Annotated in this window: 40 protein-coding genes (2 of these 40 cut by a window edge); 17 read left to right on the forward strand and 23 right to left on the reverse strand. The window is 71.9% G+C overall.

Annotated elements, in window-relative coordinates; genetic code table 11:
• Positions 1-957, forward strand: the 3' portion of a protein-coding gene (locus ACIHCL_RS20665; protein ID WP_399863778.1) for a geranylgeranyl reductase family protein. The gene continues 375 nt to the left of window position 1, outside the view; 957 of the gene's 1,332 nt are visible here — the last part of the coding sequence; its start codon lies off the left edge, out of view; the stop codon is at positions 955-957.
• A 54-nt stretch (positions 958-1,011) separates the two neighbouring features.
• Here the strand turns inward: ACIHCL_RS20665 and ACIHCL_RS20670 are convergent, their stop codons facing one another.
• Entirely contained in the window at positions 1,012-1,794 is a 783-nt protein-coding gene (locus ACIHCL_RS20670; RefSeq protein WP_399863780.1) for a LysR substrate-binding domain-containing protein, read from the reverse strand.
• Positions 1,795-1,852: 58 nt separating this feature from the next.
• Here ACIHCL_RS20670 and ACIHCL_RS20675 point away from each other — a divergent pair, with 58 nt between their 5' ends.
• Both ACIHCL_RS20675 and ACIHCL_RS20680 read left to right on the forward strand, forming a co-directional pair.
• Complete coding sequence (locus ACIHCL_RS20675) at positions 1,853-2,263, forward strand: DUF5997 family protein (RefSeq protein ID WP_399863782.1); 411 nt, start codon at positions 1,853-1,855, stop codon at positions 2,261-2,263.
• Between the two features lie 107 nt (positions 2,264-2,370).
• Complete coding sequence (locus tag ACIHCL_RS20680) at positions 2,371-3,558, forward strand: amidohydrolase (RefSeq protein ID WP_399863783.1); 1,188 nt, start codon at positions 2,371-2,373, stop codon at positions 3,556-3,558.
• Positions 3,559-3,681: 123 nt separating this feature from the next.
• Here ACIHCL_RS20680 and ACIHCL_RS20685 read toward each other — a convergent pair whose 3' ends face one another.
• From ACIHCL_RS20685 to ACIHCL_RS20700, 4 genes are all read right to left on the reverse strand, one after another.
• Entirely contained in the window at positions 3,682-4,470 is a 789-nt protein-coding gene (locus tag ACIHCL_RS20685; protein WP_399863785.1) for an SAM-dependent methyltransferase, read from the reverse strand.
• 102 nt (positions 4,471-4,572) lie between these two features.
• Positions 4,573-5,538, reverse strand: coding sequence for an aldo/keto reductase (locus tag ACIHCL_RS20690; RefSeq protein WP_399863787.1), 966 nt, complete (start codon positions 5,536-5,538; stop codon positions 4,573-4,575).
• A gap of 329 nt (positions 5,539-5,867) precedes the next feature.
• Positions 5,868-7,742 (reverse strand): transketolase, encoded by a 1,875-nt coding sequence (locus tag ACIHCL_RS20695; protein WP_399863788.1) that lies wholly within the window; start codon positions 7,740-7,742, stop codon positions 5,868-5,870.
• Between the two features lie 197 nt (positions 7,743-7,939).
• Positions 7,940-8,710 (reverse strand): dienelactone hydrolase family protein, encoded by a 771-nt coding sequence (locus ACIHCL_RS20700; protein WP_399863789.1) that lies wholly within the window; start codon positions 8,708-8,710, stop codon positions 7,940-7,942.
• A gap of 306 nt (positions 8,711-9,016) precedes the next feature.
• Here ACIHCL_RS20700 and ACIHCL_RS20705 point away from each other — a divergent pair, with 306 nt between their 5' ends.
• The gene (locus ACIHCL_RS20705; protein ID WP_399863790.1) at positions 9,017-9,415 is read left to right on the forward strand and encodes a DUF6221 family protein; all 399 of its coding nucleotides are present in this window, start codon (positions 9,017-9,019) and stop codon (positions 9,413-9,415) included.
• A gap of 110 nt (positions 9,416-9,525) precedes the next feature.
• Complete coding sequence (locus tag ACIHCL_RS20710) at positions 9,526-10,830, forward strand: FAD-dependent oxidoreductase (RefSeq protein ID WP_399863791.1); 1,305 nt, start codon at positions 9,526-9,528, stop codon at positions 10,828-10,830.
• A gap of 19 nt (positions 10,831-10,849) precedes the next feature.
• Here the strand turns inward: ACIHCL_RS20710 and ACIHCL_RS20715 are convergent, their stop codons facing one another.
• From ACIHCL_RS20715 to ACIHCL_RS20775, 13 genes are all read right to left on the reverse strand, one after another.
• Positions 10,850-12,334 (reverse strand): amino acid permease, encoded by a 1,485-nt coding sequence (locus tag ACIHCL_RS20715; RefSeq protein ID WP_399863793.1) that lies wholly within the window; start codon positions 12,332-12,334, stop codon positions 10,850-10,852.
• A 329-nt stretch (positions 12,335-12,663) separates the two neighbouring features.
• Positions 12,664-13,944: an NAD(P)/FAD-dependent oxidoreductase gene (locus ACIHCL_RS20720; RefSeq protein ID WP_399863794.1), complete on the reverse strand. Its 1,281-nt coding sequence runs from the start codon at positions 13,942-13,944 to the stop codon at positions 12,664-12,666.
• Entirely contained in the window at positions 13,941-15,176 is a 1,236-nt protein-coding gene (locus ACIHCL_RS20725; RefSeq protein ID WP_399863795.1) for a CaiB/BaiF CoA transferase family protein, read from the reverse strand. The genes ACIHCL_RS20720 and ACIHCL_RS20725 overlap by 4 nt, the downstream gene beginning before the upstream one ends.
• On the reverse strand, positions 15,148-16,542 hold the full coding sequence (locus ACIHCL_RS20730; protein ID WP_399863796.1) for an MATE family efflux transporter: 1,395 nt from the start codon (positions 16,540-16,542) through the stop codon (positions 15,148-15,150). The genes ACIHCL_RS20725 and ACIHCL_RS20730 overlap by 29 nt, the downstream gene beginning before the upstream one ends.
• Positions 16,539-17,582 (reverse strand): NAD(P)/FAD-dependent oxidoreductase, encoded by a 1,044-nt coding sequence (locus ACIHCL_RS20735; protein ID WP_399863797.1) that lies wholly within the window; start codon positions 17,580-17,582, stop codon positions 16,539-16,541. The genes ACIHCL_RS20730 and ACIHCL_RS20735 overlap by 4 nt, the downstream gene beginning before the upstream one ends.
• On the reverse strand, positions 17,579-17,914 hold the full coding sequence (locus ACIHCL_RS20740) for a cupin domain-containing protein (protein WP_399863798.1): 336 nt from the start codon (positions 17,912-17,914) through the stop codon (positions 17,579-17,581). The genes ACIHCL_RS20735 and ACIHCL_RS20740 overlap by 4 nt, the downstream gene beginning before the upstream one ends.
• A gap of 28 nt (positions 17,915-17,942) precedes the next feature.
• Positions 17,943-19,544 (reverse strand): class I tRNA ligase family protein, encoded by a 1,602-nt coding sequence (locus tag ACIHCL_RS20745; RefSeq protein WP_399863799.1) that lies wholly within the window; start codon positions 19,542-19,544, stop codon positions 17,943-17,945.
• 13 nt (positions 19,545-19,557) lie between these two features.
• On the reverse strand, positions 19,558-20,823 hold the full coding sequence (locus tag ACIHCL_RS20750; RefSeq protein ID WP_399863800.1) for a lysine N(6)-hydroxylase/L-ornithine N(5)-oxygenase family protein: 1,266 nt from the start codon (positions 20,821-20,823) through the stop codon (positions 19,558-19,560).
• Entirely contained in the window at positions 20,820-23,726 is a 2,907-nt protein-coding gene (locus tag ACIHCL_RS20755) for a condensation domain-containing protein (RefSeq protein ID WP_399863801.1), read from the reverse strand. Before ACIHCL_RS20755 ends, ACIHCL_RS20750 begins: the two co-directional genes overlap by 4 nt.
• Positions 23,713-25,038: an ATP-grasp domain-containing protein gene (locus tag ACIHCL_RS20760; RefSeq protein ID WP_399863803.1), complete on the reverse strand. Its 1,326-nt coding sequence runs from the start codon at positions 25,036-25,038 to the stop codon at positions 23,713-23,715. Before ACIHCL_RS20760 ends, ACIHCL_RS20755 begins: the two co-directional genes overlap by 14 nt.
• Before the next feature lie 89 nt (positions 25,039-25,127).
• On the reverse strand, positions 25,128-31,208 hold the full coding sequence (locus ACIHCL_RS20765) for an amino acid adenylation domain-containing protein (RefSeq protein ID WP_399863804.1): 6,081 nt from the start codon (positions 31,206-31,208) through the stop codon (positions 25,128-25,130).
• Between the two features lies 1 nt (position 31,209).
• A complete protein-coding gene (locus ACIHCL_RS20770; protein ID WP_399863805.1) occupies positions 31,210-32,559 on the reverse strand; it encodes a KamA family radical SAM protein in 1,350 nt (449 codons plus the stop codon).
• A 130-nt stretch (positions 32,560-32,689) separates the two neighbouring features.
• Positions 32,690-33,538: an oxaloacetate decarboxylase gene (locus ACIHCL_RS20775; protein ID WP_399863806.1), complete on the reverse strand. Its 849-nt coding sequence runs from the start codon at positions 33,536-33,538 to the stop codon at positions 32,690-32,692.
• A 206-nt stretch (positions 33,539-33,744) separates the two neighbouring features.
• Here ACIHCL_RS20775 and ACIHCL_RS20780 point away from each other — a divergent pair, with 206 nt between their 5' ends.
• Complete coding sequence (locus tag ACIHCL_RS20780) at positions 33,745-34,404, forward strand: GntR family transcriptional regulator (protein WP_399863807.1); 660 nt, start codon at positions 33,745-33,747, stop codon at positions 34,402-34,404.
• Between the two features lie 69 nt (positions 34,405-34,473).
• On the opposite strand, the gene ACIHCL_RS20785 is transcribed toward ACIHCL_RS20780, so the two are convergent.
• Positions 34,474-36,717: a protein kinase gene (locus ACIHCL_RS20785; RefSeq protein WP_399863809.1), complete on the reverse strand. Its 2,244-nt coding sequence runs from the start codon at positions 36,715-36,717 to the stop codon at positions 34,474-34,476.
• Between the two features lie 313 nt (positions 36,718-37,030).
• On the opposite strand from ACIHCL_RS20785, the gene ACIHCL_RS20790 reads away from it, so the two are divergent.
• Together ACIHCL_RS20790 and ACIHCL_RS20795 are read left to right on the forward strand one after the other, a co-directional pair.
• Positions 37,031-38,323 carry a hypothetical protein gene (locus ACIHCL_RS20790; RefSeq protein ID WP_399863811.1) on the forward strand — a complete coding sequence of 431 codons (1,293 nt, stop codon included), beginning with the start codon at positions 37,031-37,033 and terminating at the stop codon, positions 38,321-38,323.
• Positions 38,320-38,910: a protein-L-isoaspartate(D-aspartate) O-methyltransferase gene (locus ACIHCL_RS20795; RefSeq protein ID WP_399863813.1), complete on the forward strand. Its 591-nt coding sequence runs from the start codon at positions 38,320-38,322 to the stop codon at positions 38,908-38,910. Before ACIHCL_RS20790 ends, ACIHCL_RS20795 begins: the two co-directional genes overlap by 4 nt.
• A gap of 169 nt (positions 38,911-39,079) precedes the next feature.
• Here the strand turns inward: ACIHCL_RS20795 and ACIHCL_RS20800 are convergent, their stop codons facing one another.
• Positions 39,080-39,502, reverse strand: a complete 423-nt coding sequence (locus ACIHCL_RS20800) for a secondary thiamine-phosphate synthase enzyme YjbQ (RefSeq protein WP_399863815.1) — start codon at positions 39,500-39,502, stop codon at positions 39,080-39,082.
• A 149-nt stretch (positions 39,503-39,651) separates the two neighbouring features.
• On the opposite strand from ACIHCL_RS20800, the gene ACIHCL_RS20805 reads away from it, so the two are divergent.
• The gene (locus ACIHCL_RS20805) at positions 39,652-40,848 is read left to right on the forward strand and encodes an NAD(P)-binding domain-containing protein (protein ID WP_399863817.1); all 1,197 of its coding nucleotides are present in this window, start codon (positions 39,652-39,654) and stop codon (positions 40,846-40,848) included.
• Positions 40,849-41,282: 434 nt separating this feature from the next.
• On the opposite strand, the gene ACIHCL_RS20810 is transcribed toward ACIHCL_RS20805, so the two are convergent.
• Positions 41,283-43,088: an ABC transporter ATP-binding protein gene (locus ACIHCL_RS20810; RefSeq protein ID WP_399863818.1), complete on the reverse strand. Its 1,806-nt coding sequence runs from the start codon at positions 43,086-43,088 to the stop codon at positions 41,283-41,285.
• A 214-nt stretch (positions 43,089-43,302) separates the two neighbouring features.
• On the opposite strand from ACIHCL_RS20810, the gene ACIHCL_RS20815 reads away from it, so the two are divergent.
• From ACIHCL_RS20815 to ACIHCL_RS20835, 5 genes are all read left to right on the forward strand, one after another.
• Positions 43,303-43,746 (forward strand): MarR family winged helix-turn-helix transcriptional regulator, encoded by a 444-nt coding sequence (locus ACIHCL_RS20815; RefSeq protein ID WP_399863820.1) that lies wholly within the window; start codon positions 43,303-43,305, stop codon positions 43,744-43,746.
• 95 nt (positions 43,747-43,841) lie between these two features.
• Positions 43,842-46,793, forward strand: coding sequence for an FAD-binding and (Fe-S)-binding domain-containing protein (locus tag ACIHCL_RS20820; RefSeq protein ID WP_399863822.1), 2,952 nt, complete (start codon positions 43,842-43,844; stop codon positions 46,791-46,793).
• Between the two features lie 338 nt (positions 46,794-47,131).
• The gene (locus tag ACIHCL_RS20825) at positions 47,132-48,529 is read left to right on the forward strand and encodes a Gfo/Idh/MocA family protein (protein ID WP_399863969.1); all 1,398 of its coding nucleotides are present in this window, start codon (positions 47,132-47,134) and stop codon (positions 48,527-48,529) included.
• 207 nt (positions 48,530-48,736) lie between these two features.
• Complete coding sequence (locus ACIHCL_RS20830) at positions 48,737-50,644, forward strand: ABC transporter transmembrane domain-containing protein (protein WP_399863824.1); 1,908 nt, start codon at positions 48,737-48,739, stop codon at positions 50,642-50,644.
• On the forward strand, positions 50,641-52,422 hold the full coding sequence (locus ACIHCL_RS20835) for an ABC transporter ATP-binding protein (protein WP_399863826.1): 1,782 nt from the start codon (positions 50,641-50,643) through the stop codon (positions 52,420-52,422). The genes ACIHCL_RS20830 and ACIHCL_RS20835 overlap by 4 nt, the downstream gene beginning before the upstream one ends.
• Before the next feature lie 248 nt (positions 52,423-52,670).
• Here ACIHCL_RS20835 and ACIHCL_RS20840 read toward each other — a convergent pair whose 3' ends face one another.
• Positions 52,671-53,462 (reverse strand): metal-dependent hydrolase, encoded by a 792-nt coding sequence (locus ACIHCL_RS20840; RefSeq protein WP_399863828.1) that lies wholly within the window; start codon positions 53,460-53,462, stop codon positions 52,671-52,673.
• A 139-nt stretch (positions 53,463-53,601) separates the two neighbouring features.
• Here ACIHCL_RS20840 and ACIHCL_RS20845 point away from each other — a divergent pair, with 139 nt between their 5' ends.
• On the forward strand, positions 53,602-56,115 hold the full coding sequence (locus tag ACIHCL_RS20845) for a DEAD/DEAH box helicase (RefSeq protein ID WP_399863829.1): 2,514 nt from the start codon (positions 53,602-53,604) through the stop codon (positions 56,113-56,115).
• Between the two features lie 47 nt (positions 56,116-56,162).
• Positions 56,163-57,035, forward strand: a complete 873-nt coding sequence (locus ACIHCL_RS20850) for an acyl-CoA thioesterase (protein WP_399863831.1) — start codon at positions 56,163-56,165, stop codon at positions 57,033-57,035.
• Positions 57,036-57,059: 24 nt separating this feature from the next.
• On the opposite strand, the gene ACIHCL_RS20855 is transcribed toward ACIHCL_RS20850, so the two are convergent.
• Positions 57,060-57,299, reverse strand: a complete 240-nt coding sequence (locus ACIHCL_RS20855) for a DUF6011 domain-containing protein (protein ID WP_399863833.1) — start codon at positions 57,297-57,299, stop codon at positions 57,060-57,062.
• Positions 57,300-57,555: 256 nt separating this feature from the next.
• Here ACIHCL_RS20855 and ACIHCL_RS20860 point away from each other — a divergent pair, with 256 nt between their 5' ends.
• On the forward strand, positions 57,556-57,671 hold the start of the coding sequence (locus ACIHCL_RS20860; protein WP_399863834.1) for a glutathione peroxidase. Its footprint extends 373 nt past the window's final position; the window shows 116 of its 489 coding nt (coding positions 1-116); its start codon is at positions 57,556-57,558; its stop codon lies beyond the right edge, outside the window.

A 57,671-nucleotide genomic window follows, 5' to 3' on the forward strand; every position in this document is an offset into this window, starting at 1 on the left:
ATCCTCGCCCGGCACGCCGCCGCCGCCGGAGCCCGGCTGCGCACCGGGGTGAAGGTGACCGGACCGTCGACCGACCGGGCCGGGCGGATCACCGGCGTCACCGCCGCCACGACCGGGACGAAGGAGCCCCTGTCGTACCGCGCGCCGATCGTGGTCGCCGCCGACGGCGCTTCGGCCCGCCTGGCGCTCGCCATGGGCCTGCGGCGGGACCCCCGCAGGCAGATCGCCACGGCCGCCCGCCGCTACTACCGCAGCCCGGAGCGCTCCCGGGAGGAGTACCTGGAGCTGTGGGCCGACCTGCGGTTCCCGGACGGCGACCACTATCTGCCGGGCTACGGGTGGATCTTCCCCATGGGCGACGGCCGGGTCAACGTCGGTCTCGGCGCGCTGCCGCACCGCCGGCACGGCGCCGCCGATCTGCGCGCGGCGCTGGACCGGTGGCTGGCCCGCACCCCGCACGCATGGGGGCTGCGCGAGGAGAACGCCGAGGGCCCCGTGCGGAGCGCGGCCCTTCCGCTGGGGTTCAACCGCCATCCCCTCTACACCCGCGGTCTTCTCCTCGTCGGCGACTCCGGAGGCATGATCAGCCCCTGGAACGGCGAGGGCATCGGGCAGGCGCTGGAGGCGGGGGAAGTCGCGGCCGAGACCGCCGCGCTCGCGCTGGCCCTTCCCCCGGGACCCGGGCGGGAACGGGTCCTGCGCGGCTACCCGGTCGAGATGAACCGCCGTTGGGGGCGCTACTACCGGCTGGGCAACGCGGCCGCCGACCTCGTCTTCAGCCGTTCGGGGTTCCAGCCGGTCCTGAACCGGTACGTGATGGGGTCGCCGTTCCTGCTGAACGCCCTGGCCCGGCTGCTGACCAACCTCACGGACCGGCCGTCGCGCGATCTGACCGACCATCTGCTGAACGGCGTCGTACGCGTCGTACCGGAACCGAGGACGCGAAGCGGGCGCTGAGCCCGGCCGCGGCGGGCTCGCGTCGGGTGCCCGCCGGGGACGGCGGGGCGGTCCTCAGGACCGGCGGCGGGGCCTTCCGCGCTTGCCGCCCTTGGCACCTTTGGAGCCGCCGGTCCCGCCCTGGCGTCCCCTTCCGGCCGCCTTGCCCCCGGTTCCGCCGGCGGCGGGCCCGCGACGCGCGCCGCCCGTGTCGGGGCGCTTGCCCTTCGGCTCCGGCGGGGGCTTGGGACGGCCCCGGGTGCTGTTGACGGTCCGCCCGCGGACGATACCGATGAAGTCCTCCACCAGGTCTGTCGTCTCGTCCTCCGGCCACGACAGCGCGACGCGTGAGTGGGGGGCGTCGGTCACCGTCCGGTAGGTGAGGTCCTTCCGGTGGTGCAGGCGGGCGAGTGACTGCGGGACGACGAGGAGCCCCACTCCCGCCGCCACCAGTTCGACTGCGTCCCGCGTCGTGGCGGGCCGTTCGATCGCGGGCCGCCCCGGCAGGTCCTCCCATTCGAGGGTGTCGTCGAGCGGGTGCAGCACGACGTCGTCGGCGAGGTCCTGCACGAGGACCTCGTCGACCGCCGCGACGACATGGTCCTTCGGCACCACCACGACCGTCGTCTCGGTGTAGAGGGGGATCGCGCTGAGGCCCGTCCGGTCGGTCGGCAGCCGCAGCAGGCCCGCGTCGGCGCCGCCGTCCCTCAGCAGGCCGGACGCCTCGGCGGCCGGCACCCCGATGAGGGTCAGCGGGACGTCGGGCAGCCGCTCGTTCCAGATCCGCACCCATTTGGCGGGCGTCACCCCCGGGACGTACGCGAGCCGGAACGAGGGGGTTTCTTCCGAGCTGGTCACCCCGCAAGGGTACCGGCCCTGGTCAGCGGTGGTGCAGGTGCTCGATACCCTGGACACCATGACGTCGCACAAGACCGCCCAGACGATGAAGCCCGCGACCGCGGCGAAGAAGCTGGGTGTGTACCTCGAGGCCACCCCCGCCGCGTTCCGGGAGGGAGCCGTCTCGCGCACCGAGCTGAACGCATTGCAGTCCGATCCGCCCGAGTGGCTGCGCGAACTGCGGCGCACGGGCCCGCACCCGCGCCCCGTGGTCGCGGCGAAGCTGGGCGTCTCCATCTCGGGTCTCGCCCGCGGCGGGATCACGGAGGCCCTCACCACGGAGCAGATCGAGGAGCTGAAGCAGGAGAACCCGGACTGGCTCCAGCGGGAACGCGCCACCCAGGCGGAGGTCCGCAAGGAAGCGGCACGCGTCAAGGAGAAGAAGGCGCAGAAGGAGCAGCACGCGGCGCGCGCCGAACGGAGCGCCTGACCACGCGGCTGACCCGCGCCGCGCCGCGGCGTCCCCATGTCCCCCTCATGTCCCCCTCCCGCGGAGCCCAATGCTCCACGGGAGGGGTTTTGGCATACCATCCCCGCATGACCCATGCGACTTTGACGAACGTCCGCCCCTGGGGTGCGGAGCCTGTGGACATCGTGATGTCCGGGGCCGGGATCGACGCCGTCGTGCCCGTCGGCAGCGCCATCGGGGGTGGCGAACGCCTGGACGGTGGCGGCCTCCTCGCCCTCCCCGGCTTCATCAACGCACACGCCCACGTGGACAAGAGCTGGTGGGGGCAGCCGTGGGTCGCGTACGGCGGCGAGCCCACCACGCAGGGACGCATCGCCCATGAACGCGCCGTGCGCGATCGTCTTGGTATCCCGAATTCCGACTCGACCGCGGCGGTGCTCCGCGAGTTCCTGCGGCACGGCACGACGGCGGTGCGCAGCCATGTGGACGTCGACCTCGGCGTCGGGCTGCGTGGGATCGAGACCGTGCGCGAGGCGGTGGACGCGCTGGGCGGCGCGATCGAGGTGGAGATCGTCGCGTTCCCGCAGGACGGCGTGATCCGCCGCCCCGGCGTGCTGGAGCTGCTCGACCGGGCGGCGTCGGCGGGGGCGACGAGCATCGGCGGCCTCGACCCCGCGTCCATCGACCGCGACCCCGTGGCGCAGCTCGACGGGCTGTTCGACATCGCGGAGCGGCGCGGGGTGGGGCTCGACATCCATCTGCACGACGGCGGGGAGCTCGGCGCCTTCCAGTTCGAGCTCATCATCGACCGTGTCCGGCGCTCCGGCCTGCACGGCAGAGTGACGATCTCCCACGGCTTCGCCCTCGGGGAGCTCCCGGCGAGCCGACAGCAGGAGCTTCTCGACGGCTGCGCGGAGACCGGCATCGCCTGGTCGACCGTGGCCCTGCCCCGTACCGCGCCGCTCCCCTGGGCCGGGATGCGGGACCGTTCCATCCCGCTCGGCCTGGGCACCGACGGAATCCGGGACCTCTGGTCGCCCTTCGGCGACGGCGACGTGCTGGGCATCGCGCTCGGTTTCGCACGCCTCAACGGTCTGCGCACCGACGAGGACCTCGCCCACGCGGTGGAGCTGTCCTCCTCGCGCGCGGCGGGCTTCGTCCACCGCCGGGTCCACGACCTCGTCGCGGGAGCGCGCGCGGACATCGTTCTGCTGGACGCCGAGAACGTCCAGGACGCCCTCGTCCGCACACCGCGCCGCCGGCTCGTGATCTCCGGCGGTCGTGTGGTCGTCAGGGACGGCGAGTTGCTGGTCTGACTCCCCGTGTGACCACGTGCACACGGCCGGGTACGAATCCGGCCGGGAGGGGCCGGGATCCGTCTCGTCGAGGCGGCGTCCTTGCCCCTCCCTCGGGGGTTCTCGGCCGGTGGCCGAACGGGGTCAGGGTTTGCGCGCCACCCCGGCGTACATGTTCGTCGTGGTCGCGGGCGGTTCCTCGCCCGGCTCGGGCCGCCAGGAGGTCATCGGCACGACGCCCGGGTCCACCAGCTCCAGGCCGGTGAACAGTCGTTCGACCTCCGCCCGGTCGCGCAGACGCATGGGGATGCCGCGCTCGGTGTACTCGCGGGCGAGGGCCTCCGATCCCGGCGCGAGGTCGGCGGTGGCGAGCGTCACCGCCAGATGGCTTCTGGATGCGAGCGGTTCCATCAGTGTCTCGACCAGGCCCTGCGCGTCCGCGACGAACTGCAGCATCGCGATGACCATCACCGCGACGGGCTTCGTCGGATCGAGGGTGCGGTGGAGGACGGGGTCGGCCAGAAGCGTGCCGGGGGCGTTCATGTCGCGCTGGATGTAAGCGGTCCGGCCCTCGGGGGTGCTGCGCATCAGGGCATCGGCGTGCGCGAGCACGACCGGGTCGTTGTCGACGTAGACGACCCTGGCCCCGGGGGCCACGCCCTGCGCGATCTGGTGCAGATTGGGCTCGGTGGGGATGCCGGTTCCGATGTCGAGGAACTGGCGCATCCCGGCCTGTGCCGCCAGCCAGTGCGCCATGCGCCGCATCGCCGCCCGGTTCGCCAGCATGCTCGTCCGCAGACCGGGCCAGGCCCGCAACGCGGCCTCGGCCGCCCGGCGGTCCACCTCGTAGTGGTCCTTGCCGCCCAGGACGCAGTCGTACACCCGTGCCGAATGGGCCCGGACGCCGGTCCGTTCGGCCTCCTGCCGGTTCATGCTCCTCCGTCCGGTCCGTCGTCGCTCTCCGCGCCCGGCCGATGCGGCCCGCTTCCGCGCGGATGCGGGCTCGCGTGCGGCACCCGGTGCGGAACTCGGGGCTCAGGAGTAGAAGTTGCGCTGCCACCGGTGCCGGGCGAGTACGGCGAGCCGCTCCGCGGTGAGCGGACGCCCGTCGCTCACGGCCGTGTTGCGCTCGACGTTGCGCACGCTGCGCATGCCGGGGATGACGGTGGAGACGGCCGGCGCGCTCAGTACGAACCGCAGGGCGTACTCCGCGATCTCGTCAGGTCCGATGCCGAGGTCGGAAACGATCGCGTCCACGTGCCGTTCGACCTGCGCCGGGCGGTCGTCCCGGAAGTACCGTGCGCGCCAGTCGCCTTCGGGGAACGTCGTACCCGCGGTGATGTGACCGGTCAGACCGCCTTCGTCCAGCGGCACCCGGACGATCACGCCGACGCCGTGCTCCGTACAGGCCGGCAGCAGCTCGTCGGCCGGCGCCTGATCGAAGATGTTGTAGATGACCTGCACGCTGTCCACGGCGCCGCTGCACACGAGCGCGAGCGCGCTGTCGGGCCGGTGGTCGTTGACGGAGACGCCGAACAGGCGGATCTTGCCCTCCTGTTTGAGTGCGGTGACCGTCTCCAGCCAGTCGCCGCGGCCGACCCAGTCGTCGCTCCAGACGTGGAACTGCAGGACGTCGAAGTGGTCCAGGCCGGAGACGCGCAGACTGGTCTCCAGGCTCTCGCGGATGTGCTCACCCGGGAACACCTCCGCCGGGTCGATGCCCTCGGGCGCCGGCCACACCCCGTTCCTGGGCGGCACCTTGGTGGCGACGAGCACCTCGTCGCCGGACCGTTCGCGGACGACCCTGCCCACGATCCGTTCGCTCTCGCCGTAACCACGGGCGGTGTCCACGAAGTTGACCCCGAGGTCGACCGCACGGTGCAGGGCTCGCACGGACTCGCTCTCCGTGGCCCCTACCCAGCTGGACTCCCCGATGCCCCAGGCACCGTATCCGATCTCGGAAACCGACAACCCACTGCGTCCCAGCGCGCGCAAGCGCACAGTCGTCCTCCTCGTCCTCGTCATCGCCCTCGTCCCGGCCGTGGGGTGGCTCGCGCCGGGAACCGCCCCCGACGATAGGCGACTTGAGACGGACGCGCCGGGTGGTTTTAGTGAGAACCGCCGTCCTGGCGCGCACCATGGCGGACGCCCCGGGCCGCGCTCCCACGGGGAACCGTAGTCCTGACCCGCACCGCCCGCGGCGTACCGTCCGGGGGCTTCGAGGGCGCCCCGGCCGGCCCGCCGCACGGCGTTGCGGTCACCGGCCGCGGTGTCCGGGCCGGAGGGAACCGTCCGCGACGCACGGTCCGCCCGGCCCCCGCGCGCCGCGCTCACCGCCCGACGAGCTCCCGCGCGGTCCGTGCGATGTGGGTGCGGGAGATGCCCGCGGCGTCGAGCAGTTCGGCGCTGGTTCCGGAACCCGGCAGATTGCGCACGGCGAGATGGGCGAATGCCGGATTGAGTCGATGCGCGGCGAGCGCCGACAGCACCGCTTCCCCGATGCCGCCTTCGGGGTGGTGGTCCTCCGCGACGACCAGAGCGCCGGTCTCCTGGGCGGCGCGGGCCAGCGTGTCGTGGTCCAGCGGCTTGACGGAGTACAGGTCGACGACGCGCGCGGGAACGCCGTCGGCGGCCAGCAGGTCCGCCGCGGCGAGGCATTCGTGGAGGGTGACGCCCGCGCCCAGGAGGGTGACCCGGTCGTCGCGACCGGAACGCACGGTCTTGGAACCGCCGACGGGGAAGGTGTCGTCGGAGGCGTAGAGGACGGGGTAGGCGCCCCGGGTGGTGCGCAGGTAGGTGATGCCGTCCAGGTACGCCGTGGCGGCGGTCAGGGCGGCGGTGGACGTGGCGTCGCAGGGGTAGAGCACGGTGGAGCCGTGGACGGCACGCATCATGGCGAGGTCCTCCAGGCCCATCTGGGAGGGTCCGTCGGCACCGATCTCGACGCCGCAGTGGGTTCCGCACAGGCTCATGGAGATCCCGGAGACGGCCGCCATGCGGATGAAGTCGTGCGCCCGGGTGAAAAAAGCGGCGAAGGTGGTGGCGTAGGGGCGGTAGCCGCGTGCGGCCATGCCGACCGCGGAGGCGATCATCTGCTGTTCGGCGATGTAGGTCTGGAAGTACCGCTCGGGATGGGCCTTGCCGAAGTCCTCCGCGTGCGTGGAGTTCCCCACCTCCGCGTCCAGGGCCACGATGTCGGGCCGGGCGCCGATCGCGGCGAGCGCCTTGCCGAAGGCGACGCGGGTGGCGACGGATTCGCCCGTCCGGAACTTCGGCAGGGCGACCGGCACCGGGGCGGGCGGGGCGACCACGGGGGCCTCGGGTGGCCGTTGGCCGCGCACGGTGAGGTGGCGTACGCCCCCGAGTTCGGCGACGGCGCGTGCGGCGAGGTCGTCGGGCAGCGCCTTGCCGTGCCAGCCCTCGGCGTCCGCGACCTCGAAGACACCCTGGCCCTTGACGGTCCGGGCGACGACGACGGTGGGGGCCTGCCCGTCGCGGGCGGTGGCCAGGGCCTCGTCGACGGCCGCGAGGTCGTGGCCGTCGACGACGAGGGCGCGGCAGCCGAACGCCTCGGCGCGGCGGGCGTAGGCACCGGTGTCCCAGCCCAGCTCCGTGGGGCCGCGCTGGCCGAGACGATTGACGTCGACGATCGCGGCAAAGTTGGCCAGGCGGTGGCGGCCCGCCTTGTCCAGGGCCTCCCACACCGAGCCCTCGGTCATCTCGCTGTCACCGCACAGCACCCACACGTGGTACGGCTCGTGCTCCAGGTCCCGACCGGCGAGCGCGATGCCGACGCCGTAGGCGATGCCCTGGCCCAGCGAGCCGGTGGCCGCGTCCACCCAGGGCAGCGCCGGGGTGGGGTGGCCCTGGAGGCGGGCTCCGGCGCGGCGGTACGTGGTCATCAGCTCCTCCTCGTCGATCGCGCCGGCGGCGAGGAACATCGCGTACAGCAGGGGCGAGGCATGCCCCTTGGAGAAGATCAGGTGGTCGTTGGCGGGGTTGCGCGGGTCCTGCCAGTCGTAGCGCAGATGGCGCGTCATGAGGACCGCCATCAGATCGGCGGCGGACAGGCTGGAGGTCGGGTGCCCGGAACCGGCGGAGGTGCTGGCGCGGACGGAGTCCACGCGCAGTTGCTGGGCCAGCTCGAAGACCTCGTCCAAGCCGCTGCCGGGTCCCAGGGCGGTGCGGGTGTTCTCGGCCGCCATCACGGCCTCCTCTCGTCCGTCCCCCGCTTCCTGTCCGCTGTCCTCCGCTTCCCGCCCCGCGCGCCGGACCGTCCCGTTCCGCGCTTCCGGGCAGCGTCGGCGCGCGGATGCGGGGCGCCCGGGAGCGGTACGGCGCGGAGCCGGGCACGGCGCCGCGCCCCCTGCCGACCGTATGTCCCGGGCGCGCGGGCCGCGATTCAGGCGCGGGCCGATCCGACGGTGCGGTCCAGCAGGGCCAGCAGGGCCGTCCAGTGACGTTCTTCCGCATCGTGGTCGTACGCGGCGGTGTCCGCCTGGGTGAATCCATGCCGTGCTCCGGCGTAGACCTCACTGCGGTGGCTCACGCCCGCCGCGGTGAGGACCTTGTCCAGAAGCGCGATCTGCTCGGGCGGCAGCGCGGGGTCCTGGTCGGCGTGGCCGAAGTACAGCTCCGCACTGATCCGGTCGGCGAGCCGATGGGGGCTGTCGGCGGCGTCGGTGGCCAGCCTTCCGCCGTGGAAACAGGCCGCCGCCGCGATCCGGTCCGGGTGCGTCCCCGCGGTGCGCAGGGCGAGTCCGGCGCCCATGCAGTAGCCCGTGACGGCGACCGGCCCGTCGGCGGCCACGGGGCAGTGCGACAGCCAGGTCAGGTAGGCGTCGGCGTCGCGCATCGCCAGGTCGGGGGTGAGCGACTGCATGATCGGCCCGAGGCGCTCGAAGAGCTCCGGACGGGCGGCGGGGTCGATGAAGTCGGGCAGTTCGACCACGGGGGCCCGGCCGTGGCGGTAGAACACGTTGGGGACCAGGACGGTGTAGCCGGCTCCGGCGAGCCGGTCGGCCATCGCCCTCAGCCGGGGACGGAGCCCGAAGGCATCCATGTAGAGCAGGACCACGGGATGCGGTCCCGCGTCGTCGGGATGGGCCAGGTAGGCGTCGGCGACGCCGTCCGGTGTGGGGATGTCCACGGATGTCCCGAGCACAGCGGTCATGGGCAGTCGTTCCTCTCGCGTCTCGCGTGCGGCGGTTCTTCTGACGTCCCGCTCACGGCGGTTCCTCCCGCTCGCGACGGTTCTCCCCCGCTTTCCGCGGCCGTCCGGCGCGCGGGGATCGCCGGGGGCGGAGGCGGCCGGCCGGTCGGCGGGGCGCGCGGGCGGCTCCGGCCATGTCATGAACACTGTTCCGGTCCCCCGACTCGGTATCGTCGTGCGGCAGCCTCGGTCGATGAACAGTACTCGGGCGGACAGCAGGTGCGGTTTCCGGCAGGGGACCAGGACGGTGAAGGATTCACAACCCCGATGACAGACAACTCCGAGATGATCGAATTCGTTCGGGCACGTCTCGCCGAGGAGGAGCAGATCGCGCAGGCGGCGGGCGGGGACAGCTGGCGCTGCCCGACCGATGTGTCCGGCGAGGTCCACGACCGGACCGGCGCCATCACCTTCAGCCTGCGGGGTCACGGTTTCGATCGGCACATCGCCCTCCAGGACCCCGCGCGCACGCAGCGCCGCATCGAGACGAGCCGAGTGCTCCTCAACGAGTACGCGGAGGTCGCCGACCAGGACACCGACCGTCCCGAGCACGACTTCTCGTCCGGTCGCGCGGTCGGTCTCGGTTTCGCCGTACGGCAGCTGGCCGCGGAGCACGCCGGCCATCCCGACTACCGGGCGAAATGGCTGCCCCGGTTCATCCATTAGCGTCCGCGGTCCCGGATCCCGGCCCCGCACCGCGCGCCCCGGGCGGCACCGGGGGGTATACATCCCCTGTCGTCACCGGCACGGGATGCGCACCGGAGGGAGTGGTGGCCATGGAGCGAACCACCTGCTGCGTGGTGGGCGGCGGCCCTGCCGGAATGGTCCTCGCGCTGCTGCTGGCCCGTGCGGGGGTGGCCGTCACGGTCCTGGAGAAGCACGGCGACTTCCTGCGCGACTTCCGCGGTGACACCGTGCATCCGTCCACCCTGGGGCTGCTGGAGGACCTAGGGCTGGCCGCGAGGTTCGGCCGGCTGCCGCAGCGGCGGGTGACGCAGGTGCAGGTGCCCCTCGGCCCGGACCGCTCGCTCGTCACCGTCGGGGACATCGGCGTGCTGCGGGGCCCGTACAACTACATCGCGATGGTGCCCCAGTGGGACCTGCTGAACCTGCTCGTGGACGAGGCCCGGCGGGAGTCGTCGTTCTCCCTCCGGATGAACACCGAGGCCACCGGGTTCCTGACGGAACGCGTGGGCGTCACCGCCGGCCGGGCGAGGCCGGACGTCCGGGGGAGGGTCACCGGAGTGCGGTACCGCACGTCCGACGGCCGCACCGGAGAGTTGCATGCCGCCCTCACCGTGGCGTGCGACGGCCGGTTCTCGCTGGCCCGGTCGCTGCCCGAACTGGGGCTGCGGAACTTCGCCTGCCCGATGGACGCCTGGTGGTTCAGGCTGCCGCGGCGGGAAGGCGACCCGCACGGGCTCGTGGGAGGCGTCGGCGACCGGTTCGTCAGCGCCATGATCGACCGCGGGGACTACTGGCAGTGCGCCACGCTCATCCCCAAGGGGACCGACGCCCGGCGCCGCGCCGCCGGTCTCGACCGGTTCATGGACGCGTTCGCGGCCGCCGTCCCCTGGCTCGCGGACCGCGTGCACGCACTCGGTTCGTGGGACGAGGTGAAGCTGCTCGACGTACGGCTGGACCGCCTGCGGCGCTGGCATCGCCCGGGGCTGCTGTGCATCGGCGACGCCGCGCACGCGATGTCGCCGGTCTTCGGCATCGGCATCAACCTCGCCGTCGAGGACGCGGTGGCTGCCGCACGGTATCTCGTCGGCCCGCTGCGCGAGGGGACGGTCGGCCTGCGCACCGTACGCCGTGTCCAGCACCGCCGCCTGCCGACGACCGCCACGACGCAGGCCCTGCAGCGCTTCGCCCACCGCAATCTCATCGAACCGGTCCTGTCCGGCCGTCCGGCGTTCGGCGATCAGAGGCGCGCCCGGCGGCTGAGCGAGTTGGCCACCGCCTCGCGGTGGCTGAACCGCCTGCCGGCGTACTTCTTCGCCTACGGTGCCCTGCGCGAGCGCCCGCCCGCCGCCTCGGTGCGCCCGGCCGCGCGCCCGGGGCGCCGCACGGCGGGGTGAGGGCCGGGCGGCGGTCGGGTCAGGCGCGTACCTTGCGGGCCGACATCCAGGCGTAGACGAGGACTCCCGCGAAGAGGAACAGCACGCCCTGGTAGACGGCGGCGTAGCCGGAGCCCGCCAGGAGCCACATGGAGAAGCCGAAGGCCGCCAGGGCGAGCACGGCGTCACAGGCCAGGCGGGCCGGGCGGACCCGGTCGCGCCGTCCCGAGGCGAGGAAGTACAGCTGGGCGGCCGTCGCCAGGAGGTACGGAACGGTCGCGGTGAAGGTCGTGACCAGCACCAGGATCTCGAACACCCGGGTCGTCCCGGCCATGTAGTCGTAGACGGTCAGCAGCGAGGCGAGCAGGACCGTGACGACCACGCCGAAGGTGGGCACACCCCGCCGCTTCACCGCGAACCGCGCGGGGAACAGCCCGTCGCGGGCGGTGGCGTACGCCGTCTGGGCACTGAGCAGCGTCCAGCCGTTGAGCGCGCCCACGATCGACACCAGGGCCGCGCAGGCGACCGCCGCGCCGCCCCAGGTGCCGCCGAACATGGCGTTGACGGCATCGGTGAAGGGGGCGTGCGAGGTGAGCAGTCTGTCGTGCGCGACGGTGCCGAAGACGGCGAGGGTGCCCAGCAGGTACACCAGCGCCGCGCCGAGCGTGCCGAGAACGGTCGCCCTTGCGACATTGCGCCGCGGGTCGCGCACCTCCCCCGCGCTGACCGCCGCCGATTCGACGCCGAGGTAGCTGAAGAGCAGGATCGCGGCGGAAGCGGAGACCGCGCCGAGGGCGCCGCCGCCCGTGGCCCGGAAGGGGCCGAGGTTGTCCGCGTCGAAGAAGAACAGCCCGCCGATCGCGACGAGCAGCAGCGGGACGAACTTCAGCACGGTCGAGACGAGCTGCACCGCGCCCACGTAGCGCGTTCCGGCGAGGTTGGCCAGCGCCGGAAGCCACTGCACCACGAGCGCGGTGGTCATCATCAGCCACGGCGAACCGTGCAGGGGCAGCAGCACGTCGAAGTAGCCCACGGCGGCGACGGCCAGCGCCGCGTTGCTCACCCAGGTCGTGATCCAGTACGACCAGGCGGCCAGGAAGCCCGCGAAGTCGCCGAACGCCTCGCGCACATAGACGTACGGCCCCCCGGTGCGCGGGTCGCGGTGCGCGAGCCGCCCGAAGACGAGCGCGAGTGCGATGGCACCGGCCGTGAGCACTGCGAAGGCGACGAGGCTGATGGTGCCGTACGGGGCGACGGACGCCGGGAGCAGGAAGATCCCGCCGCCGATGATGTTGCCCATGACGAGGGCGGTGGCCACCGGGAGCCCGAAGCGCCGGGCGTGCCTGCTGCCGCCCTCGCGCGTCGGGGCCTTCAGGCGGTGCGCCGGGTCCGGGGACTGCGACGGGGCTCCCGAGGACTCCGGATGCCGCGGGTCCCCCGGGGACGACGGGCCCCCCGTCCGGGCGAGGGCACGGCCTCCGGCCGGGGCCGGAGCCGATGGCGGAACGGTTCCGGGGTCGTCCATGGGTGGTGAGCCTTTCATCCTTCTGGGGGCCGTCCCCGGTTGCGCGGGGGCGGCGTCGCGGCCCCGGCCCGCGCTGCGGTGGCGGCCCGGTGTGCGGACACACACCCACCACGACCATCTCCGGGGGATTCCCTCTATGTTCAGTTATCGGACACCTCAGACGAAATCGCCGTGATTATTCACTGAATCACCCGGTTCGACCGGAAAACGAACGGATCCAGGTGGACGAATCGGCGCATCCTTCGCCGCGCCCCGCGGACCCGCCGCTCGGGGGTTGTCCCTGTTCGGGTCCGCCGACCTCCGTCGGGGCAACCCCCCACGCTCCTTGCCTACGCCCGCTCCCAGCCGCGTCGGCGGTGTGCGAGGTCCCGCACCCGATGCGCCCCCGCGACCAGGGGCACGAACCACGGAGTGCTCCGGAAGTACCAGCGTGCGGGGAACGGTCCGTCACCGAACGCGGACGCGGTCTTCTCGTCCAGGGCCCGGTGGGCCATCAGCCGCCCGAGGACGACCGACATCGGCAGCCCTCGGCCGCAGTACCCCACCGCGTAGTGCACGCCGTCGCGCGTACCCACGTGCGGAACCTGGTCGAACGTGAAGCCCAGCCGGCCGCCCCAGGCGTGGGTGACCCCGATGTCCCGCAGGGCGGGGAACCGGCTCAGCATGGCGCGGCGCAGCCGGGCCTCGATCCGGGCGGGTGGGACGTCGACGGCCAGGTCGAGCCGTCCGCCGAAGACCAGCCGCCCCTCGCCCGTCACCCGGAAGTAGTTCTTGCGCACATCCGCGGTGGTGACGGTCCGCCGGCTGAACGCGTCGCGCAGCCCGGGCGGCAGCGGTGCGGTGGCGATCATGTAGCTGCCCACGGGGTACACCCGCCGCCCCAGCCACGGCAGGAGATCGCCGGTGTGCCCGTCCGTCGCCACGAGCACCTTGTCGGCCGCGGTCCTGCCTCGCCGGTGCAGCACGGTGAACCGGTCGCCGGCCCGGGTGATGCGCGTGACCGGGGTGTGCTCGACGAAGCGACCGCCCCGGTCCTGGAAACGGGTCACCAACTCGCCGAGCAGACGGTACGGATCGAGCGACGCCGAGGCCCGGTCCACCAGCCCGAGGCGGAATCCCGCACCCGGGAACTCGGCGGCCAGCTCGTCACCGGTGGCCAGGCTCAGCTCCTCGTGCGGCAGCAGGCGCCTCCACTGCTCGAACTGCGCGCGTATCTCGTCCTCCTGGCCGCGGCGCACGGCCACCCTGACGTGGCCTGCGCGGTGGAGGTCGGCGCGGACGCCCCACTCGGACAGGTATTGGAGGCATACGTGCACCGCGTTCGAGGACTCGCGCCAGATCCGGACCGCCTGCTCGGGGCCGTACCTCTTCGTGAGGGCTCCCGGGCTCGCGGTGCAGCCCAGCGCCAGCGAGCCGAAGGCCCGTCCGGAGGCTCCCGCACCGGCCTGCCCGGCTTCCAGTACCGTGACGGACGCTCCACGGCTCTGGAGTTCCAGGGCCGCGATCAGGCCGGTGAGTCCGCCTCCCACGACGAGTGTGTCGGAGCACTGGGGCGGGTCGTCGGCTCGGGGCGTCCACGGCCGCAGCGCCCACAGTGCGGTGCCCGTCACGACGCCGGTCCGTTTCCGTGTCCGGTGCGCGCCTCCGGCCCGTCCTCCGTGCGGACGCCCAGGTCGCCGAGGATCCCCGTGCGGTGCTGGTCGAGTGCCGGTGCGGCGGTGACCCGCGTCAGGTCGGGGACGTCGGAGAACTTGAGCGGGGTTCCCACCACCTTCGTGAGGGCGCCGCCGCCGACGGCGTCCACCAGCATCGACCGGCCCGCGACATGCGGGTCGGCGAGCATCCGGTCGACCGTGTTGATGGGGCCGCACGGCACACCCCCGGCGCCCAGCACCTCGCACCAGTGCTCGGTGCTCCCGCCTGCGAGCACCGTCTCGATCTCCTTGGTCAGTCCCGCCTCGTTGTCCTTGCGGGACTCGCCGTCGGCGAACCTGGGATCCTGGCTCAGCCCGGGGCGGCCCAGCGCCGTGCAGAGGCCGGCGAACAGCTTGTCGTTGCCCGCGGCGATGACCATATGTCCGTCCGCGGTGCGGAACTGACCGAACGGGGGCGGCAGGCCCGGGCGGTAGGTGCCCACGGGCCCGGGGACCTCCCCGGTCACCAGATGACGGCCGATCGAGTACTCGAGCAGCGCCAACTGGCAGTCCAGCATGGCGATGTCGACCTGGCTTCCCTTTCCGGTGCGGGCCCGGCGCAGCAGCGCCATCGTGATGCCGACGGTGAGGAACAGCCCGGCGGCGAGGTCGCCGATGCTCACCCCGACCCTGGTCGGCTCTCCACCGGGCCGGCCGGTCACCGACATCATCCCCGACATGCCCTGCACGACCATGTCGTAGGCGGGGCGGTCCCGGTGCGGGCTGCCGCTCTGGCCGAACCCGGAGACGCTGCCGTAGATGAGGGAGGGGAACCGCTCGTGCAGTTCGGGCCATCCGTAGCCCAGCCGTTCCATGGTCCCGGGCCGGAAGTTCTCGGTCAGCACATCGGCCTCGCCCACGATCTGCTCGAAGATCCGGCGGTCCGCCGCGGACCGCAGGTCGAGCGCGATGCTCTCCTTGTTGCGGTTCACCGACTCGAAGTAGGCGGAGTGGCCACCCGCGTGCGGGCCGTATCCCCGGGCGTCGTCGCCCCCCTGGGGGCGTTCGACCTTGATCACCCTGGCACCGTGGTCGGCGAGGATCATCGTGCAGTACGGGCCCGCCAGTACCCGGGTCAGATCGACGACGGTGATCCCGGACAGCGGCCGGTCGTCGGCGTCACCCGGCGGACTGTACTTCGGGGACATTCCCATTCCCTCCTTCTGTGGACATGTGTGCCATCCGGGACCGCCGGAGGAGCAGCCAGGCTCCGACCAGCAGGAACGCCGAACCGGCGACGATCTGCGAGCCCGCGACGGCCCGGTACAGCCCCTCGGTCCCGCCGTCCGCGAGGAACACCAGCCAGGGCAGTTGCAGCGCGTACAGGTAGGCGATGTTGGCGAGGAGCGCGGTACGCGGTCGCTCCATGACCTGGAGCAGGGCGATGGAGGTCATGGTCACGCCCTGGAAGAAGAAGGCCAGGGCGGAGAGCCGCAGCCAGTCGGTGGCCATGGCGGCCGTCCCGCCGGTGAGACCGAACAGTCGGGCGACGGTCGGCGCCGCCACCGCAAGGATCGTGCCGAGCACCGCCCAGGAGCACAGCATCAGCGTCAGCGCGGCGGTGATCCCGCGTCGCACCCGGTCCTTGTTGCCCGCGCCGAAGTTGTGCCCGACGAACGGCACCACCGCGAGGACGATGGCGTTGACGACGGTCAGCGGGAACAGGTCGAGCCGGGACACCACGCCGAAGGCGGCCGTGGCCTCGCGGCCTGCCTGCGCCATCACCCCCGTCACGCCGAAGGCGGCCCCCAGGGTGACGAGGTTGGTCATCGCAACCGGCAGGCCACGCCGGGCGAACTCGGTCAGGTCGCTGCGGAACGTGGCCTTGTCCGGACGTCCGCCGAGCAGGCCGTGCCGCTTGAGGCGCACGGCCACCAGGACGGAGGTGAGCGCGTAGCCCACCTGCAGGCCGAGAGCGATGCCGACCAGGGGGGCGTCGGGGAAGGGCGGGACGAGGAAGACCAGTAGGGGGGTGACCGCCACGCCGATCAGCAGCCCGGCGGTCGCCGCCCTCGCCGCGCCGGCCGCGTCGCCCAGTGCGCGCAGCAGCGCGGTGAGGACCCCGTACAGGAAGAGCACGGGCATGCCCATGATCAGCCACATCGCCAGGGTCAGCGCGTGCTCCCGGATCTCCGGCGCCGCACCGTACAGGTCGATCGCCACCGGGGCTGCCGCGCCGAGCAGTGCCGCCAGCACGAGTCCGGTGCCGAGGGCGGTGACGACCGCGTGGCACACGAAGGCGGGCGTCGGCGGAGTGCCTTTGCCGCTGCGGGTGGTCAGCACGTTGCCGGCGGCGACGCTCACGCCGTGACTCAGCCCGATGAGCAGCATGATGACGGGGATCACCAGGGCGAAGGAGGCGAGTGCGTCGGTGGAGACCCGTGCGGCGTAGTAGCCGTCGAGCAGGTTGCGCGCCACCAGGATCACCGAGGTGAGCAGGTTTGCGAGGCCGGCGCCGGCGATGCTGCGCATGACGGGCGCTTCGGTGAGCGGTGCCCGCGGTCGCAGGCTCATGGTGTCTCTCCCGTTCCGGCGGCGAGTGCGTGAAGTGCCGCTTCGGCGACGGCGGGCGCGTAGCGGAAGCCGCTGCCCGATCCGCCGTGCGCGACCAGCGGGTGGCCCGGAGCGGCGGTGACCATCGGGCCGCCGTCGGGGGTGTAGGAGTCGCAGTGCACGCTGGCACCGCGCAGGGCGGGCAGGGCTCGGGGGGCGTAGCGCCCGAGGACGTCGTGCGCGATGCGCAGGTCCTCGGCGGAGGCCGCCGGCTCGTCCTCGGGCCGGCGGTCCCACTCCGGTGAGGTGATGCTCAGCCACCACTGCGCCCGCTCGGGACGGGGCAGCAGAAACGCGTCGTGGTCGGCGAGATAGACCAGCGGGTCGGCAGGCGAGGCGGGCAGCGCGAGTGTGTAGGACACGATCTTCTTGGTCCGCGGCGGCGGCGCACCCGGTGGCAGGTCCGCGGCGTCGAGCCAGGCGCCCTTGGCCAGCACCAGTTCCCCCGTACGCAGACTCCGTCCGTCCGCAAGGTCCACGGTGAACCCGCTCGACCGGTGCGCCCAACCGCGCACCGGAGCGCACTCGTACACGTCGACGGCGGGATCCGTGCTCCATGACCTGCACAGCTCCAGAACCTGCCCGTGGAGAGCCCGCGGACCGCCGAGGACCGAGGTGTGCGGAGGTCTGGCGACCCATTCCGGGAGCGCGGTTTCCGGGCATGGGGTCAATGGCTCCGTGCTGCGCTCGCGCAGCTCCGCCTCGCGGCCCGCGGCGCACAGGAAGAGCGTCGGCAGGGTGCGGATGGGGGCCTGAGGGTGGACGCGGCGGTACTCGTCGTACCACCGGCGGCTCCGGGCCGACATCGCGCGCAGCCGGTCGCCCCGGGCCAGCGGGGAGGCTATGGCGCCGGCATGCGTGCTGCATCCCGAGCCGACGGTCCGCCGGTCCAGCAGTGCGACGCGGCGGCCGGTTGCGGCAAGCCGGTGGCTGAGTGCGCAGCCGAGGACGCCCGCGCCCACGAGCACGGTGTCGTAGCCGGGGAGGGTGGCGAGGCTCATTCCTGCTCCAGCCACCACACCGTGTGGATCACCAGCGGAGTCGAGCCGTCGTTGTGGATGAAATGCGTCTTCTGAGGTTCGAAGAAGAGGTACTCACCGGTGGTGACCGGGTAGTCGGCGCCGTCGTACGTCAGCAGCCCGGAGCCCTGGGCGATCATCCAGCACTCCGAGACCTGGTGGGTGTCGGGCTTGGAGACCGCCCCCGGCTCCAGGGTGAAACGGCCGCCCTCGAAGGGGACGCGATCGGCACCGAAGGCAGTGAAGTCAGCCTCGCGGAGCTCCACGCCTGGACGGCTGGACGACGGCGGGCCGAAGGGGAAACGGTTCAGCACGGTACTCCTCGGGGTGGGGGTGGGCAGGTCAGCGGAGGGCGCCCGCGGTGGGGATCGCGGCGCGCAGCCGCTGCGGGTTCGCGTACGGGGGGACCGGCGGCGAGTCGACGGGACGGGGGACGGTCGGCCGCGCATACGCGGCGTATGCCGGTTCCCCGTCCGCGCCGAGAGAACGCCAGGCCCAGGTGGCCAGGCGTGGGCTGATGGGGTAGAGCAGCAGCGCCAGCCCCTTCAGCCGGCCGTACCGGTCCGTGGGGCCGGCACCGGAGCGCGTGGCCATCCAGTCGAGGACGGTACGCACCTGCTCGGCCGGGTCGTACACGGGAAAGCGGTGCCCGTCGCACACGCGGGTGAACACCTCTTCGAATCGGCGGGTGATCTCCTCGGATGGTGCGATGGCGGGTTCCCCGCGCAGTTCCTCGGCCTCCGCGACCACGGCGCGACACACGGAGTCGACGAAGACCTCGTTGTAGGTGCGTACGAAGTCTTCGACGTGCAGGTCGACCTCGGTGTGGGTCGGGCTGGTCGCCGCCAGGGTGAACCGGATGCCGTCGCTCTCCAGACCGCACGATCCGGTCAGATCGGCGGCCTGGATCAGATGGCGCGCGCTCGTGGAGATCTTGCGGCCCTCCAGGCGGAGGAACCGGTTGACGACGAAACCGTCGAAGCCCTTCCAACCGGCCACTTCCTCACCCACGGCCTGGATGTTGACCATGTGCGAGACGGTGTTGTCGATACCGAAGAGATTGACACTGGTGACCGAGGACTCCGCGTCGAAGGGGTGGACACGGTCGCCGGTGACCTCACGGTAGAGGTCGCCGAGCAGACGGCAGTATCCGTACAGCAGCCCATGGCCGAAGTAGCGGCTCCGGGCACCCGGTTCCACCGGAATGCCCCATTCGGACGGCTCGGTCAGCCGGATGCGCGTACGCCCCGCGCCGAACTGCCGGGCCACCACCGCGCGCAGTTGCTCGGGGACCCCGATACGCGCCAGCGAGGCGAGACGGGCGTCCGGGTCGGCGATGTCGAAGAAGGAGTCGGCCGAGGGCTCGAACACGAGGTCCTCGCCGGGGAAACGGAGCCGGGGGGCCCGGACCTCCGACGGATCGAAGTGCGCCCCGCAGTCCTCGCAGAAGTACCCGGAGACCCCTGCCCCGCAGTCGGGGCATCCGCCGCACAGCCAGGCGCCCGAGGCGCCCGGTCCGTCCTTGCCGCGGAACGGGAAGGGCACGGTGTCCACCCGCAGGCGGCCAGCGGTCTTCGCGTGGGCGAGCACCTCGGCGAACGAAGCCACGTACCGCTCGCGCCAGTCGTCGGACAGCGGATCGATGAACGCGTCGAAGACGATGTCGTGCGCGGCGAAGTCGGATTGGATCTGTGCGAAGTAGCCGTGCGCCACCTGGTCCGGATCCCGGCCGTCCTGCACCGCACGCAGCGCGATGAACGAGTCGACGGGGTCGGTGCCGCAGACGACGGTGACCGCGGCGCCCCTGGACCGGTAGTGGCGGCGCAGCATGTCCTGGCGCAGATAGGGGCCCGCCAGATGGCCCAGGTGCACACCGCCGTTGGGGGCGGGTTTGGCCGAGATGAACAGGTACCGGTCGGATCCATCGAGGGCGAGCTTGACCATCACTTCCCCAGGGCTAGGCGAAACGGACGAGCGGGGTATCGGGGTTCGGGTTGTAGACCTCCCGCCCCAGCACGCTGTTGGCGATCATGGCGGCACGCCACGCGGCGATGCTGAGGTTGGGGTCGGCGAGACCCACGCACAGCCGACTGCCGTTCTGGACGAAGATGCTGTTGGTGTCCTGATGCCGCCACTGGACCTGGAAATCCGGGCCCACGGGCAGGTTCCCCTCCTTCTCGTACAGGGCCTCCTTGCCGAGGACGGCGTGCAGGTGCTCCCAGGTGGAGGGCTCGAAGCCGGTGGCGAGGACGACGGCGTCGGCGGTCTCGGTGCGCAGCCGGTCGTCCATCCAGGAACGCACCGTCAGCTCGTACCCGCCGCCGTCGGCGGGGCGCAGGGCCACGAGTTCCTGTCCCGCGCGGAAGTCGTAGTCGTGCTGGTGCGCGGAGAAGAAGGTGCGCTCGAAGGCCAGCCGGTAGATGTCGTCGACGAGGTGCTGGGTGATGCCGTCCGAGGACATCGCGAGCCGGTGCAGCAGTTCGCGGCGCCTGGCTTCGGGGGCCTCCCGGAATCCCTGGACGAAGCTGGGTGCGTAGAGGTCGTTGATGAAGGAGTTGTCCTCCAACTGGGAGAAGGCCGGCCGTCTGCCGTACCAGGCCAGCCGTCGGTGCGGCAGGCTCTCCATGATGTCGAGCACCACCTCGGCCCCGGACTGGCCGCCGCCGATCACCGCGATGCGCGCGTCGCGCAGGTTCTCACGGTGGTGCCGGTAGTCGTGGGCGTGGAAGACCCGGTCGCCCAGGTGCGGCCGGGCGCAGTCGGGCACGGCGGGTCGCGGCCCGGTGGCGACGGCCAGGTGCCGGGACCGGTACTCCTCTCCGTCGACCCGGACCCGGAACATCTCCCCGTCGAACCGGGTCTCCTCCACGGTGGAACCGAAGCGGGTGCTCGGAAGGGAGTCCGCGACCCAGCGGAAGTAGTGCTGGAACTGTGTGCGGCTCACGGCGCCGCCGCGGCGGTTGAGGAATTGGTAGAGCACTCCGCGCCGGCTGAGGTAGTTCAGGAAGCTGAAGCGACTGGTGGGGTCGACCGGGGTGACCAGGTCCTTCAGGTAGTGCACCTGGAGCTCCGAGGACTCCAGCAGCAGTCCGCCGTGCCAGGTCATCTCCGGCTGCCGGTCGAAGAAGATCGCGTCGCGGTAGCCGTTCTCCTCCAGCAGAGCGGCGAGGGAGAGGTTGAAGACCCCGATGCCCACGCCGATCAGCCCATAGGTGTCCCTCATGACGCACCTCCGACGACGGCCTCGACGTTGCGCCGGACCTCCCGGACGAAGTCCTCCGCCAGGGCGGCGGCACGCTCGTGGGACACGACGGTGGTGGCGTACGCCATCCTGATCAGGATGCCGCGGTCGGATTCGTGCACGTAGATGTTGAAGTCGAACTTCGGCCGGTACGGCAGATCGAGTACCCGCGTCGCGAAGTCGGGGCCCACATGCTCGGTCCTGCCGGGGACTATGACGTTGTTGACGTGGAAGCCGGTCACCGGAAACACGGGGTCGGTCGGTGAGCCGCCGAGGTGGGCGGACAGGTCCTGGTACTGGTACACCCGGGCGTCCACGGCCTGGAACAGCTCCTGGTTGACCCGGCGGACCAGTTCCCAGAAACCCTCCGGGCGCCGGATGTCGCAACGCAGGCAGAACAGGTCGACGAAGTAACCGACGAGGTCGGCCAGTTCCTCGCTCTCCCGGCCGTGGTAGAGCACTCCGACCGACACGTCGTCGCGGCCGTAGAGGTCCGCGGCCCTCTCGAAGAAGTTGGCCAGCAGAAAGCCGAACAGACTGGACCCGCACGAGGCGGCGGCCTTGCGGGCCTGCTCGCTGAGGTCCTCGCCGAGCAGGAACATCCGCATCGCGCCCGCCCGCTCCCCGCCGGTGGCCGGGAGGTGGAACCCTGGGTGGCCGGCCGGATACCGCTCTTCCCAGAAGGACCGCGCCGTGGCGAACTCCGGGCTGTCCGCCCGCTCCTGCTGCCACCGGCAGAAGTCCTGGTACTGCAGCTTCGGCGAGGGCAGTTCCGCCGGGCGTCCCTGCCGCACGGCCTCGTAGGAGGTTCGCAGCTCCCTGGCCAGAGTGCCCTGGGAGTAGGCGTCCAGGATGCCGCTGAACACCCCGACCGCGGCCGTCGCGCCCCCGTCGGGACGCGGATCGACGAACACCTTGAGGAGGGGCGGGGACGCCAGGTCGAACGTGTGGGTCCGCATCAGGGCGTCGAGTTCCGCGCGCCTCTCTGCCGGGTCCTCGGCGTCCAGCCGCACGTCGGTGATGTCGGGTTCCGCCGAAGGCAGGATGCGCTGGTGCAGCCGGCCCGCGTCGTCCGTGAAGAACCCGGTTCGCAGCAGCTCGTGCCGTCTCACCACGCTCGCCACCGCGGTGCGGAACGCCTCGGCGTCCTCCCACTCGTCCAGCAGGACGGTGATCCGGCCCGACCGGTCCGGGTCGATGTTGTAGCTGAGGAAGTACCGGACCTGCTGCGGTGAGGCGCGCAGTTCCGTGACGGGCGGGCGTCGCTCCAGCACGGGCCGGGACGGGGGGCCGGAATCCCGCAGCGCGCGGGCCAGGGCGGCCGGTGTCGGGTGCTCCAGGACGTCGGCGAAGCTGGGAGCGGTTCCCAGGCGCTGCCGGGCGCGGGAGACGACCTTGGCGACCGTCAGCGAGGTCCCGCCGAGCTCGAAGAAGCTGTCCCTCTCCCCCACCGCTTCCACGCCGAGGACCTCGGCGAAGATCTCCCGCACCGCGTGCACGACGGCCGCGTCGTGCGCCCACCGCTGCTCGGCTTCCTCGATCGCCCTCTCCTCGCAGGGCAGTTCGTCCACGGGGAGGTCCAGGCACCGGTCGAGGCGGTTCAGCAGGAAGCGGTGCAGGCGGGTCACCGCCACGGCCGCCTCGGCGGCCTCTGCCGTCCGGTCGTGGTCGGCGATCAGGCCGACGCTCTCCGCGTGGACGAAGGACAGGTCGCCGCAGGGCAGGTCCGTCTCGCCCGGCAGCAGCGTGCTCGGGGTGCCGGCGAAGTCGGGTCCGTCGACCGGTCCGGAACGGTGGGCGAAACGAACGCGCGGCACCTGCCCCGCCGGGACGTCGGCGGGCAGGTCCCGGGCCTCGTGGGCGTCCAGCACCCGGTCGCGGACCGCCGCGAGGAACTCCCTCACCGTCCGGGCCTCCGGCACGGCGATCAAAGCCGTGGTGGCTACCGGCCCGAGCACCTCGGCGAACGGTCCGGGCGACCGGTTGGGCTGCTCCACGGCCACGGTGTCCGCCAGCCGCAGCCGTCGCACCGCCAGCAGGAAGGCGCCCAGGCGCAGGATCGGGACGGTGACGCCCAGCTCCGGGGCGAACGCGGTCACGGCGGTGCCGGGTTCGGGCGCGATGTGCCGTGCTGTGGCGCGCGCCGGTGTCCGCAGCGCGTGCCCGGCGGTCGGCAGGGCGTGGCGCCGGGCCGCGGTGGCCGGGTGGGCGAGGTACCTCGCCTGCGCCGCGGTGAACTCGGCGTGGCTCACCGGGGCGGTGGTCTGCTCCCGGCCGCCGTACAGTGCGGCGAGTTCGTCGAGGGCGAGGGCGAGGGTCCGCTCGTCCGCGACCAGGGGGTGGGCGATCAGCTCGACACGGGTGCCGTCCCGTTCCTCGTGAACCTTGAGGAGGAAGGCGGGGCCGGTGCGCAGGTCGAAGGCGGCGGGGTCGGTCTGCCGGGTCCGCCGCACCGGTTCCTCGCCCGGTGGCCGGAGCCCGGTGCCGTCGGCCGTGAGCACGGCGAGCAGATTCTCGTGGCGGGCGCACAGGCGGGTGAACGCGGCGTGCAGGCTCGCGGCATCCAGTCGTCCGGCACAGCGTGCGCTCCGGCTGAGGACCGCGCGGGCGGATCCCGGGTCGTGTTCGGCGGCCACGGCGGCCTGCTGGGCCACTGACAGCGGGCCGAGCGGAACGTGGCCACCGGTGCGTTCCATCTGGCCGCTCGTGCGGCCGAGCAGGTCGAGAACGGCCGTCTTGTGGATGCGCAGTCGCCCCAGGATCTCCTGTGGGAGCTGCCCGACGGCGCCGTCCAGGCGCAGGTTGCCGCCTTCCGCCCGTGCGGTGACCGCGTGCCGCCGGAGCGCACTCACGAGGTCGTGGACCACCTGCTCATCGGGTTTCATGGGGCTGCTCCGCGGTCGTGTCATCCACGGGGGTGACGGTGATACCGATCCGGTCCACGAGCTCGGTGACCGTGGCCTCGATGTCCTCCTCCGGGCCGCACTGGGCGAGGAGGTAGCCGATCTCGAACCCCTTGAAGCGCACGTCCGGGGACACCATGGCCTGTCCCGGACCGAAGAGCTGCATGACACCGCGGCAGCGCGGATCACGGCGGACGTCCTGGATGCCCGTGATCCGGTCGAGGACCCCGAACGCCGGGGGCATGAGCACCCGTGAAGCCGCGAAACCGTGGAAGGAACGGGTGTAGTCGTCGAGGGCGAGTGGACAGTGCCCCTGCACCACGTCGAGGAGGGCGTGGTACGGGTTCAGTCCCGGCTGGGCGAGCGGCACCAAGTGGGAGTTGATCAGCTCGCCGCCCAGGCGTCCGCCCACCTCCAGCACGCGCACGCCGTTCTCGGTGACCATGATGTCGACGTGGAACCCGCAGTGGTCGATGCCCGTGGCGGCGACGGCGCGGCGGGCCAGTCCGACGATCTCGTCCTGGACCGCCCGGGTCAGGCGGGAGGGGACGATGTTCTGGTATTGCAGGGGCAGGGAGCGGTCGAAGCTCTTGTCGGCGACGGCCAGGGTGATCACGCGACCGTTGCTGACGAGCCCGGCGACCGAGTGCTCGCTGCCGCTCAGGTCCTCCTCGACCAGCACGGTGTCCGCGTAGTAGTGGAACATCTCGCCCGGCTGGGCCGCGTTGTGGGCGACGAACTCCCGGTACGCCGCGGCCGCCTCCGCCGGGTCCGTGATCCGCCGGATGCCCCGGCCGCCGGAGTTCCCCGCGGGCTTGAGCAGGCAGGGCATCCCGACCTCGGCCACGGCGGCGTCGAGTTCCTCCTCGCTCCGGACCACGGCGTAGCGGGGATTGGCGCGCGGTATCGCGTCCAGCAGCCTGCGGGTGCGGACCTTGTCCCGGACGTTGAGGGCGGCGTCGGGGTCGGTCGCGGGAAGACCCAGCCGGGCTCCGAGCCGGGCGGCCAGTTCGACCTCGCGGTCCTTCCAGGCCACGATCCCGTGGACGGTGAGGGAGTGTTCACCGAGGTATCCGGTGATCACCTCCTCCGCCTTGTCGTAGTCGCCGACCGGTGCCTCGATGAGGTGGGTCACCGGGTAGCCGCGGTAGGCACCCGGGGTCGGTGTGGCGACCGCGAGCCGGTAGCCCTGGTCCAGGGCGGCGCGCAGTTCGGCCTCGCGTTCGTTCGGCAGTTCTCGGGTGTCGAGGTAGAGCAGACACCGGTCGGCGTGCGGTCGGTTGCGGTCGAGCATCTGCGGGTCTCTTCTCAGCGCGGGGGTTCGGTGGACAGGGGCGGACGGGATCAGGCCGCCGCCGGATGCCTTGCGCGGGTGGAAAGCGGTCAGATCAGGAGGGTGCCGGGGCCGCCTCCTGGCTCGTCGATGCGCCGCTGCATCAGTGCGGCCAGCGCACGCGGGGTGGAGTGGTCCAGGACGTCCCGGAGGGTGAGCGCCACGCCGTGGGCGTGCAGCGAGGCCTCGGCCAGGGCCTCTGCCGCCTCGGTGTCGCCGCCGACTGCGGCGAAGTGCGTGGTGGCCCCGGCCTCGTCGGCGCCGGCCAGGGCGGCGAACCGTTCCACCAGCCAGCTCTCCAAGGGGCCGACCGGTGCCACCGGCTCGTTCGCGACGGACAGCGGATGAGCGGCGAGCGCCGCCCGGTCGACCTTGCCCGAAGGGGTCCTGGGCAGTTGCTCCAGCACGACGCATGCGGACGGAACCATGTGGGCGGGCAGCCGGTGCGCGGTCCAGGCGGTCAACTCGTCCGCCTCAAACTGCGGTTGGGCCCCGGTGACGAAGGCGACCAGCCGCGCCCGGGGGGTGCCGGGATCTCGTGGGACCACACAGACCTCGGCGATGTGCGGATACGCGTCGAGGACGCGTTCCACTTCGCCGGGCTCGACGCGGAATCCGCGGATCTTGCACTGGTCGTCGAGCCGGCCCAGGTGCACCAGGGTTCCGTCCGGCTCACGGCGCACCCGGTCGCCGGTGCGGTACATGCGCCCCCCGTGGAAGGGGTCCGTGAGGAACTTCTCCGCGGTGAGGCCGGGCCGGTTCAGGTATCCGGCGGCCAGTTTGGCCCCGGCCAGGTGCAGTTCGCCGGGGAAGCCGTCGGGCACCGGGCGGCCTGCGGAGTCCAGGACGTACGCGGCCGTACCCGGCAGCGGCGAACCGATCGGCACCGAGCCGGTCCCGGTCAGCGGGATCTCGGCGGCGGTGGAGTAGGTGGTGTCCTCGGTGGGGCCGTACAGGTTGAGCAGCCGCAGCCCCGGGACGGCCGCTCCGGTGCGCTCGACCAGCGTGCGCCGCAGCGGTTCTCCGGCGAGGTTGAGGACCCGCAGCGAGGCGGGCGGGGTGACGTGTTCGAGGACCTCCTCCCAGACCGAGGGAACCGTGTTGACGAGTGTGACGCCCTCTCCCCCGGTCATCAGGTCGAGCGCATTCTGCGCCAGCCGGAGGCCGCCGCCCAGGGACCAGTTCACGAAGATCTCGAAGACGGACAGGTCGAAGCAGACCGAGGTGCCGGCGAACACCTGCCGCAGATCCTCGGCGTCGTAGGTCGCCGCCGCCCAGTGCCGGAACCAGTGCAGCGCCTCGTGCCGGATGACCACCCCCTTGGGGCGACCGGTGGTCCCCGACGTGTAGATGACGTACGCCGGGTCGTCGGGTCCGGGGACCGCGCGGGCCCACCGGCTCCGGTCCCCCGTGAGGCTCCCCACCGGGACGACGGGAGCATGTGCGCTCAGCCCGTCCGGCACGGCCGGCAGGTCGGTGAGCACCAGATCGGGGGCGGCGTCCTCCAGAACGAAGGCGAGACGGTCGGCCGGGTACGCCGGATCCAGTGGCACGTAGGCGGCGCCCGACAGGAGCACTCCGAGCAGCACCACGGGAAGTGCCTCGGTGCGCCGCATCAGCACCGCGACCCGGCTGCCCGCGGTCACGCCGCGTTCCGTCAGCGCGGCACCGTACTCCTCGGCCAGGCGCCACATCGTGGCGTAGTCCAGGTCGGCACCGTGCACGGCGACGGCGCGCGGCTGCCGCTCGGCCTGTCGCGCGATGTGCTCGGTGAGGGGCGCGTACGGCCCCGGGTCGGCCTCCGGCAAGGGTCGGGCCGCGGGCTCGGCGAGTTCCAGCGCGGACACGGGGCGCCCGGAGTCTGCGAGGAACTGCTCGACCGCCCGTTCGACGGCTGCGGCCACCGCGGCCACCTGCGGGCGGCTGTACAGTTCCCGGTCGTATTCCAGGACGAGTTCGTCCTCGCCCCCACCTGCCGAGACGGCGACCGACAGAGGGTACTTGGCGGCCCCGGGGGCGACCGGACGCGGCACCCAGGCGTGACCGCCCGCCTCGTGCGCCTCGTACTCCGTCATGGTGAACAGCACCTGACTGAGCGGTGGGCGGCGGTTGCCGGGGGTGACTCCGAGCCGGGAGGCCAGCTCGTCGAGCGGACAGGCCTGGTGGGCGAGGTCCTCCGCCAGCCGGCCGGACACGGTGCTCAGCAGTTCGCCGAACGTGTCGCGCTCGGCGACCGTGACACGCAGCGGCACAGTGTTGGTCAGCAGTCCGATCACGGAACGGAACTCGCTGCGCTGCCTGTTCGCCACCGGCGTCGCGATGATCTGGTCGTTCTCACCGCTCAGCCGGGCGAGGACGACCCCGAGCACACTGAGCCAGACGGTGAAGGCGCTGACTCCCTCCGTCCGGGCGAACTCGGCCACGTGCCGCGGCAGTCCGTCCAGACGCACCCTCACGACACCGGCTCCGGCGCCCTCCCCCTCCCCCGGCAGAACCGTGGCGAGCGGCGCTCCGGCGAGGCGCCGCTCGAAGTGGTCCAGTGCGGCGGTGACCTCATCGGCGTCCTCGGCCGTGTCCTGCCGACGCACCACGTCCGTGAAGTCGCAGGTGAGGTCGGGCAGGGTGGTGCCGGTACAGAGCGCGGCGAACTCGTTGAGGAACGGCCCCAGCGACTGCCCGTCGAAGGCGATGTGATGCACGGTCAGCATGAGGTGCCGTTCCGTGCTGGGACCCTCCAGCACCGCCGCGCGCAGCGGGATCTCCCCTTCGAGGTCGAACAGGTGGTCGGCCTCCTGCTGGGCGGCCTCCTCCAGGTCGGTCACCCGTACCCGTCGCGGGGACCAGTCGGTGAGTTCCCGGGCGTGCGCCACCGGCCGGTCGTCCGTTTCCTCCACCACCGAGTTCAGGACGCGATGACGGCGCATCACCTGCTTCAGGGCGCTCTCCACCCGGCTCTCCGGGATGTCCGAGGGCAGCTCGAACAGCAGCGGGACGTTGTAGGCGGCCGTGGGGGCGACCCGGTGCAGGAACCAGAGGCGCTGTTGCTCACGGGTCAGCGGCAGTGGTCCGGCCGCGTCTTGCGGCTCCGGTCGGCTCTCCTCCAGCGGTGCGACCCGGCCCGCCTCGGCGAGGACCGCGGCGAGGTCGGCGAGCACCGGGGTGCCCAGCACCGCGGAGACGGGAAGGTGGGCACCGGTGCGCTGCTCGACCTCGGCCTGAACGGACATGGCCAGCAGGGAGTTGCCGCCGAGCTGGAAGAAGTGGGCCGCCGGCGAACCGACGGGGGTACCGAGCAGTGCGGACCAGATGTCGGCGAGGGTCCGCTCATGCGGAGTGAGGGGCCGTACGGGACGGAGTTCCTGCGGCCCTGCCAAGAGGTCGGCCAGCGCCCGCCGGTCCACCTTGCCGTTGGCGGTGAGCGGCAGCCGGTCCACCGTGACGACACGGTCGGGCAGTTGGAAGGAGGGCACGCGGTCGCGCAGCCAGTCCAGCAGCTCCGGGCCGCGGTCGTCGTCCTCGCAGGTGACGACCCCCACCAGGCTCTGACCGTGGCGACTCGTGGCGACGAACGCGGCGGCGTCGTCGACACGGGGGTGGGTGCGCAGCGCTGCTTCCAGGCCGGACAGTTCTATCCGCCGGCCGTTGACCTTCACCTGGCCGTCCCGCCGTCCCAGGAAGTGCAGGCAACCGTCCGCGTCGGCATAGCCGAGGTCGCCGGTGAGATAGACGCGGACCCACCGGCCGTTCTGGAGAACACTGGTGAACCGGTTGTTGGCCCGGTCGCCGTGGTAGCCCTGCGCCACCCCCGCACCGGTCGCCACCAGTTCTCCGACGAATCCCGGCGGCAGCGGGCGGCGGTACGCGTCCCACACCTGCACGCCGCCGCCTCGGATCGGCGTGCCGATGGGCACCGGCCGGTCCGCGGGCCACTTCGCGGGGAGGGGAAAACAGGCGGTGAAGGTGGTGTTCTCCGTCGGACCGTAGCCGTTGACGATGCGCAGGCCGGGGTGGCGCCGCTGCACCCGGGCAACATGCCGGGGCGACACGACGTCGCCGCCCACCAGCAGGTGCCGCAACCCGGTGAAGCACTCGATGTCCAGGTCGGCGAGCGTGTTGAACAGCGCCGAGGTCAGCCATGCGGTGTGGACGCCGTGCTCGGCCACGGCGTCGCGCAGCCCGGCCGCGGTGAGCGGTCCCGTGCCCTCGGGGATCACGCAGGTACCGCCGTTGAGCAGCGGTGCCCACAGTTCCAGGGTGTAGGCGTCGAAGTCGGCCGGAGCTGCCTGAAGCATCACCAGGTCTTCGTCGAGGGGGGCGAAGTCCTGGTCGGTCACCAGGCGGACGACGCCCCGGTCGGTGCACACGATCGCCTTGGGCTCACCGGTGGTTCCGGACGTGAAGTTGACGTAGGCGGCGCTCTCCTCGCTCCGCCGTACCCGCTCGGGCCGCGAGCCGTCCGGCTGGACGACCGGCACGGCGGTGACACCGGGGATCGGTGAGCGGTCCCGGTCGGTGACCGCGAGCGTCACCCGCAGCGCGGTGCACAGGGCGGCCAGTCGTTCGGCGGGCCAGTCGGCGCTCAACGGCACATAGGCGGCCCCCGCTTTGAGGATGCCCAGGACGGCTGTCGCGCGGTCGATGCCACCGGCCGTCGCCAGCCCGACGTATGCGCCCGTCCCGACCTGCGCACTCTGGAGCGCCGACGCCACCGCGTCCGACCGCGTGTCCAGTTCGCGGTAGGTCACGGAGCGCTCCCCCTCACGCAGTGCGGTCCGCTGTCCGAACGCGGCGACGGTGTCGTCCCAGCGCGTTTGCAGGTCGGTGTACTCCGGCTCGGGGCCGGGCTGGTCCGTTCCCCGGTGCGCGGTGGTCAGGACGACAGAGCCGACCGGGGTGTCGGGCTCGGCGGCGAGCCTGCCGAGCAGTTCACGAAACGACCGGTCCAGAGCCTCCACCGCATACGGCGCGATCAGTTCGGGGTCGTGCTCCCAGTGGTAGGTCAGGCCCTCGCCCCGGGGGGTGATCAGCAGGGAGAGCGGGAACTTGGCCCGGGCGGGCGGTTGGGGAAGGTGTTCGACCCGGACATCCCCCAGGTCGCTGCCGCCGATGCCGTGCTGCCAGACGACGACGAAGTGCTGCAGCGGGTTGTGCGCCCGTCCGCCGTCGCCGTCGAGTTCCCGTAGCAGGCGGTCCATGTCGAGGCGCGGGTGTTCCATGGCCCAGCGGCTCTCGTCGAACACCTCGGACACCAGTTCGACGAAGGTGAGCTTCTCGTCCACCCGGAAGGAGAGCGGGAGCATACTGACGAAATAGCCCACGACGCGCTGGACACCGGCTTGGCGCCGGTTGGCGTAGGGCGTGCTCACGATGATGTCGTGCTGTCCGGTGAACCGCCCGAGCGCCACCGCGTACGCCGCCAGCAGCACGGAGAACTGCGTCGTTCCGCTCTCGCGGGCGATCCGGCGCACGGCTGCGACAGTGTCGCCCGGCAGGTCTCCACCACAGCTCGTCGCGGACGGCCGGCCGGTGCCGCTGCCCAGAAGCCGGGTGGGGAGCCGGGGCAGCTCGGCCGCGCCGAGCCGCTCGGCCCAGTCACCGGTGTCGGCGTCGCTCTCCCAGTCGGCGGGGTGGCAGACGTCGGGAGCGGGGACCTCCTGGCCCAGGTAGTGCGCGCGCACCGCGTCCCAGACCAACCCCAACGACCAGCCGTCCGCCAGCAGATGCGGCAGGTTGAACTCCAGCACGTGGTGCGCGTCGCCGAGACGGTGCAGCCTGGCGACGAACACCTGTCCGCCGGCCAGGTCGAACTCCCTCTCCCCCTCGCTGCGCAGACACTCCGTCAGCTCGGTCTCGGTGGTCTGTCGGCGCTCGACCTCCCAGTAGGGGTCGGGAGCGGCCACCTGCAGCAGCTCGCCACCGCTGTCCACGATCCGGGTGTACAGGGCCGGGTTGGCCCGGTAGACCCGCTGCACGCTCGCGCACAGCAGGTCGGCGTCGAGCGCCCCGCGCAGCTCGTAGGCGACGTGGATGTTGTAGGCGGTGCCGCCTCCCGGCAGCCGGCCGACATTCCACAGCAGGTGCTGCCCGCGGGACAGCGGCACCCCGGCCGGGTTCCCGGACGACTCGTTCATGTCACCCTCCTGTGCCGGGCACCGGCCGTGCCCCGCGTGTCATCGCGTCGTACTCGTCGGAGAAGAAGAACCTGGACTGCCCGAAAGCGGGCCGCAGTTCGTCGAACCAGGTCGCCGCGGGGTCGTGAGCGGCGAAGAAGGGCTGGTGCGTCCACGCGGCGTTGCGCCCCTGCAGGAAGCGGAGCACGAAGACACGCTCGCCCCGGATCTCCGCGACGCCCTGCACCTCGACCTTGCCGGGCCCGCAGCTCATGCTGGGACCGCGGACCGTGCGGGCCAGACCGCTCACCCGGCGCACGGACTCCGCGTAGATCCGCCAGGCGCGCTCCAGCGGGACCTGGAAGTAGTGGTCGGCGCCGGTGTCCCGCTCCACGAACAGGTAGTACGGGATCATTCCCAGGGCCACCTGCTGCTGCCAGAGGGCCGACCAGACGTCGGGGTCGTCGTTGATGTGGGCGAGCAGCGGTGCCTGGGTACGGATGACCGCGCCCGTCGACCTGATGCGCCGGACGGCTTCCCCGAACAGCGGCGACCGCATCTCGCGCCAGTGGTTGACGTGCGCCATCAAGGCCAGATGGCGACCGCCGGCGACGATCCGCCGGAACAGCGCCAGGAGGTCCTCGGCGTCCTCGTCGTGCACATAGCGGTGCGGCCAGAAGGTCAGCGACTTCGTGCCGATACGGATGGTGCGGATGTGTGCCAGGTCGGGATCGGAGAGCAGCGGCTCCAGGTATCCGGCCAGCCGGTGGGTGCGCATGACCATTGGGTCGCCGCCGGTGATCAGGATGTCCGTCACCTCGGGGTGGGCCTTGAGGTACGCGGCGAGCCCGGCACTGTCCTTCGCGGAGAAGCGGTCCTCGGCTCCCACGAACTGCGGCCACCTGAAGCAGAAGGTGCAGTAGGAGTGACAGGTCTGGCCGGCGGAGGGGAAGAACAGCACGGTGTCGGCGTACTTGTGCTGCACACCGGGGACCGCTCTGCCGTCGAGTTCCGGCACGTTGAGGGTCTGCTGTCCCGCGGGGTGCGGGTTCAGAGCGGCACGCAGTGACCGGGCCAGCCGTTCCGTCTCCTGGCGCGGCGCCCCGGAGCGCAGGAGTCCGGCCATCGCCTCGTAGGCCTCGGGCCTGAGCATCTCGCGGTGCGGAAAGGTGAGCCGGAAGACCGGGTCGTCCAGTGGAGCGTCCCAGTCGATCAGTTCACGCAGGACGAACTCGTTGACCCGGAACGGCAGGACCCGCGAGACCACCTCGATGTCGAAGCGCCGCTCCTCGGGCAGACGGTCGAACCATTCGGACCGGCGCAACCGGCTGAGCCCGTAGGCGCTGAATCGTTGGGTTCGGGCCGCGGACATGACGGCGTCGCCTAACAGCACTGTGCTTCCCCCCGTGAGCAAGTGGCCCGTGCCATGTGGCCGCACAGCCGCGCGCTGACGACGGCGTGCGACCCCGCTCCGCCCCGTGAGCACGGGGCGGAGCGAATCCCTATGACCCGATGGCGAGATAGTCGGTCGTGCGCACGATGCGCTCGCGCTCGGCGAAGGACGCCAACTCGTCGCGCACGGCACCGCTGTCGCCGTCGCGGTTGATCGCCTCCAGCGTCCGCCGGACCGCGGTGATCACGGCGCGCTGGAGGTCCGAGGGAACGATGATCAACCGGTAACCCAGCTCGCGGAGACGCTCCTTGGGAACCAGCGGCGTCTTGCCACTGTGGAACATGTTGATCAGCTTCGGCTGCGGAATCCGCTCGGCGATCTGCTCGATCTGCTCGACGGTTTCCGGCGCTTCGACGAAGATCACGTCCGCCCCGGCCTCGACATAGGCGTTCGAACGCTCGATCGCCGCGTCCAGCCCCTCGGTCGCGATGGCGTCCGTGCGGGCGATCAGCACGAAGTCCGGGTCCGTACGGGCCCTGCTGACGGCCTGGATCTTCTGCACCATCTCGTCGGTGCTCACCAGGGACTTGTCGTCGAGGTGGCCGCAGCGCTTGGGAAAGGTCTGGTCCTCGATGTGCATGCCGGCCGCCCCGATGCGCTCGAAGAGCGCGAGCGTGCGCACGGCGTTCACCGCGTTGCCGAAGCCGGTGTCGGCGTCCGCGATGACCGGCAGCCTCGTCACGTCGACCATCTGCTCGATCCGCGCCGCGACCTCGGTGAGACTCAGCAAGCCGATGTCCGGTACACCGCAACTGCGCGCGATGGCTCCACCACTGGCGTACAGGAGCTCACTGCCGCTCTCCTCCACCAGACGCGCGGTCAGCCCGTCGAACGCTCCGGGGGCGACGTGGATGCCGTCGCTCTCGATCATCTGACGGAGACGGGTGGTCGATCGCATCGGCACGGTGACTCCTCGAATCTGGGCTGCCGGGTGCGCAAGCCGCGGGCCTCATCGCCTCGGGGTCTGCAACGACTTGGCCGGTACCTTGTATACAGACTGTATGCAGGCTGGGTCCAGGGAAACCGGCCGGCAGTTTTCTGGAAGGCCGCACACTCACGGATACGGCCGCGCCTCCAAGCGGGCCGGCCCGGGAGGACGAAGCGATGAACCAGAGCGCCCGCGCCTACGAACGCCTGCGGACAGAGATCATCGACTGGGACCTGGCCCCCGGCACCCACCTCAACGAGATCCGCATCTCGGAGCGCCTCGGCGTCTCCCGCACGCCCCTGCGCGAAGCCCTGCACCGCCTCCACCGGGAGAACCTGGTGAAGGTCGTCCCCGGGCGGGGAGCGTTCGTCAGCGAGCTCTCCCTGTACGACATCCGGCACCTCTTCCAGCTCCGGGAGGCGCTGGAGACGCACGCGGCACGGCTGTGCGCCCGGTCCGCGCGCCGTGCCGACTTCGTCGATCTCGAGCGCGAGTTCACCGGCCAGTACGCGGTTCTGGCCCACGGCGTGGGGCCGTTACAGCTCGACGACTACTACGCCTTGACCGAGCGCATGGACCAGAGGATCGACCAGGTCGTCGGAAACCCGTACCTGACCGGCGCGATGGCGCCGACCCGGGACCAGCTCCGCAGGCTGCGCCGGATCGCGCGGCGGAGCCCGGACAGGGTCCTGTGCTCAGCCGCGGAGCACGCGACGGTGTGCCGCGCCGTCACCGAGGGCGACGAGAACGGGGCCGCCGCGGCGATGGCCCTGCACATCAACAACAGCCTGCGCCACATCCTCGACACCACGGCGGAGGGCATCGGCGCGGCGTGACGGCGACCGAGCGAGCCGCAGAGGTGTCCGCACGGCCAGGAAGGCGGCTGGCGTCCGGTGCCGCCCGGGTCAGCCCGACCTCGGCGGCTGCTGCGCGTCGAAGGCGAAGAGAGTGTTCTTGGCCGCGGCCACGATCAGCACACGCCCCGCAACGGTCGCGCGCGGGCTTGCGCCCTGCTCGCCCGTCAAACCATCGGCCTGCGGGTCTGTTGTCCACAGGGGTTTGCCATCGTACGGCGACAGGGCGACCACCCGGCCGGTGGCCGAGCTGAAATACAGCGCGTCGACCCCCGCGACAGGGCCCGACGCGCCCTCCACACCGGTCTGCCGCGACCACTTCTTCCGGCCGGTCGCGGGATCGAGCGCTGTGATGAGACCGGTCTGCCCGCTCACGTAGACGGTGCCGTCCACCATGCCGGGCGTCCCCGTGTATGTCCTGGCCAGCCGGGAGTACGTGACCTTCCGCGAGGCCGGGTCGACCCGCGCCACCCCGTCGTAGCCATCCAGCACCGCTCCCTCCAGGTGTCTCTTGAGGAGTACGAGCCTGCCGTCGGCGACGCCCATCGGCACGGCGGGGCCGTCAACCGCGATGGGCCTGCCCAGGGTCCCCGAGGCGCGGTCGACCGTATAGAGGGTGGGGTGGCGCACCATTGGGGCATCCACCTCCGTGTCCCTCGCGCACATCGCGAGGAGCTGTGGGCCCATCGGAACGGGAGCGCACTGCGTACCCGCGGGGAACGGCGTCGTCCAGGCGACCTCACCGCTGTGCGCGTCCCTGGCCTCGAAGCGGGAGTTGGAAGCGTCGACCGTCACGACGGCGGAGCCGACCACGAGGGCGTCCTGAGACCGGCCCGTGACGGCCACCGACTGGGCACCGGACGGCACGGACCACAGCTCCCGGCCGTTGTTCGCGTCGATGGCCACCACCTCGCTCGGAGGATTCTGCGGGGCGTCCTCGGCGGCGAAGCGGTATCCGAGCACCGTGTCGTCGGTGGCACCCACCATGTGCATGCCCTGGACGGGGACACCCGGGCTCTTCGCCGTCCACACCCGCGAGCCGTCCAGGGCCCTGATACGGGTCGCGACGACTCCGCCGCCCCCGCAGAACAGCGCATCGCCATGCGCGACGCACCGCAGTTCGCCGGGGATGTCCTCGCGACCACCCTGGACGGTCTTGCGCCACGGCTCGAAGCCGTCCGGAAGTGCGGCACCCGGCACCGCGGCGCTGTTGGCCTTGTCGCCGCCGCTGTTCCCCCCGAAGCCGCCCGCCTTCAGCGCGGCGACTCCCCCGCCGATCGCTGCCACCGCGACCGCGGCCGCGAGCACAGGACGCCATCGGCGACGCAACCGACGGCCGGTGGGGGTGCCGGTGCTCCCCGTATCGGACCCGGCCGGGGCGGTGGTCGGGGCAGTCGGCGCCGAAGTGGCCCGCGTCGCGAGGTGATGCTGGGTGATCACGTCGCGGGTGCAGCCCGCGCCGGCCCCGTTCGCGTCGGTCCCACCGAGGTCTGCCGGCAGGTCCCGCAGCAGCACGAGGAGTTCGTCCGCCGAGGGGCGCCCCTCGGGGTCCTTGTCCAGGCACGACTCGACGACCGCGCGCAAAGCCGCCGGCACCGCACCCAGCGACGGCTCCTCGTGCAATACCTGATACGCCGTCATGTACGGACTGTCCGCGTCGAAGGGCCCGCGACCCGTCGCCGAGTACACCAGCAGCGTCCCCAGCGAGAAGACATCGGACCGCGGGCCGACATCACGCGGCGCCTGCAACTGCTCCGGCGACATGAAGGGCGGCGTACCGATGATCCGTCCGGTCATCGTCAGCGTCTGCTGGTCCACGGCGCGCGAAATGCCGAAGTCGATGACGCGCGGTCCCTCCGGCGAGAGCACGACGTTCGAGGGCTTCAGGTCACGGTGGACGACCCCCACCCGGTGGATGTCGCGCAGTGCCTCCGCCAGCCCGATGGCGAGCCTCCTCAGCTCCGCTCCGTTCAGCGGGCCCTTCGTGGCGATGCGCTGGGCGAGTGTGTGCCCCTCGATATAGGTCGTCGCCATCCACGGCTGCTCGGCCTCAGGAGCAGCGTCGACCACGGCGGCGGTGAACGCGCCGCTCACCCGCCTCGCCGCCGCCACCTCCTGCCGGAAACGGATGCGGAACTCGTCGTCCCCCGCGAACTGCTGATGGATCAGTTTGATCGCGACAGGTCGCCCCGAACTCGTACGGGCCAGGAAGACCGTGCCCATGCCACCCGAGCCGAGCCGCGCCTCGAGCGGATAGCCGCCGATCTCGGCTGGATCACCTCCGCGCAGCGACACTCTGCCCGACCTCCCGTCCCCCGTGCAGCTCCGTCACCACGGGCCTGCGTACCTGTGCTGCACACAAACTAGCCGCAGGTCAGTACGGCAGAGCAAAGCGGGTGACGAACAGGGAGCCCAGGCTGCTCCCCTGCCGCACACGACGGAGCCCAGCCAAGAGCATGGCAGGGCTCCGTCATGTCGTGGAACACCGCATGGTGCGTCCGGACCTCCCCTCCGCAGTCCCACCGAAGCGGTCGACCAACTCGTCGCACTCCATCGCCCCCGGAGCGCGCATCATCAAAGAAGGGGAAACCATCGACGAGGAGTGGCGATGAGGTTGTCGTTCCTTGAACCTCTCTACGCGGAGCCGGGCCCGTTCGCCTCCGTATACCTGGACACCTCCCGAGACGTCGAACATCCCGAGCGGGCGATCGCGCTGCGCTGGCGGCGGCTGCGCGAGAGCCTGTCCCGTCAGGGCTCGGAAGGGGCGCTGCTGAACGTACTGGAGGAGGTGGTCGGCGCCGACACAGAGGTGCCGGGGGTGCACGGTCAGGCCCTCTTCGCCGCCCACGGCATGCTCGTCCTGGACCGGGAGCTGCCCAGGCCGCCCGAGCACGACTCCGCGCGATACAGCACCCTGCCGGACGCGATGCCCCTGGTCACCCAGCATGTTCCGGAGATTCCCTACCTGGCCGTAGTCATCCACTACAGCGGTCTTCCGACCGCCGAGACCCACGGCTGGGTCACGCTCGAGGCGGAGACCGGCACCTGGCCCGCGTCCACCGTCACCCCGGGTGAGCGGCTGCACCACAGGGTCGCGGTGGCGACCTGGCACCGCGCCTCCCTCCGGCTCGGCCACCGGCTGGACGAATGGGCGCGGCGCGCCCATGCCGACGCCGTCGTCGTGGGCGGGGACACATGGGCGTGCAACGTACTGATCCGCCGCCTGCCGCACACGCTGCGGGACAAGGTCGTACGCGTGGGCGGCCGGACCCCCACGGACACCGGACGCGCCCTGTTGGAGCCGCAGCTCGACGGCGTCCTCCGCGGCCGCATGGCCGGGCACGACCGGGAAATCGTGGACGTCTTCATCGGCCGGCGCGCCCTGGACGGCCCCGTGGCGGAGGGGCTGGCCGAGACCGTCGCCGCCCTCCAGCGGGGCCAGGTCGCGGCACTGCTGCTGAACCGGCCGCCAGGGTCTTCGCTGCGGCTCTGGGCGGGCTCCCAGCCCACTCAGCTCGCCCTGGACGAGGCGGAACTGATGTCCTTCGGCGTGCGGGCCCCGCGCGAGGAACGCGCCGACGAGGCCCTCGTCCGGGCCCTCGTCGGCACCGGTGCCGAGCTGGTCGTCGTAGCGGAGAGCGAGCTGAGGCTGTACGAGGGCGTGGGCGCCCTGCTGCGCTACGCCGACCCGGGGACCGCCGTCCAGGTGCCACTGGAGAGTCAGGTGTCACTGGAAAGTGCGGCCGAGACCAGCGACACGCCGACATCGAGCGAGACCGTGGTCGGACCGGAGCACGCCCCGACCGGGGCCACCACCGCTACCGCCACGGCCCCCCCGGTCCGATGGCCCATAAAGGGACCCCCGAGGACCTGGTCCGCGCGGCCCGCGCCGCGGGCGTGAGCGACGACCGTCTCCTGGCGGCCCTGCAGAGCGTCTCCCGGGCGGAATTCGTTCCCGCGGACGAGGTGGCATCCGCGTACCGGGACACGCCCGTCCCGCTCCCCCACGGGCAGGTGACCACCCAGCCCTCGCTGATCGCCATGATGGTCTCCGCTCTCGGTCTCACCGGAGACGAACAGGTCCTGGAGATCGGGACCGGATACGGCTGGCAGACCGCGCTGCTGGCCCGCTTGGCCGCGTACGTCATCAGCGTCGAGCGCTGGCCCGACCTGGTCGAGGAGGCCTGCCTGCGGCTGGCCCGGCAGGGCGTCGGCAATGCCGAGGTCGTGCTCGGCGACGGGACCCTCGGGCTGCCGGCCCGTGCCCCGTACGACGCCGTCATCGTCTGCGCGGCCTTCCCGCGCGTGCCGGAGCCGCTCGTGGATCAGCTCCGCCCCGGTGGCCGGCTCGTCCAGCCGATCGGGCGGGGCGGGCAGGAGCGCGTCGAGCTGTACGAGCGGCGGGCCCGCGGCCTGGTGCGAAGCAGGACGGTCACCGCGGCCCGGTTCGTCCGGCTGTACGGCGCCCATGGCTACGACCAGCCGTGACGAGCTCAGCGCCGGCAGGTCCCCACCAGGGTGCCGGAGGCCGGCTCCCCGCCCTTCAGGGCACGGTGCACGCCGTACGGGGCGGCTCGCGCGGTCCTCGGGGAGCTGGGCCGACCCTCTCCACGCGGTAGGGCCGGAAATCGCTCCTGCCGTTACCGCTGCCGCAGAACTACCCGAGGAACGACAGCCGGACTTGACGGTTCTGATTCGAAACGTTCGTGTCGACCAGGCACACCGACTGCCACGTCCCGAGTTCCAGACGTCCGCCGATCACGGGCAGCGTCGCGTGCGGAGGGACGAGGGCCGGCAGGACGTGGTCGCGGCCGTGACCCGGCGAACCGTGGCGGTGCTGCCAGCGGTCGTCGGCGGGCAACAGGGTGTGCAGGGCCGCGAGCAGGTCCTCGTCGCTGCCGGAACCGGTTTCGAGCACGGCGATCCCGGCGGTCGCGTGCGGCACGAAGACGTTGAGCAGGCCGTCCCGGCCGGCGGCGGCCCGGGCGAGGAACTGCTCGCAGTCGCGTGTCAGGTCGGTGACGGTCTCCGTCGTGCCGGTCGTGACGTGCAGGACGCTGGTGCTGAAGGAAGGTGGCATACCGTCCATCTTCCCGCCCCGTGGTCCGGTCGCCCCTTCCGGGCACGGTCGCACCACGTCCGGCGGCGAGCGCTTCGGCGGGCCGACGGCGGCGCGGCACTCCGCGGCGGTGGAGGAAGATCTCCACCCTCACCCGGGTTAGTAGAAGTGTGAACAATACTGAGGGCGCCGCAGCCCGCATCGTCGATGTCGTCGTGGTGGGCGCCGGACAGGCGGGACTGTCCGGCGCCCACCATCTGCGGCGCGTGGGCCTGGAACCCGACCGCGACTTCGTCGTACTGGACCGTTCCCCGCGTCCCGGCGGCGCCTGGCAGTTCCGCTGGCCGTCCCTGACGTACGGCAAGGTGCACGGCATGCACGCGCTGCCCGGCATGGAGCTGACCGGAGCCGACGACGACCGTCCTTCCTCCGAGGTGATCGGCGCGTACTTCGACACCTACGAGCGCACCTTCGACCTGCGGGTCCATCGGCCGGTGGACGTGAGCGCCGTGCGCGAGGGCGACGGCGGCCGGCTGCTCGTCGAGACCTCGGAGGGAACGTACGCGACCCGAGCCCTGATCAGCGCCACCGGCACCTGGGACCGGCCCTTCTGGCCGCGCTATCCGGGTCAGGAGAGCTTCCGGGGACGGCAGTTGCACACCGCGGACTATCCCGGACCCGACGCCTTCGCCGGGAAGCGGGTGGTGGTGGTCGGAGGCGGCGCCTCCGGCACCCAGCACCTGATGGAGATCGCCGAGGTGGCGGCCGAGACGTACTGGGTGACGCGTCGGCCGCCGGTCTTCCGGGAGGGCCCGTTCGACGAGGACCGGGGGCGGGCCGCCGTGGCGCTGGTGGAGGAGCGGGTGCGGCGCGGGCTGCCGCCGCGGAGCGTGGTGAGCGTGACCGGACTGCCGTTGAACGACGCCGTGCGACGGGCCCGTGCGGAGGGAGTGCTGGACCGGCTGCCGATGTTCGACCGGATCACGCCGACCGGGGCCGCCTGGGACGACGGCCGGACCATCGACGCCGACGTCATCCTCTGGGCGACCGGGTTCCGGGCCGCCATCGATCACCTCGCACCGCTGAGGCTGCGCGAGCCCGGCGGCGGCATCAGACTCGACGGCACGCGGGCGGTCCGGGACGCACGCGTCCACCTTGTCGGGTACGGACCGTCGGCCAGCACCATCGGCGCCAACCGGGCGGGGCGCGCCGCGGTGCACGAGATCACGCGGCTGCTCGCGGCTCCGGAAGCAGCCGTCGCCGCGGGCACGAAGGCGGACGGGGACCCGGCCGTGGAAGCGGCCCCGGACACGTGGAGGGGCATGCGGGACGGCGGCGACGGCGTGCCGGCACCTGCCGCGACCTGAGGGTGCGTACGCAACCCGCGGCATGCCGTCCGACCCGTGCCGGTGGCGTGCCCCGGCGCCACCGGCCCGTCGGCGGGTAGGAGAGACAGCTCAACCCACAGGAAGCCCGACCCATAGAACAAACGAACAAGGGCTCGGATGTTCGCTTGAACGCGTGATCGTTTCGGATTTCGTTGCTCAACTCCCCCGCACCGGATGATGATTACAGGGCGCAAGCAACGGGCTGCAGACCGCGACTGGCGCTGTCCCACATATGCACATGCACAAGGAGAAATACCTCATGAACATCCTCACCAACCTGCTCGCCGGCATCGTCCACTTCGTGGGTTGGCTCGTCTGAGCATTGCTCCGCCCGGCGCCGTCGCTCCCCGTCCCACGGGAGCGGCGGCGCCGCCGTGTGTCCGGGCTCCGCCCCGCACAACCGGCCTTGCCGATCAGCTCCCCGCGGGGGCCAGCCGACCGTCCCGCCGAACGAGCGCGGCATAGCGGCCGTCCAGCCGCAGAAGCTCGTCATGGGTGCCGCGTTCGGCCGTCCGACCACCGTCCAGGACCACGATCTGGTCGGCATCGCGAACGGTGGAGAGCCGGTGGGCGATGGTGATGGTGGTACGGCCCGCGGAGAGCGCGTCGATCGCTTCCTGTACGGCGAATTCCGTGCGGGTGTCGAGGGCGCTCGTCGCCTCGTCGAGCACCAGTACGGGCGGGTCGCGCAGGATCGTCCGGGCGATGGCCAAGCGCTGCTTCTCGCCCCCCGAGAAGCGATAACCCCGCTCCCCGACCAGGGTGTCGTAGCCGTCGGGCAGCGCGGCGATGTGGTCGTGGATCTGCGCCGCGCGAGCGGCCGCCTCGATCTCGGCGACGGTCGCGTCCGGTTTGGCGAAGCGCAGGTTGTCGGCGATCGAGGCGTGAAAGAGGTAGGTCTCCTGGGAGACCACGCCCACGGCCCGCGCCAGGGTGTCGAAGTCCAGGTCGCGTACGTCCGCACCGTCGATCGTGACCCGGCCTCCGGTGACGTCGTAGAGCCGGGGCACCAGATAGCTGAGGGTGGACTTGCCCGACCCGGTCGGTCCCACGATCGCCAGACTGCCGCCGGCCGGTACGGTCAGGTCGATGTCGCGGAGGGTCGGACCGCTCCTCTCGTCGTAACTGAAGTCGACGCGCTCGAAGCGGACCTCTCCGCGGATCTTCTCCAGCCTGACGGGGTTCTCGGGCTCGGTGATGTCCACCCGGAGGTCGAGGTACTCGAAGATCCGCTGGAAGAGCGCGAGCGAGGTCTGCATCTGCACACCGGTGGAGAGCAGGCTCACGGCGGGCCGGAACAGCGCCTGCTGCAGTGAGACGAAGGCGACGAGCGTGCCGATGGACACGGTCGGACCGCCCGCTTCCAGGGCCAACCCCGCCGCCCAGTAGATGACGGCGGGCATGGCGGCCATGACGACGCCTATCGTCGACATCCGCCATCGTCCGGCCATGCTGGAGCGGACTTCGAGATCGACCAGCTTCTCGGACTCCTCGGCGAAGTCCTTGGTGAGGGAGTCCGCCCGGCCCATGGTCCGGCCGAGGAGGATGCCGCTGACGGAGAGCGACTCGGTGACCGTCGCGGCCATGGCGGCCATCTGCCTCTGACGGTGGGTGGTGATCTTCTTGCGCTCCTTGCCGACCTTGCGGCTGATCCACACGAAGACCGGCAGCAGGAGGAGCGAGACCGCGGTGAGCCGCCAGTCGAGCGCCAGCATGGCGACGACCGTGGCGACGACCGCGGTGAGGTTGGAGACGAGCGAGGTCGCGGTGGAGGTGACGGTAGCCTGCATGCCGCCGATGTCGTTGGCGATGCGGGACTGCACCTCGCCGGTCCGCGTCCGGGTGAAGAACGCGAGCGGCATCCGCTGCAGCTGGGCGTAGACGGCGGTGCGCAGGTCGTGCATGACACGCTGGCCGACCGTGGTGGAGATCAGCGTCTGCAGGACTCCGAAGACGCCGTTCATCACGGCGGCCAGGACCATCCCGAGGGCGAGCAGCGACAGCAGCCCCGTACGCCCTTGCGGGAGGGCGGTGTCCAGGATCTCGCGCAGCAGGAAGGGCGAGGCGACCGACACCAGGGACGCGGCTCCGACGAGCAGCCCCACCAGGGCGAGACGGCCGCGGTACGGATGGAACAGGCGCAGGATGCGGCGCACCTCGGCGGGCGGGCGGTTCCCGTCCCGGGGCGGCGGCGTCCAGCTGATTTCGTGGGGTTTCATGGGCTCCTTCGACGGGGTGCGGAGAATCGGGACCGGGGCCCGGGCCGGCGCCCGGGACCTTACGAGCCGCGGGGCCGGGTCGGCACCGGCCGGATCCGGGTCGGACCGGGCCGGACGGACGCGGGCCGGATCAGGTCCGGAGTCCCGGCGTTTCGAGAGCATAGCTCATTGTTACCTTCCCTCACAATGAACCTGATCCTGATATTATTCCCCCATGGATTCCTCCGACGCAGACGGCGTGCTCGCCGAGCAGTTGTTGCGGGTGACCCGCAGACTCCAGCGCATCCAGAGCCGCCAGCTGGAGCCGATCGGCATCACTCCCGCGCAGTTCCGGTTGCTGCGCACCGTGGCCCACTACGACGGGCCGCCCCGGATGGCGGACCTGGCCCAGCGGCTGGACGTCGTGCCGCGCGCGGTGACGAGCCTGGTCGACGGCCTGGAGGCGAGCGGCCGGGTGCGGCGCGCGCCCGACCCGGACAACCGCCGGGTGGTCCGGATCGAGATCACCGAGGAGGGCCTCGCCACCCTCCGGTCGCTGCGCGACGCGCGCCGCGCCGCCGCGGAGGAGATCCTGGCCCCCTTGACCACCGATCAGCGCGAGATGTTCGGCGGGCTGTTGTCCGCCCTGGTCAACGGCATGCCACAGCGCCACTGCTAAACCTGGGGGCACGCATGTACGTCCGAGGGGTGCCCGATACCCACCGGTCGGACGTGCCGGACCGAACAGAACAGAACCGCCGAGGAGAGTCCGACATGCCGCTGCTGGAGCCGAAGCCCGAAGCACTCCGTCCCGGTGCGGTGCGTACGCCGTCTCCGGACCGGGTCCCCGACCGGCGGTCCTCGGGCACGCCCGAACCGCTGCGCAGTGCGCTGATCGGCCTGCTGGGCCCGGAGAAGGTGCTGTGGAAGGTCTCCGACCTGGTGAAGTACGCCTCCGACGCCAGCCCCTACCGGTTCGTCCCCCAGGTCGTCGTGGTCCCGGAGGACGCCGACGACGTCTCGGCGATCCTGTCGTACGCCCGCGACAACGGCCGCGAGGTGGTCTTCCGGGCGGCGGGCACCAGCCTGAACGGCCAGTCCCAGGGCGAGGACATCCTCGTCGACGTACGCCGCCACTGGGCGGGCATCGAGGTGCTGGACGACGGTGCGCGGGCCCGTGTCCGCCCCGGCACGACGATCATGCGGGCGAACGCCACGCTCGCCCGGTACGGCCGGCTGCTCGGCCCCGACCCGGCCAGCGCCATCGCCTGCACGGTCGGCGGAGTCGTCGCCAACAACGCCTCGGGCATGACCGCGGGCACGACGCGCAACTCGTACCGCACCGTCTCCTCCCTCACGTTCGTGCTGCCGAGCGGCACGGTCGTCGACACGGGCGCCCCCTCGGCGGACGAGGACCTGGCCCGGGCCGAGCCCGGGCTCTGCGAGGAACTGCTCGCGCTGAAGGCGCAGATCGAGGCGGACGCCGAGCTGACCGCTCGCATCCGCGCCAAGTACGAGATCAAGAACACCAACGGCTACCGCCTCGACGCCTTCCTGGACGGGGCGACGCCCGTGGAGATCCTGCGCGGGCTGATGGTCGGTTCCGAGGGGACCTTCGGCTTCATCTCCGAGGTCGTCTTCGACACGCTTCCGCTGGACCGCCGCGTCTCCACCGCCCTGCTGTTCTTCCCCTCCCTGACCGCCGCCGCGGCGGCCGTGCCGCGGTTCAACGAGGCGGGGGCGATGGCCGTCGAGCTGATGGACGGCAACACCCTGCGCGCGTCGATCAGCGTCCAGGGCGTGCCCGCGGACTGGGCCGAGCTGCCGAAGGAGACCACGGCACTGCTGGTGGAGTTCCGGGCGCCGGACGAAACGGGCCAGGAGGCGTACGAGCGGGCCGCCGCGGCCGTCGTCGAGAAGCTCGACCTGATCGCGCCGGTGGCCTCGGTGACCAACGAGTTCACCCGCGACCCGAAGGTCATCTCGGGCTACTGGAAGGCGCGCAAGGCGTTCGTCACCGCGGTCGGCGGCTCACGCCCCTCGGGGACGACGCTGATCACCGAGGACTTCGCGGTGCCGCCCTCCCGACTGGCCGACGCCTGCGAGGCCCTGCTCGCGCTCCAGGCGGAGCACGGTTTCGACGCCGCCGTCGCCGGACACGCGGCGCACGGCAACCTCCACTTCCTGCTCGCCTTCGACGCGGCGCAGCCGTCCGACGTCGACCGCTATGCCGCTTTCATGGACGACTTCTGCCGGCTGACGGTAGAGCGTTTCGACGGCTCCCTGAAGGCGGAGCACGCCACCGGGCGCAACATCGCCCCGTTCCTGGAGCTGGAGTGGGGCCCGAAGGCGACCGAGCTGATGTGGCGCACGAAGCAGATCATCGACCCCGACGGGGTGCTGGCCCCGCGCATCGTCCTCGACCGCGATCCGAAGGCCCATCTGCGCGGGCTGAAGACCATCCCCACGGTGGAGGCGATCGCCGACCCCTGTATCGAGTGCGGTTTCTGCGAGCCCACCTGCCCCAGCCACGACCTGACCACGTCCCCGCGCCAGCGCATCGTGCTGCGCCGCGAGATGCTGCGGCAGCCGGACGGCTCCCCCGTGGAGTCGCGCCTGCTGGACGCCTACGGCTACGACGCCGTCGACACCTGCGCGGGCGACTCGACCTGCAAGCTCGCCTGCCCGGTCGGCATCGACACCGGCGCCATGATGAAGGACTTCCGCCACCGCCGGCACTCGCCGCGCGAGGAGCGGGTCGCGGCGCTCACCGCGAAGAACTTCAAGGCGGTGGAGGCGGCGGCCCGGCTCGCGATCGCCGCGGCCGACCGGATCGGCGACCGGCTCGGCGACGGACCTCTGGAGACCATCACCGGGCTCGCCCGCAAGGCCGTACGCCCCGACCTGATGCCGGAGTGGCTGCCCGAGACCCCCGGCGCCGCCGCCCGGAAGCTGCCCCGCACCTCCCGCGCCGGGGCGAAGGCCGTCTACTACCCGGCGTGCGTGAACCGCATCTTCGGCGGCCCCGAGGGCCACCGCGGTCCGTCGCTGCCGCAGGCCGTCGTCGCCGTCTCCGCCCGTGCCGGGAAGCCGGTGTGGATCCCGGACGACGTCGCGGGCACCTGCTGCGCGACGATCTGGCACTCGAAGGGGTACGACGAGGGCAACACCGTGATGGCCAACCGCATCGTGGAAGCGGCCTGGGGCTGGACCGCGGGCGGCAGGCTTCCCCTGGTCGTCGACGCCTCGTCCTGCACCCTGGGCATCGCGGACGAGGTGGTGCCCTATCTCACCGACGACAACAGGGAGTTGCACCGGGAGCTGACCATCGTCGACTCCCTGGTCTGGGCGGCCGACGAACTGCTCCCCGAGCTGACGGTGCTCCGGAAGGTCGGTTCGGCGGTGCTGCACCCGACGTGTTCCATGCAGCACCTGGGCGACGTGGAGCAGTTGCGCTCGGTCGCGGAGGCGTGCGCGGAGGAGGTCGTGATTCCCGACGACGCCGGGTGCTGTGCCTTCGCCGGCGACCGCGGAATGCTGCACAAGGAGTTGACGGCGTCCGCCACGGTCAAGGAGGCGGCCGAGGTGAACACCCGGGAGTACGACGCGTACCTCTCCGCCAACCGCATGTGCGAGATCGGCATGGACCGGGCCACGGGCCACTCGTACTACTCCGTGCTGATGGAGCTGGAGCGCGCGACGCGTCCGGGAGCGGTCGTGCGGTGACGGCGAGGGCCCCCGGACGAGAGCTCGCGTCCGGTCGTCAGGCGGCCCCGTCGAAGTCCTCACCCGCCGGGTGGGTCCGGTCTGGACGGACCCACCCGGCTTTCGCATGGCGCGAAAGTCCATGGTTTGAAATCAGGAGTCCAGTCGCGCCCCTTGCGCGTCAGCGGGCTCGACGTCCAAGGTCCTCCACGAGGTTCGTACATCGGCCGCGCACGTCAGACCCCCCTTCTGGAGGATCGATGAACGACGCAGCACAGCATGACGACGGCACGCAGCACGACGGTACACGGCCCGGGGGCGCCGGGCCCCACGGTGCGGCGAGCGGCGATCCGGGCTCGATGAGCCGCCGCTCCGTCCTGTGGTCGACCGCCTCGGTTGCCGGTGCCGGGCTCGCGCTCGGTGGTCTCGGCGCCGGGGCCGCGTCCGCCTCCCCCGCCCGAAGCCCGGAGGCGCCCGGCACGGAACAGGCGTCCTCGCCGCGGCGCCAGGGGCGCACCATGGTGGGGGTGCCGTTCGAGCGGCGCTCCACCGTCCGGGTCGGGCTGGTCGGGCTCGGCAACCGCGGCAGCGGCATGATCGACCTCTTTCTCGCCATGGAGGGCGTGCGGGTGGTCGCCGTCTGCGACCCGGTCAGGAACAAGGCCGAACGGGCGGCGGCGAAGGTCACCGCCGCGGGTCAGCCGTCACCCGCCGTCTACGCCAACGGCGAGGACGACTACGAGAACCTGTGCCGGCGCGGCGACATCGACTTCGTCTATGTGGCGACGCCCTGGGACTTCCACTTCGAGATGGCGAAGACCGCTCTGCTCAACGGCAAGCACGTCGGCGTGGAGTGCCCGATCGCGCTCCGGCTGGACGAGCTCTGGGAGTTGGTCGACCTCTCCGAACGCACCAGGCGCCACTGCATGCAGTTGGAGAACTGCTGTTACGGGCGCAATGAGATGCGGGTGCTGCACATGGCGCACGCCGGGCTCTTCGGCGATCTGCTGCACGGCGCCGGCGCGTACAACCACGACCTGCGTGGCCTGATGTTCGATCCGACGTACTACGAGGGCCCGTGGCGCAGGCTGTGGCACACCCGGTTGCGCGGGGACCTCTACCCCAACCACGGCTTCGGTCCCGTCGCCAACTACATGGACATCAACCGCGGCGACCGCGCGGTCAGCATCACCAGCGTCGGCTCCCCCTCGATGGGGCTCGCCGAATACCGCAGGAACAACATGCCGCCGGGCGACCCGAGTTGGAAGGAGACCTACATCGAGTCCGACCGGACGATCAGCCTCGTCCAGACCGCCAAGGGCCGGGTCGTCCGGCTGGAGCACGATGTGTCGACTCCGCACCCGTACTCGCGGATCAACAGTCTCGGCGGGACGAAGGGCGTCTTCGAGGACTATCCGGCGCGCATCTACATCGAGCCCGACCACACGAACGATGCCTGGGGCGACTTCTCCCGCTACGCCGAGTGGGACCACTGGCTCTGGAAGGAGCACGCCAATCCGCCGGGCGGGCACGGCGGGATGGACTACCTGCTGGTCTTCCGGCTGATGCAGTGCATGCGGCTCGGGCTCGTCCCGGACTTCGACGTGTACGACGCGGCGACCTGGACGGCGCCGGTCCCGCTCAGCCATCTGTCCATCAAGGCGAAGGGCACGCCCCAGCAGATCCCGGACTTCACCCGCGGCGAGTGGAAGAAGGCCCGTTCCGGCATGGACTCGGAGAAGCCGGAGGAGACCTGACGGGTGGTACGCGGGCTGCGGGGCCCGGCCCGCGCGGGCCGGGCCCCGCAGCCCTTCTCCCCCGCCGGCAGCGCGGCGGAGGCACGTCCGGCGGCGGCTCCGGCGGCGGTTCCGGGGAAATTCGATTGCTCCGGCCGACATGCCGGGGTGACCCTGGGGCGGTTTGCGGCTTTCTCCGAACTGTCCGGCACCGACCCCTGGGACGTCATGAAGATTCGCGATCTTCCGTACTCGGATCCCGGCGTCCCCGACGTCCGCTCGGGCCCGCGATTCCTGCTCTGGCTGGGGCGCGGTCAACTCCGCGGCCAGCTCAAGGCGATGGGGTGGGGGCTGCTCCACCAGTGCGCGCTGGCCGGTTTCTCGCCCGCGGTCGGTTTCGCGGTGCAGGCGGCCGTCGACCGTTCAGGCGCCCGGCTCGCCTGGGCGGGCGGGCTGGTCGCCGCCCTGGGTGTGCTGCTCGCACTGGGCGACACCATGCTCCACCGGACCGCCGTCACCAACTGGATCACCGCGGCCGCACGCGTACAGCAGCTGTTGGCGCGCAAGACCGCGGAGCTGGGTTCGGCACTGACCCGCCGCGTCGCCGCGGGCGAGGTCGTCGCCGTGTCCACCGGTGACGTCGAGAAGATCGGCTGGTTCGTCGAAGCGCTCTCCCGTTTCATCGCGGCCGTCGCCGCCATCGTGCTGATCTGCACGGCGCTCGTCGTCTATCTGCCCTCGCTGGGGGTCCTGGTGACGCTCGCCGTGCCGCTGCTGGCCCTGGCCGTGCTGCCGCTGCTCCCCCGGGCCACCCGGCGTGCCGATGTCCAGCGCGAGAAGGCGGGACGGGCGACCGAACTGGCCTCGGACACCGTCGCCGGGCTACGGGTGCTGCGCGGGATCGGCGGCGAAGAACTGTTCCTCGGACGCTACCGCCGTGCCTCGCAGGAGGTCCGCCGGGCGGCGGTGCACAGCGCACGGATGTGGTCGCTGATCTCGGCGGTCCAGGTCCTGCTTCCGGGGGTACTGCTGATCTGCCTGGTCGGGTACGGGGCGGCGCTGGCCCGCGACGGCCGGATCGAGGTCGGCCAGCTCGTCACGGTGTACAGCGCGGCGACACTGATGCTGTTCCCTCTGCGCCGCGTCGAGGAGATCGCGATGGCGTACTCGTTCTCCCGGCCCTCCGCCCGCCGCGCGGTGCGGGTGCTGTCGCTGCACCGCACCGACCTGCCCGCGCCCACCGGCACAGGCGCCGCCGCACCCTCCGGCGATCTGTACGACCCGGTCACCGGGCTGCTGGCGCCGGCCGGCCTGCTCACCGCGGTGGTCTGCGGCGATCCGGACGAGGCGGGCCGCCTGGCCGAACGGCTCGGCGGCCACGCCCACGCGGGAACGGGCACGAGCGCGGACACCGCGGCGACCGGCACCGGCCCTGACGGGGGCCCGGCCGAGCGTGTGACGGAACGTGCGACGGCCGGCGCGGCGACGGGACCGGCGACGCCGTCCGTCCTCCTCGGATGCGTGGCCCTGGACGAACTCCCGCTGAACTCGGCCCGTACCGCCGTACTGGTCCAGGACAAGGACCCGGTGCTGCTCTCCGGCACGCTGCGCGAACTGCTGGACGTCCCCTCGTCCGGCCGGGTGTCCGCCGAGGAGGCGCTGTCGGCCGCCCGGTGCGGTGATGTGCTGGACGCGCTGGCACAGACGTCCACCGCCTCGGACGGCGACCCGATGACGGCACGCGTCACCGAGCGCGGCCGTTCGCTCTCGGGCGGGCAGCGCCAGCGGCTCGCCCTGGCGCGTTCCCTGGTGACGGACCCCGAGGTGCTGGTCCTCGACGAGCCGACCTCGGCGGTCGACTCCCACACGGAGGCCCGGGTCGCCACCGGGATCAAGGAGGTGCGCCGGGGACGCACCACCGTGGTGTTCGCCTCCTCGCCGCTGCTGCTCGACCTGGCGGACCGGGTGGCGCTGGTGCACCGGGGCACGGTCGTCGCGGTCGGAGCGCACCGTGAACTGCTGCACGCGGAGCCGCGCTACCGGGCGGTGGTCACGCGTGAGACGGACGAGGAGATCGCGGACCGGGCCGCCCGGGGCCCGCACAGGACGACCGAGGAAATCGAGGAACGGGCATGATCGGCGTCGCGAGACCCGCGTACGACCCGGCGGCGCCGGAGTCGGCGACGACCCTGCCGGTGGGCACCCCCGCCACGGTACGGAGCTATGTAAGGGAGCTGCTGCGGCGCCATCGTGGGCCGTTCGCGCTGCTCATCGTGTTCAACGCCGTCGCGGTGATCGCCTCGGTCGTCGGCCCGTACCTGCTGGGCGGACTGGTCCAGGACCTCGCCGACGGCGTCGAGGACCTGCGTCTGGAGCGCACGATCGGGGTGTTCGCGCTGGCGTTGGTCGTGCAGACCGTGTTCACGCGGTTGATGCGGCTGCGCAGCGCGATGCTCGGTGAGGAGATGCTGGCCGATCTGCGCGAGGACTTCCTCGTCCGGTCGGTGCGGTTGCCACCGGGTGTGCTGGAGCGCGCCGGGACGGGCGATCTCCTCTCCAGGATCACCACGGACATCGACCGGCTGGCCGAGGCGATGCGCGAGGCCGTGCCGCAGCTGGCGATCGGCGTGGTGTGGGCCGGGCTGCTGATCGCCGCGCTCACGGTGACGGCTCCTCCGCTGGCCCTCTCCGTCCTGGTCGCCCTGCCGCTGCTGGTCCTGGGCTGTCGCTGGTACTTCCGGCGGGCGCCCTCCGCGTACCGTTCGGAGGCCGCCGGATACGCGGCGGTCGCGGGGGCGCTCGCGGAGACGGTGGACGCCGGGCGGACCGTGGAGGCCCACCGTCTGGGTGCGCTCCGGGTGGCCCGGTCGGACACGCGCATCCGGCAGTGGACCGCGTGGGAGAGGTACACGCTCTTCCTGCGCTCCGTGCTGTTCCCCGTCGTCAACGTCACCTATGTGCTGATCCTCGGTGCGGTGCTGATGCTGGGCGGCTGGCTCGTGCTCGAGGGGCTGCTCACCGTCGGGCAGCTGACGACGGGCGCTCTGCTGGCGCAGATGATGGTCGACCCGATCGGGCTGATCCTGCGCTGGTACGACGAGTTGCAGGTGGCTCAGGTGTCGCTGGCGCGGCTGGTCGGCGTGCGGGACATCGAGCCGGACGCGGGCGATGCCGAGGTCGTCCCGGACGGCCGGGACGTGCGGGCCGACGAGGTGCGCTTCGGATACCGCGCCGGGCTGGACGTCCTGCACCGGGTGTCCCTGGACGTGGCGCCCGGCACGCGTCTCGCGCTGGTCGGCCCGTCCGGGGCGGGCAAGTCCACTCTGGGCCGGCTGCTGGCCGGGATCTACTCCCCGCGCACGGGGCGGATCACCCTCGGCGGCGCGCAGTTGTCGCGGATGCGGGCGGAGGACGTGCGGACGCACGTGGCGCTGGTCAACCAGGAGCACCATGTGTTCGTCGGGTCGCTGCGGGACAATCTGCTGCTGGCGCGCACGGAGGCCGAGGACGCCGAGCTGTGGGCGTCGCTCGCGGCGGTCGACGCCGACGGCTGGGCGCGAGCCCTCGACGAGGGGCTGGACACCGGGGTCGGTTCCGGCGGTCTGGCGCTGACCCCGGCCCAGGCCCAGCAGATCGCTCTGGCCCGGCTGGTCCTGGCCGACCCGCACACGCTGGTGCTGGACGAGGCCACGTCGTTGCTGGACCCGCGCGCCGCCCGGCATCTGGAACGGTCGCTGGCCGGGGTGCTGGAGGGCCGCACGGTCGTGGCGATCGCCCACCGGCTGCACACCGCACACGACGCGGACGTGATCGCGGTGGTGGAGAACGGCCGGATCAGCGAGCTGGGCAGCCACGACGCGCTGGTGGCGGCCGACGGCGCGTACGCGGCACTGTGGCGGTCCTGGCACGGCTGAGGGTCTGCCGAGGGGCCGGGGCCTCGCGGGCCGGCACGGCTGACGGGGGCGACCAGGTGCCGGCCGCTCCCGCGGTCGGCGCCTCCGCCCACGCCGCCTGCGGCCCGCGAGCCCCGGCCCCCTACCGTCCCTCGCGGCCCGGCCGCACGGCCCGCCGCCCGTCCCTCCCTCGGTCCGGCCCGGCCGTCCCGGCGGCTCACGTCGGCCGGGGAGCCGTCCGGTACGACGGCCACATGCCGTCGCGGCGGTCAGATGACGTTCAGCGCCGCCGCCCCGCCCAGCCCGCCGAGCACCATGAACGCCGGCATCAGCACCTTCAGCTCCACCCAGCTGCCGGCCCGGAAGCGCATGGCCTTCGGCGGTCCGATCGGATACCAGCGCTTGCGGCCCACCGGTATCGGCCACAGGATCGGGCAGCCCGAGACCGTCAGCGCGTCACCGATGTCGTGGACGAGGGCACCGAGCACGATCGGCAGTCCCAGCCACAGGTACTCCTGACCGGGGGCGGTGAACAGCCAGTCCGATCCGTTCCCCGGCTGGTCCAGGACGTCCGCCAGGAGCCAGGCGCTGGTCGCGCCGAGCAGCCACACCAGTACGTCGCTGGACATCCGGGCGGCCCGCCACAGCAGTCCCTCGACGGCCAGCACCAGATGGACGAAGAGGATCCCCAGGACCGCCCACCGGCCGCCGGTGATCGCCGCGGCGGAGGCCCCCGCGCCGACCAGGACCGCCCACAGCCAGGTGTGGGTCAGGGTCCGGTGGCCGCCGTTCCTGCGCGGGTCGCCGGAGCCCCGGGTCGCCTTGTACACGGCGTGCGAGAGCGTGTCGACCACCTCGCAGAGCCACCGCGAGACCGGTCCGAACGAGCGGGAGATCGTCGCCGACTTGTGGTCGAGGTCCGGGGCGAGGGCGGCTCCGGCGGTGATCAGCGCCCCGACCACGAGCACCGGCCAGGGCATCGGGTGGTCCGTCGCCGAGACCGCCGCACCCACCCCCAGCCAGGCAGCCGCCCCGGACAGCGAGTGTGCCGGTCCCATCATGGTGATTCCCGCCCCCATTTTCGTTCCACCGCCATGGCCGCCGCGGCGCGGCCGAGTTGAGTGGGAAGCGTATCGTCCGTGATCTTCATACGGTCGTCCGGTTCCCTCATCCGGGCGGAAGGCAGGCAAGATGGGGGGCGTGACCCTTATCGATCAGCTGCCCCCGACCGACGACCCCGACGCCCTCTTCGAGGCATTCTCCTCATGGACCGAGACCCGGGGCATCACCCTCTATCCCGCTCAGGAGGAGGCACTGATCGAGGTGGTCTCCGGTGCGAACGTGATCCTCTCCACGCCGACCGGCTCCGGAAAGAGCCTGGTCGCGGCGGGTGCCCACTTCACGGCGCTGGCCCAGGACAAGGTCACCTTCTACACCGCGCCGATCAAGGCGCTGGTCTCGGAGAAGTTCTTCGACCTGTGCAAGCTGTTCGGCACGGAGAACGTCGGCATGCTCACCGGCGACGCCTCGGTCAACGCCGACGCCCCGGTGATCTGCTGCACGGCCGAGGTGCTGGCCTCCATCGCGCTGCGCGACGGCAGGTACGCGGACATCGGCCAGGTCGTGATGGACGAGTTCCACTTCTACGCCGAGGCGGACCGCGGCTGGGCCTGGCAGATCCCGCTGCTGGAGCTGCCTCAGGCCCAGTTCGTCCTGATGTCGGCCACGCTGGGCGACGTCAGGATGTTCGAGGAGGACCTGACCCGCCGCACCGGCCGCCCCACCTCCGTGATCCGCTCGGCGACCCGACCGGTCCCGCTCAGTTACGAGTACCGGCTGACCCCGATCACCGAGACCCTCACCGAGCTCCTGGACACCCGGCAGGCGCCCGTCTACATCGTGCACTTCACCCAGGCCGCGGCCGTCGAGCGGGCGCAGTCGCTGATGAGCATCAACATGTGCACGAAGGAGGAGAAGGAGAAGATCGCCGATCTGATCGGCAACTTCCGCTTCACCACCAAGTTCGGCCGGAACCTCTCGCGCTACGTGCGGCACGGCATCGGGGTGCACCACGCGGGCATGCTGCCGAAGTACCGGCGCCTGGTGGAGAAGCTCGCCCAGGCCGGTCTGCTCAAGGTGATCTGCGGTACGGACACACTCGGCGTCGGCGTCAACGTCCCCATCCGCACGGTCCTGTTCACGGCCCTCACCAAGTACGACGGCACCCGTGTGCGCACGCTGCGCGCCCGTGAGTTCCACCAGATCGCGGGCCGTGCCGGTCGGGCCGGGTTCGACACGGCGGGCTTCGTCGTGGCGCAGGCGCCCGAGCACGTCATCGAGAACGAGAAGGCGGTCAAGAAGGCGGGCGACGACCCGAAGAAGAAGCGCAAGGTCGTCCGCAAGAAGGCCCCCGAGGGCTTCGTCGCCTGGTCGGAGACCACCTTCGACAAACTGATCCAGTCCGAGCCCGAACCGCTGACCTCCCGTTTCCGGGTGACGCACGCCATGCTGCTGTCCGTGATCGCGCGCCCCGGCAACGCCTTCGAGGCGATGCGGCGCCTCCTGGAGGACAACCACGAGCCGCGCAAAGCGCAGCTGCGCCACATCCGCCGGGCCATCGCGATCTACCGCTCGCTGCTGGACGGCGGTGTGGTGGAGCGGCTGGACGAGCCGGACGCGGAGGGCCGGATCGTGCGGCTCACCGTCGACCTCCAGCAGGACTTCGCGCTCAACCAGCCGCTGTCCACCTTCGCGCTCGCCGCGTTCGACCTGCTGGACCCCGGTTCCCCCTCGTACGCCCTGGACATGGTGTCCGTCGTCGAGTCGACGCTCGACGACCCCCGGCAGATCCTCGCCGCGCAGCAGAACAAGGCGCGCGGCGAGGCGGTCGGGCAGATGAAGGCGGACGGCGTCGAGTACGAGCAACGGATGGAGCTGCTCCAGGAGGTCACGTACCCGAAGCCGCTGAGCGAGCTGCTGTGGCACGCGTACGACGTGTACCGCAGGAGCCACCCCTGGGTGGGCGACCACCCGGTGTCGCCGAAGTCCGTGATCCGCGACATGTACGAACGGGCCATGACGTTCACGGAGTTCACCTCCCACTACGAGCTGGCCCGCACCGAGGGCATCGTGCTGCGCTACCTCGCGAGCGCGTACAAGGCTCTGGAGCACACCATCCCGGACGACCTCAAGTCCGAGGACCTCCAGGACCTGATCGCCTGGCTCGGCGAGATGGTCCGCCAGGTGGACTCCAGCCTGCTCGACGAGTGGGAGCAGCTCGCCAACCCGGAGCTGGAGACCGCGGAGGAGGCGCAGGAGAAGGCCGACGAGGTGAAGCCGGTCACGGCCAACGCCCGCGCGTTCCGGGTGCTGGTACGCAACGCGATGTTCCGCCGGGTCGAACTGGCCGCGCTGGACAAGGTCGCCGAGCTGGGCGAGCTCGACGGCGAGTCCGGCTGGGACGAGGACGCCTGGGGCGAGGCGATGGACGCGTACTGGGACGAGTACGACGACCTGGGCACCGGTCCGGACGCGCGCGGGCCGAAGCTGCTGAAGATCGAGGAGGACCCCGCGCACGGCCTGTGGCGGGTCCGGCAGACCTTCGCGGACCCGAACGGCGACCACGACTGGGGCATCGGCGCGGAGATCGATCTGGCCGCCTCCGACGAGGAGGGCCGGGCCGTCGTCCGGGTCACCTCCGTCGGTCAGCTGTGAGGGCGTACACCGTGGAGACCGCGCCGCGAGATGTGGAGACGAACCGCATGACGAACCCCGCCGAGCGTCTGGTCGACCTGCTCGACCTGGAGCGGATCGAGGTCGACATCTTCCGGGGGCGCAGCCCCCACGAGTCGTTGCAGCGGGTGTTCGGCGGCCAGGTCGCCGGGCAGGCGCTGGTCGCGGCCGGCCGGACCACCGACGGGGACCGGCCGGTGCATTCGCTGCACGCGTACTTCCTGCGCCCGGGGTGTCCGGGGGTGCCGATCGTCTATCAGGTGGAACGCATCCGGGACGGGCGGTCGTTCACCACCCGCAGGGTGACGGCCGTGCAGCAGGGCCGGACGATCTTCAGCCTGACGGCGTCGTTCCACCGGCCGGAGGAGGCCGGTTTCGAGCATCAGCTGCCACCCGCCCGGGAGGTCCCCGGCCCGGAGGAGCTGCCGACCGTCGCGGAGGAGGTGCGCGCGCATCTGGGGGCACTGCCGGAGGCGCTGGAGCGGATGGCCCGCCGCCAGCCGTTCGACATCCGCTACGTCGACCGGCTGCGCTGGACGCGGGACGAGGTGAGAGGGGCCGATCCGCGCAGCGCGGTGTGGATGCGCGCGGTCGGGCCGCTGGGCGACGATCCGCTGGTGCACACCTGCGCGTTGACGTACGCCAGCGACATGACGCTGCTCGACGCGGTCCGGATCCCGGTGGAACCGCTGTGGGGTCCGCGCGGCTTCGACATGGCGTCCCTGGACCACGCGATGTGGTTCCACCGGCCGTTCCGGGCGGACGAGTGGTTCCTCTACGACCAGGAGTCGCCGATCGCGACGGGCGGTCGTGGGCTGGCGCGGGGCCGGATCTACGACCGTGCGGGCAATCTGCTGGTGTCCGTGGTGCAGGAGGGACTCTTCCGCGCCCTGGACGGCTGAGCTCCGCCCCACCCGGGGCGGAGCTCAGACGCCGGGCAGCGGGTCCTGCTCGACCTCGTGGCGGCGGGTGCGGATGTCCGGTGGCACTGGGTGCAGTTTGGCGTCGCAGGAGGGGCCAAGGCCGGTGCGCCGTGATTCCGTGCCGGTCAGAGGGCGGCCGCACAGGCGGCAGCGCACCACCCGTCGGAGGTCCGGGCGGCCGGATGCGCCGTCCTCGGACGCGGGCTCGGCACCTGGTTCGAAGAGGGGTTCCGCGGGGTCCACGGCAGGATCCTCTCAGCCCGCCCGTCCCCTGCGCGAGTTCTGGGCGGCGCGCGTGGGACGGCCCCGAGCAGCAAATTCACCCGGCCCGCTGCCCTGCGGCGGTGCGGAGATCCGATGGCCGGCCGGGCGCTTTCCGGCAGGTCCGGTGCCGGTGGGCGCCGGGTCTCCCCCCTGGCCCATGCCGCGTTCGAGTTCGTGCCGGTCAACTCTCGGGCAGGACAATGGCGGTTGGAAACCACCCTCACAAGGAGCGCCCATGACGCTGTACGACATCCCCCTGCGCACCCTCGCCGGCGCACCCACCTCCCTGGCCGAGTACCGCGGCCGGGCGGTCCTGTTGGTGAACGTCGCGTCCCAGTGCGGTCTCACCCC

The organism is Streptomyces sp. NPDC052042 (assembly GCF_044548345.1).
Classification (GTDB): domain Bacteria; phylum Actinomycetota; class Actinomycetes; order Streptomycetales; family Streptomycetaceae; genus Streptomyces.

Coding starts and splice junctions, on each gene's coding strand:
- ACIHCL_RS20675 (WP_399863782.1), top strand. CDS start 1,853: ATGACGTCGCACAAGACCGCCCAGACGATGAAGCCCGCGACCGCGGCG.
- ACIHCL_RS20680 (WP_399863783.1), top strand. CDS start 2,371: ATGACCCATGCGACTTTGACGAACGTCCGCCCCTGGGGTGCGGAGCCT.
- ACIHCL_RS20685 (WP_399863785.1), bottom strand. CDS start 4,470: ATGAACCGGCAGGAGGCCGAACGGACCGGCGTCCGGGCCCATTCGGCA.
- ACIHCL_RS20695 (WP_399863788.1), bottom strand. CDS start 7,742: ATGGCGGCCGAGAACACCCGCACCGCCCTGGGACCCGGCAGCGGCTTG.
- ACIHCL_RS20700 (WP_399863789.1), bottom strand. CDS start 8,710: ATGACCGCTGTGCTCGGGACATCCGTGGACATCCCCACACCGGACGGC.
- ACIHCL_RS20705 (WP_399863790.1), top strand. CDS start 9,017: ATGACAGACAACTCCGAGATGATCGAATTCGTTCGGGCACGTCTCGCC.
- ACIHCL_RS20710 (WP_399863791.1), top strand. CDS start 9,526: ATGGAGCGAACCACCTGCTGCGTGGTGGGCGGCGGCCCTGCCGGAATG.
- ACIHCL_RS20715 (WP_399863793.1), bottom strand. CDS start 12,334: ATGGACGACCCCGGAACCGTTCCGCCATCGGCTCCGGCCCCGGCCGGA.
- ACIHCL_RS20725 (WP_399863795.1), bottom strand. CDS start 15,176: ATGTCCCCGAAGTACAGTCCGCCGGGTGACGCCGACGACCGGCCGCTG.
- ACIHCL_RS20730 (WP_399863796.1), bottom strand. CDS start 16,542: ATGAGCCTGCGACCGCGGGCACCGCTCACCGAAGCGCCCGTCATGCGC.
- ACIHCL_RS20735 (WP_399863797.1), bottom strand. CDS start 17,582: ATGAGCCTCGCCACCCTCCCCGGCTACGACACCGTGCTCGTGGGCGCG.
- ACIHCL_RS20745 (WP_399863799.1), bottom strand. CDS start 19,544: ATGGTCAAGCTCGCCCTCGATGGATCCGACCGGTACCTGTTCATCTCG.
- ACIHCL_RS20750 (WP_399863800.1), bottom strand. CDS start 20,823: ATGAGGGACACCTATGGGCTGATCGGCGTGGGCATCGGGGTCTTCAAC.
- ACIHCL_RS20755 (WP_399863801.1), bottom strand. CDS start 23,726: ATGAAACCCGATGAGCAGGTGGTCCACGACCTCGTGAGTGCGCTCCGG.
- ACIHCL_RS20760 (WP_399863803.1), bottom strand. CDS start 25,038: ATGCTCGACCGCAACCGACCGCACGCCGACCGGTGTCTGCTCTACCTC.
- ACIHCL_RS20765 (WP_399863804.1), bottom strand. CDS start 31,208: ATGAACGAGTCGTCCGGGAACCCGGCCGGGGTGCCGCTGTCCCGCGGG.
- ACIHCL_RS20770 (WP_399863805.1), bottom strand. CDS start 32,559: ATGTCCGCGGCCCGAACCCAACGATTCAGCGCCTACGGGCTCAGCCGG.
- ACIHCL_RS20775 (WP_399863806.1), bottom strand. CDS start 33,538: ATGCGATCGACCACCCGTCTCCGTCAGATGATCGAGAGCGACGGCATC.
- ACIHCL_RS20780 (WP_399863807.1), top strand. CDS start 33,745: ATGAACCAGAGCGCCCGCGCCTACGAACGCCTGCGGACAGAGATCATC.
- ACIHCL_RS20790 (WP_399863811.1), top strand. CDS start 37,031: ATGAGGTTGTCGTTCCTTGAACCTCTCTACGCGGAGCCGGGCCCGTTC.
- ACIHCL_RS20800 (WP_399863815.1), bottom strand. CDS start 39,502: ATGCCACCTTCCTTCAGCACCAGCGTCCTGCACGTCACGACCGGCACG.
- ACIHCL_RS20810 (WP_399863818.1), bottom strand. CDS start 43,088: ATGAAACCCCACGAAATCAGCTGGACGCCGCCGCCCCGGGACGGGAAC.
- ACIHCL_RS20815 (WP_399863820.1), top strand. CDS start 43,303: ATGGATTCCTCCGACGCAGACGGCGTGCTCGCCGAGCAGTTGTTGCGG.
- ACIHCL_RS20820 (WP_399863822.1), top strand. CDS start 43,842: ATGCCGCTGCTGGAGCCGAAGCCCGAAGCACTCCGTCCCGGTGCGGTG.
- ACIHCL_RS20825 (WP_399863969.1), top strand. CDS start 47,132: ATGAGCCGCCGCTCCGTCCTGTGGTCGACCGCCTCGGTTGCCGGTGCC.
- ACIHCL_RS20830 (WP_399863824.1), top strand. CDS start 48,737: ATGAAGATTCGCGATCTTCCGTACTCGGATCCCGGCGTCCCCGACGTC.
- ACIHCL_RS20835 (WP_399863826.1), top strand. CDS start 50,641: ATGATCGGCGTCGCGAGACCCGCGTACGACCCGGCGGCGCCGGAGTCG.
- ACIHCL_RS20840 (WP_399863828.1), bottom strand. CDS start 53,462: ATGATGGGACCGGCACACTCGCTGTCCGGGGCGGCTGCCTGGCTGGGG.
- ACIHCL_RS20850 (WP_399863831.1), top strand. CDS start 56,163: ATGACGAACCCCGCCGAGCGTCTGGTCGACCTGCTCGACCTGGAGCGG.